Source organism: Flavobacterium branchiophilum NBRC 15030 = ATCC 35035 (genome assembly GCF_002217205.1).
Lineage (GTDB): Bacteria > Bacteroidota > Bacteroidia > Flavobacteriales > Flavobacteriaceae > Flavobacterium > Flavobacterium branchiophilum.
The window spans coordinates 1-44,219 of the sequence record NZ_MUGT01000012.1; the positions used below are offsets into that span (position 1 = coordinate 1).

At 30.7% G+C, this 44,219-nt stretch carries 39 protein-coding genes, 2 tRNA genes and 1 pseudogene; 35 read left to right on the forward strand and 7 right to left on the reverse strand.

Annotation, left to right across the window (positions count from 1 at the left end):
* Positions 1–508: 508 nt before the first annotated feature.
* The 3 genes from B0A58_RS01580 (at position 509) to B0A58_RS01590 (ending at position 4,629) form a co-directional block, all read left to right on the forward strand.
* On the forward strand, positions 509–1,765 hold the full coding sequence (locus tag B0A58_RS01580) for an OB-fold protein (RefSeq protein ID WP_089079598.1): 1,257 nt from the start codon (positions 509–511) through the stop codon (positions 1,763–1,765).
* Between the two features lie 167 nt (positions 1,766–1,932).
* Positions 1,933–3,966, forward strand: coding sequence for an ATP-binding protein (locus tag B0A58_RS01585; RefSeq protein ID WP_089079599.1), 2,034 nt, complete (start codon positions 1,933–1,935; stop codon positions 3,964–3,966).
* 24 nt (positions 3,967–3,990) lie between these two features.
* Positions 3,991–4,629: an AbiV family abortive infection protein gene (locus tag B0A58_RS01590; protein ID WP_089079600.1), complete on the forward strand. Its 639-nt coding sequence runs from the start codon at positions 3,991–3,993 to the stop codon at positions 4,627–4,629.
* Between the two features lie 103 nt (positions 4,630–4,732).
* Here the strand turns inward: B0A58_RS01590 and B0A58_RS01595 are convergent.
* From B0A58_RS01595 to B0A58_RS01605, 3 genes are all read right to left on the reverse strand, one after another.
* Positions 4,733–4,807 (reverse strand) — tRNA-Val (locus B0A58_RS01595).
* 29 nt (positions 4,808–4,836) lie between these two features.
* Positions 4,837–4,914 (reverse strand) — tRNA-Val (locus B0A58_RS01600).
* Between the two features lie 81 nt (positions 4,915–4,995).
* Positions 4,996–6,210 carry a bifunctional folylpolyglutamate synthase/dihydrofolate synthase gene (locus B0A58_RS01605; protein WP_089079601.1) on the reverse strand — a complete coding sequence of 405 codons (1,215 nt, stop codon included), beginning with the start codon at positions 6,208–6,210 and terminating at the stop codon, positions 4,996–4,998.
* 129 nt (positions 6,211–6,339) lie between these two features.
* On the opposite strand from B0A58_RS01605, the gene B0A58_RS01610 reads away from it, so the two are divergent.
* The 6 genes from B0A58_RS01610 (at position 6,340) to B0A58_RS01635 (ending at position 10,353) form a co-directional block, all read left to right on the forward strand.
* A complete protein-coding gene (locus B0A58_RS01610; RefSeq protein WP_014083583.1) occupies positions 6,340–7,056 on the forward strand; it encodes a MotA/TolQ/ExbB proton channel family protein in 717 nt (238 codons plus the stop codon).
* The gene (locus B0A58_RS01615) at positions 7,040–7,426 is read left to right on the forward strand and encodes an ExbD/TolR family protein (RefSeq protein WP_014083584.1); all 387 of its coding nucleotides are present in this window, start codon (positions 7,040–7,042) and stop codon (positions 7,424–7,426) included. The genes B0A58_RS01610 and B0A58_RS01615 overlap by 17 nt, the downstream gene beginning before the upstream one ends.
* Before the next feature lie 76 nt (positions 7,427–7,502).
* Entirely contained in the window at positions 7,503–8,345 is an 843-nt protein-coding gene (locus tag B0A58_RS01620) for a CvfB family protein (RefSeq protein ID WP_089079631.1), read from the forward strand.
* Positions 8,346–8,637: 292 nt separating this feature from the next.
* Positions 8,638–9,468, forward strand: a complete 831-nt coding sequence (gene ygiD / locus B0A58_RS01625) for a 4,5-DOPA-extradiol-dioxygenase (RefSeq protein ID WP_089079602.1) — start codon at positions 8,638–8,640, stop codon at positions 9,466–9,468.
* 116 nt (positions 9,469–9,584) lie between these two features.
* Complete coding sequence (gcvH, locus tag B0A58_RS01630; RefSeq protein ID WP_014083587.1) at positions 9,585–9,965, forward strand: glycine cleavage system protein GcvH; 381 nt, start codon at positions 9,585–9,587, stop codon at positions 9,963–9,965.
* A complete protein-coding gene (locus tag B0A58_RS01635; protein WP_165766273.1) occupies positions 9,958–10,353 on the forward strand; it encodes a VanZ family protein in 396 nt (131 codons plus the stop codon). Before gcvH ends, B0A58_RS01635 begins: the two co-directional genes overlap by 8 nt.
* A 250-nt stretch (positions 10,354–10,603) precedes the next feature.
* On the opposite strand, the gene menD is transcribed toward B0A58_RS01635, so the two are convergent.
* Complete coding sequence (gene menD / locus B0A58_RS01640) at positions 10,604–12,265, reverse strand: 2-succinyl-5-enolpyruvyl-6-hydroxy-3-cyclohexene-1-carboxylic-acid synthase (protein ID WP_089079604.1); 1,662 nt, start codon at positions 12,263–12,265, stop codon at positions 10,604–10,606.
* A 234-nt stretch (positions 12,266–12,499) separates the two neighbouring features.
* On the opposite strand from menD, the gene B0A58_RS01645 reads away from it, so the two are divergent.
* The 20 genes from B0A58_RS01645 to B0A58_RS01740 all read left to right on the forward strand — a co-directional run bounded on the left by B0A58_RS01645 (position 12,500) and on the right by B0A58_RS01740 (position 35,059).
* On the forward strand, positions 12,500–13,075 hold the full coding sequence (locus B0A58_RS01645; RefSeq protein WP_089079605.1) for an acyltransferase: 576 nt from the start codon (positions 12,500–12,502) through the stop codon (positions 13,073–13,075).
* 33 nt (positions 13,076–13,108) lie between these two features.
* Positions 13,109–14,077, forward strand: coding sequence for a Gfo/Idh/MocA family protein (locus tag B0A58_RS01650; protein WP_089079606.1), 969 nt, complete (start codon positions 13,109–13,111; stop codon positions 14,075–14,077).
* Positions 14,078–14,452: 375 nt separating this feature from the next.
* The gene (locus B0A58_RS01655) at positions 14,453–15,481 is read left to right on the forward strand and encodes a polysaccharide biosynthesis protein (RefSeq protein WP_089079607.1); all 1,029 of its coding nucleotides are present in this window, start codon (positions 14,453–14,455) and stop codon (positions 15,479–15,481) included.
* Between the two features lie 4 nt (positions 15,482–15,485).
* A complete protein-coding gene (locus B0A58_RS01660; protein WP_089079608.1) occupies positions 15,486–15,875 on the forward strand; it encodes a cupin domain-containing protein in 390 nt (129 codons plus the stop codon).
* A gap of 13 nt (positions 15,876–15,888) precedes the next feature.
* Positions 15,889–17,007 carry a polysaccharide biosynthesis C-terminal domain-containing protein gene (locus B0A58_RS01665; RefSeq protein WP_089079609.1) on the forward strand — a complete coding sequence of 373 codons (1,119 nt, stop codon included), beginning with the start codon at positions 15,889–15,891 and terminating at the stop codon, positions 17,005–17,007.
* A gap of 17 nt (positions 17,008–17,024) precedes the next feature.
* On the forward strand, positions 17,025–18,173 hold the full coding sequence (gene wecB / locus B0A58_RS01670; RefSeq protein WP_089079610.1) for a non-hydrolyzing UDP-N-acetylglucosamine 2-epimerase: 1,149 nt from the start codon (positions 17,025–17,027) through the stop codon (positions 18,171–18,173).
* Between the two features lie 29 nt (positions 18,174–18,202).
* Positions 18,203–19,120 carry a class I SAM-dependent methyltransferase gene (locus tag B0A58_RS01675; protein WP_089079611.1) on the forward strand — a complete coding sequence of 306 codons (918 nt, stop codon included), beginning with the start codon at positions 18,203–18,205 and terminating at the stop codon, positions 19,118–19,120.
* A complete protein-coding gene (locus tag B0A58_RS01680) occupies positions 19,107–20,474 on the forward strand; it encodes a lipopolysaccharide biosynthesis protein (protein WP_243389427.1) in 1,368 nt (455 codons plus the stop codon). Before B0A58_RS01675 ends, B0A58_RS01680 begins: the two co-directional genes overlap by 14 nt.
* 5 nt (positions 20,475–20,479) lie before the next feature.
* Positions 20,480–21,706 (forward strand): glycosyltransferase family 4 protein, encoded by a 1,227-nt coding sequence (locus B0A58_RS01685; protein WP_089079612.1) that lies wholly within the window; start codon positions 20,480–20,482, stop codon positions 21,704–21,706.
* Positions 21,699–22,928: a hypothetical protein gene (locus B0A58_RS01690; protein ID WP_089079613.1), complete on the forward strand. Its 1,230-nt coding sequence runs from the start codon at positions 21,699–21,701 to the stop codon at positions 22,926–22,928. The genes B0A58_RS01685 and B0A58_RS01690 overlap by 8 nt, the downstream gene beginning before the upstream one ends.
* A gap of 169 nt (positions 22,929–23,097) precedes the next feature.
* Positions 23,098–24,276, forward strand: a complete 1,179-nt coding sequence (locus tag B0A58_RS01695) for a glycosyltransferase family 4 protein (RefSeq protein WP_089079614.1) — start codon at positions 23,098–23,100, stop codon at positions 24,274–24,276.
* A 6-nt stretch (positions 24,277–24,282) separates the two neighbouring features.
* Complete coding sequence (locus B0A58_RS01700; protein WP_089079615.1) at positions 24,283–25,203, forward strand: glycosyltransferase family 4 protein; 921 nt, start codon at positions 24,283–24,285, stop codon at positions 25,201–25,203.
* Positions 25,203–27,053 carry an asparagine synthase (glutamine-hydrolyzing) gene (gene asnB / locus B0A58_RS01705; RefSeq protein WP_089079616.1) on the forward strand — a complete coding sequence of 617 codons (1,851 nt, stop codon included), beginning with the start codon at positions 25,203–25,205 and terminating at the stop codon, positions 27,051–27,053. The genes B0A58_RS01700 and asnB overlap by 1 nt, the downstream gene beginning before the upstream one ends.
* The gene (hisH, locus tag B0A58_RS01710) at positions 27,050–27,658 is read left to right on the forward strand and encodes an imidazole glycerol phosphate synthase subunit HisH (protein WP_089079617.1); all 609 of its coding nucleotides are present in this window, start codon (positions 27,050–27,052) and stop codon (positions 27,656–27,658) included. Before asnB ends, hisH begins: the two co-directional genes overlap by 4 nt.
* Positions 27,659–27,661: 3 nt before the next feature.
* Positions 27,662–28,423: an AglZ/HisF2 family acetamidino modification protein gene (locus B0A58_RS01715; RefSeq protein WP_089079618.1), complete on the forward strand. Its 762-nt coding sequence runs from the start codon at positions 27,662–27,664 to the stop codon at positions 28,421–28,423.
* Positions 28,420–29,496: a DUF354 domain-containing protein gene (locus B0A58_RS01720; protein ID WP_089079619.1), complete on the forward strand. Its 1,077-nt coding sequence runs from the start codon at positions 28,420–28,422 to the stop codon at positions 29,494–29,496. Before B0A58_RS01715 ends, B0A58_RS01720 begins: the two co-directional genes overlap by 4 nt.
* Positions 29,497–29,500: 4 nt before the next feature.
* Positions 29,501–30,652, forward strand: a complete 1,152-nt coding sequence (locus tag B0A58_RS01725; protein ID WP_089079620.1) for an N-acetyl sugar amidotransferase — start codon at positions 29,501–29,503, stop codon at positions 30,650–30,652.
* Between the two features lie 98 nt (positions 30,653–30,750).
* On the forward strand, positions 30,751–31,785 hold the full coding sequence (locus tag B0A58_RS01730) for a sugar transferase (RefSeq protein ID WP_089079621.1): 1,035 nt from the start codon (positions 30,751–30,753) through the stop codon (positions 31,783–31,785).
* Positions 31,786–31,858: 73 nt separating this feature from the next.
* On the forward strand, positions 31,859–32,659 hold the full coding sequence (locus B0A58_RS01735; RefSeq protein ID WP_089079622.1) for a polysaccharide biosynthesis/export family protein: 801 nt from the start codon (positions 31,859–31,861) through the stop codon (positions 32,657–32,659).
* Between the two features lie 9 nt (positions 32,660–32,668).
* The gene (locus tag B0A58_RS01740; RefSeq protein WP_089079623.1) at positions 32,669–35,059 is read left to right on the forward strand and encodes a GumC family protein; all 2,391 of its coding nucleotides are present in this window, start codon (positions 32,669–32,671) and stop codon (positions 35,057–35,059) included.
* Positions 35,060–35,104: 45 nt separating this feature from the next.
* Here B0A58_RS01740 and B0A58_RS01745 read toward each other — a convergent pair whose 3' ends face one another.
* Entirely contained in the window at positions 35,105–36,733 is a 1,629-nt protein-coding gene (locus tag B0A58_RS01745; protein WP_089079624.1) for an acyl-CoA carboxylase subunit beta, read from the reverse strand.
* A 698-nt stretch (positions 36,734–37,431) separates the two neighbouring features.
* Here B0A58_RS01745 and B0A58_RS01750 point away from each other — a divergent pair.
* The 6 genes and pseudogenes from B0A58_RS01750 (at position 37,432) to B0A58_RS01775 (ending at position 41,743) form a co-directional block, all read left to right on the forward strand.
* Positions 37,432–38,809, forward strand: a pseudogene (locus tag B0A58_RS01750) (RtcB family protein).
* Between the two features lie 17 nt (positions 38,810–38,826).
* Positions 38,827–39,510 carry a peptide chain release factor H gene (gene prfH, locus B0A58_RS01755; RefSeq protein ID WP_089079625.1) on the forward strand — a complete coding sequence of 228 codons (684 nt, stop codon included), beginning with the start codon at positions 38,827–38,829 and terminating at the stop codon, positions 39,508–39,510.
* Positions 39,511–39,568: 58 nt separating this feature from the next.
* Positions 39,569–40,063, forward strand: coding sequence for a tetratricopeptide repeat protein (locus B0A58_RS01760; protein ID WP_089079626.1), 495 nt, complete (start codon positions 39,569–39,571; stop codon positions 40,061–40,063).
* A gap of 72 nt (positions 40,064–40,135) precedes the next feature.
* Positions 40,136–40,606 (forward strand): Lrp/AsnC family transcriptional regulator, encoded by a 471-nt coding sequence (locus B0A58_RS01765; protein WP_014083616.1) that lies wholly within the window; start codon positions 40,136–40,138, stop codon positions 40,604–40,606.
* An 11-nt stretch (positions 40,607–40,617) separates the two neighbouring features.
* Positions 40,618–41,385: a cyclase family protein gene (locus B0A58_RS01770; RefSeq protein ID WP_089079627.1), complete on the forward strand. Its 768-nt coding sequence runs from the start codon at positions 40,618–40,620 to the stop codon at positions 41,383–41,385.
* 1 nt (position 41,386) lies between these two features.
* A complete protein-coding gene (locus tag B0A58_RS01775; protein ID WP_089079628.1) occupies positions 41,387–41,743 on the forward strand; it encodes an MmcQ/YjbR family DNA-binding protein in 357 nt (118 codons plus the stop codon).
* An 89-nt stretch (positions 41,744–41,832) separates the two neighbouring features.
* Here B0A58_RS01775 and B0A58_RS01780 read toward each other — a convergent pair whose 3' ends face one another.
* Both B0A58_RS01780 and B0A58_RS01785 read right to left on the reverse strand, forming a co-directional pair.
* Positions 41,833–42,453: a porin family protein gene (locus B0A58_RS01780; RefSeq protein WP_165766274.1), complete on the reverse strand. Its 621-nt coding sequence runs from the start codon at positions 42,451–42,453 to the stop codon at positions 41,833–41,835.
* Between the two features lie 216 nt (positions 42,454–42,669).
* Entirely contained in the window at positions 42,670–44,004 is a 1,335-nt protein-coding gene (locus tag B0A58_RS01785; RefSeq protein WP_089079630.1) for an aminotransferase class III-fold pyridoxal phosphate-dependent enzyme, read from the reverse strand.
* Between the last annotated feature and the right edge of the window lie 215 nt (positions 44,005–44,219).

Consider the following 44,219-nt stretch of genomic DNA (forward strand, 5'->3'; position numbering starts at 1 on the left):
GTAAAACTTCCAACAAAAACCAAAAATCTAACCATAGAAAAACCCTCAAAACCCATAGAAGAAGTACAAAAGATTTACGATTGCTTGAAATTTAAAATTATTAGAAAAACTAAAAAAGTTCATGTAGTGTACCATTAATAAAAAAAAGCTACTGATAATCAGGGTTTTGTGTTGGGTTTTCGGCAAGTTGGGTTAAAAACACCATTTTAAAAATAATTTTCGGTTGTATAATTCGTATTAATACCTATCTTTACAGCGAATTTTTAAAATTTTAAAAAATATTTATGAATAAATAAAGGTTGTAATTACATATAGAAATTGCGTTTTGCAATTCGTTTTTCTACTCAAATACTCGAAATATTAATAATAGATAAAAGCGAATGATTGCAAGAAGCCACCATCTGGGCGCTTCTTCAACATTGCTTTTATGGGTTATTCGAGTAACCTGAGTAGAGAATGTTGTTAGTTTAGCACCCTTTTTATTTCAGGAAACTTAAACTTTATCTATATGGCTCAATCAGATTTCAATTCAAAGCAATCTATTTTCAAAATCGTAAAATGGATTTTAGCAGTATTTTTTTTATTTGCCTTTATTGGGGCAATTGCAAAAGGCAATTTTATTGCAAGTATTTTATTCCTCCTACTCGGTTTACTTCTTTTACCTCCAATATCTGAACAGGTCAAGCAAAAATTTATTTTTTGGCAAAGTAAGAATATTCGATACATTGGATATTCAGCATTATTTTTAATCGCGGTACTTTCAGATAGAAGCGGATTAACTGAAACATCAAAAAACAAATCAGTTGAAGAGGTTGCAACAAGCGAACCATATCAAGAATATATTAGCCAAGTAGATAAAAATATTACTCAACTTTCAACAGAGAAAAAAGCATTAAGAACAAAAGCATTTACTATTTTGAAATCTAATTCAATTTATCAAAAAATAGTTGTTAATAAAGTAGTTTCTGCCGAATACCTACCTATACTTAATGCAATCAGTAATGGGGTTTCAACTATCAGTAAAGATGGTTATTCATTCAACGAAACTCTTATAAAAAGATTAGAAAATTCTGTAAATGGAAAAGAAAAAGTAGAATTTGCGATTAAAACAGTAGGATTAGCCATTCCTGAAAATGGAGGTTTGCCAAAAGAAATATTACAAGCATTCGACAGATACAAAGAAAAATTCAAAATTTACGGAGTGAAAGGCGTTTTCTTTGATGTTAATAAAAATCACGAAACAATTGAATACGACTTTGATTTAACGCCTTTTTTCGTCATGCTTGAACCAAAAAACAAAGAAGTTTTAAATCAATTTTTTGAAGCAAAAAATAAAGGTTTATCAGATTGGAATGCAAAAGCAGAAAATTATACCTATCCATACATTGCCACAAAAGAGGCTTATATCAGTTACATCAAAGAAGTAAATCCTGAAAGTCCATTTATTCCAAAAGTCGATATTGAAATAACCGCATCAGAATTATACCAAGAGTATGAAGCAAATGAAGTTTCAGCAGATGAGCAATACAAAGGCAAAAAAATTGCAGTTACTGGAATTATTGATAATATTGGGAAAGATGTTTTAGACAATCCTTATGTTTCAATGAGAATTGGAGTTTTGCAAAGTGTAACTTGCTACTTCTCGGACGATAATGTAAAAGTTATATCACAATTAAGTAAAGGGCAAAAAATTACAGTAATAGGCGAATGTAATGGGCTGTCATTAACAAATGTAGTAATTCAGGATTGCGAACTTTGGGAGTAAATAATTTTCAATAAAAAATAAATTTAGGCAAAGTGTATTTATAAAATATCTCTGCCTATTTTATTGAAACTTAATTTGTAAATTTTGCTATGAACAAATAGTATAATCAAATATTACAACAGATTTCATTACTTTTGTAGAATACAAAACCTCAAGCCAATAAAACTGTGAATTTAGACTTAATAGGCAGACTTAATAATACTATTTTGCATACAAGCAAACCGCTGTATCCTCTTTTTGAGTGCCTTGTAAATTCAATTCACGCTATCGAAGATTTAAAGAAAAGCGAAAGCAAAGGTTATATAGAGGTAATCATTGAGAGAGAACAGGCTCAACAGGAATTAATAAGCACTTTTGAAAATTTGAAACCTATAAAATCATTTTCGATTATTGATAATGGGATTGGATTTAATGAAAGAAACTATCAATCTTTTGAAACAGGAGATAGTAGATTAAAAATAGAAAAAGGCTCTAAAGGGATTGGTCGTTTCGTTTGGTTAAAGGCTTTTAGTTCGGTTAAGATTAACAGCGTATTTCAGGATGAAAACAAAGTCAAAAAAGAAAGAGATTTTGAATTTAAGCATAGCGAAAATGGTATTGAAAACCATACTATTGAAGATGCAAATGATAAATCTACAAAAACGATAGTCAATTTAACAGGTTTCAAATCAGAATACCAAAAGAAGTGTCCGAAAAAAGTATCTGAAATTGCATATAAAATAATTGACCATTGTTTAGTTTACTTTCTATACGACCATTGTCCGACTATTGTAATTAAAGACCCTGACAACAATGATTTTGAACTCGTTGTAAATGATGTATTTAATGAAAGTAAAAAAGACAGATTAAAAGAAATTGAGTTTGATTTCAAAGGAGAGATTTTTAAACTTAACATTTTAGAAATTTACGGTTCTACTGGAAAGTCTAACAAACTACATTTATGTTCAAATATGCGAGAGGTTAAAAATTATGCCCTCTCGTCAATAATTCCTGATTTGAGTAAATCACTCAAAGACGAAGACGGCAAAGACTTTTTCATTCGTGCTTATGTAACTGGAAAATTTTTGGACAGTATTGTAAACCCCGAAAGAACACTTTTAAATTTTCCTGACGAGGACGAAAATGATATATTTGAAGATCAGACAATAACCGAAAATAATCTTAAAGAGCAAATAGCAAACCAAATACAGGACGCTTTGAATGATTATTTATATGAGGTTTATGAAGAAAAAATGCAATTTGTAACTGGGTTTATTCAAAATGAAGTACCGCAATATAAAAGTTTATTAAAATACAAGTCCGATAAAATAGAAAATCTGAAACCAACAACAAACAAGAAAAGTCTTGATTTAGAATTGTATAAGATTTTACAAGAGTTAGAATATGAAGTCAAAGAGGAATACGAGGAAATTAACGATGATTTCTATGTAGATGAAGAAGATGACGAATATCAAAAACGATACAAGGAATATATTGAAAAGGTTATAGACGTAGGAAGTGCAAAGTTATCCCAGTATATCATTCATCGAAAAACTATTTTAGATTTATTCAGTAAACAATTAGAACTAAATGATAATGGAAAATATAGTTTAGAAAACAGCGTACATCAAATTATTTTTCCTTTGAAATCGACATCTGACGATATAAGTTATGATAATCAGAATTTATGGATGATTGATGAAAAACTATCCTATCATAAATATCTTGCATCTGACTTGCCGTTAAGTTCAATGAATAAAGATGTAGTTGATAGTAATAGCGAAGAAAGACCTGACATAATTATATTTAACAGTCCGATTGCACTTGTAAATAATGATGCACCGTACCAGTCAATAGTTATTTTAGAATTTAAAAGACCGATGCGAAAAGGGTATTATGAAGAAAAAAACCCAATTGAACAAATATACGGCTACATCCGAAAAATATTAGACAAGAAAAGTTTAGACAACAAGGGTAGAGTTATTCAAGGTGTAAACTCTTCAACGCCATTCTACTGTTATCTAATTTGCGATATAACTTCCAAAATTGATGAGATTGCAGAAAATTCAGATTTCACGCCAACTCCTGATAATTTGGGATATTTTGGGTACAATAAAAAACTCAATGCTTACATTGAAATTTTAAGTTATCAAAAAATGGTAAACGATGCTAAACAAAGGAATAGAATTTTATTTGAAAAATTAAACTTGCCAAATTTATAGAGAACTTCAAACCGACTGCTAACAATGGATAGAGCCGATTATAGCGAGATATATACAAATGCCAATAATCTTATAAACTCTGCAATTAAAGTGGCGGAAATCAATAATTTTGGAACGGCTATTTCTTTACTTGTGCTGGGTTTGGAAGAATTGATAAAGTATCAAGTTGTTTTGTATAATACTGCGGATGAGAAATCATTTACAGATGTAGAATTTGATAAGGTTTTCAAAGACCATAAGAGCAAACATAATTTATTAATGGAATTTGCCGATAGCCTAACTGATGAATTTAGTCTTGGGTTTCAAAGTTATGTTTTAAATTCTGCAACAAATCAAGAATTAACCGAACAGGATAAATTGATAAAGCAAAACAGATTTAAAGAATTTGGTGCTTTTCTGAACAATATGTATTCCGAAAACAATCTAACTCAACAAGAGTTAAAAGAGTTCGCAAAATGGCTTAATGATGCAAACAAGATTAAAAACGAGGGGTTTTATGTTGGTCTATCAGGCAATAAATGGTCGTTTCCGAAAAAATTTAATTTCGATGATTATTCAAAAGTATTAAAATTTGTGATGTTGGTTAAAAATCATACCGAAGTAAAGAAAAGTTTAGATTTAACCGAAGATGAATTTATAGATTTTTTGAACGGAGCAATGTAGTTTTACAAAATCTATCAATTTTTATTCCGTCCCCTGCATTGTCCCCTAAAAAAATAAAACCCTTACAAAGTCAATGACTGCAAGGGTTTTTTAATTTAATCTGTGGGCGATGAGGGATTCGAACCCCCGACCCTCTGGGTGTAAACCAGATGCTCTGAACCAACTGAGCTAATCGCCCTAAATATTTTTAGGCTTTAATAACAAATTTGGTGGGCGATGAGGGATTCGAACCCCCGACCCTCTGGGTGTAAACCAGATGCTCTGAACCAACTGAGCTAATCGCCCTAAATATTTTTAAGTTGCTTTGTTATTGCGAGTGCAAATATACAACTCTTTTTTATTTGTGCAAATGTTTTTTGCGTTTTTTTATAAAATTTCTGCAACCACAAACGTACTACCCCCCACATATATACAATCGTTTTGCTGGGCATTTTGCTGGGCTTGATTGTAAGCTTCTGATACAGAGTAGTATATGCTGCCTTCCAAGTGGTATTGTTTGGCAGTTTGTTGTAGTGTCAAAGCGTCTAATCCTCTTGGCAAATTGGGTTTACAAAAATAATAAATGGCATTTTTGGGAAACAATGGCAAAATAGCGTCTAAATTTTTATCGTTTACGACACCCAAAACAATGTGTAGTTGTTCAAAAACAAGGTTTTGTAACTGTGTCATCGTACTTTTTAGTCCATGTTTGTTGTGTGCCGTATCGCAAATAATGGTGGGGTGGCTGCCCAGTTGCTGCCATCTTCCTTGCAGTCCTGTTTGTTGTATTACATTCAAAAATCCGTTATGTATGTGTTGTTCCTGAATGTTCAAAGTGTTTTTCAAAACAGCTATGGCTTGCAAAACGGTTTTTTTGTTCTCTGTCTGATAATCGCCTTTTAAGGCACAAGGCAATTCTGGATACAAAGCATCTGAAGCCCAATACAATGTTGCATGATTTTCGGCAGCTTTTTGTTCAAAAACCGCTTTGGTTTCGGGGGTATAGGTGCCTATAACTACGGGCACTTGATGTTTGATAATCCCCGCTTTTTCTGTTGCAATAGCCGCAAGCGTGTTGCCTAAAAATGCGGTATGATCTAAATCAATGTTTGTTATAATGGATAGGATAGGGTGAATGATGTTGGTAGAATCGAGGCGGCCACCCATGCCAACTTCTATAACGGCCACATCGACTTGTTGTTTTTTGAAATATTGAAAAGCCAGTCCAACCGTCATTTCAAAAAAACTCAAATCATTAGTTTCAAAAAAATTGCGGTGGGTTGCTATAAAAGCCACTACTTCCTCTTCGGGAATTTCTAAACCGTTTATTTTGATTCTTTCCCGAAAATCTTTCAAATGAGGCGAGGTGTATAACCCCACTTTATAGCCAGCTTCTTGCAAAACCGAAGCCAGTAAATGGGATGTAGAGCCTTTGCCATTTGTTCCTGCAACATGAATACACACCAAATCATGGTGCGGATTGTTTAGATGTTCTGATAAAAGGATGGTATTGGTAAGGTCTTTTTTGTAAGCAGATTGCCCAACGTGCTGGTACATGGGCAGTTGGTTAAACATCCAATCGAGGGTTTCTTGATAATTCATTTGAAGTATTTTTTTTTAGACAAATAAAATATTTTTTAATTTTTTTAGTTTAATATTGTATGCTTAAATTATAGGGTACAAATTTGCCATATTTTTTATAAATAACACTCATAAAACACCATAAATAATATGTTTCAATGGATTAGTTTACAAGCCGACACGTTGTCTAACCAAACTGCCAATGCCGTAATTACGGACACAGTACAATCAAACAACATAACGGCTCTTGGTTTTTTGCTCAAAGGGGGTTTTTTCTTGATTCCAATAGGAATTTTATTGTTTTATACTTTTTATATCATCATCGAAAGGTGTTTGTATATACATAAAAAAACGCAAAACGACCCTAATTTAATGCCCGATATTCGCAATTATTTACAATCAGGCAATTTAGATATGGCCCGAACTTTGGCAGAACGCACCCCCTCTGCATCTGGAGCAATTTTGCGTGAAGGCATTTTAACTATCGGCAGACCTATTGCAGAAATTGAATCCAATATGGAACGTGCTGCCAATATAGAAATTGGCGAAATGGAAAAAAATGTAGGCAAGCTTGGCCTTATTGCAGGCATTGCCCCAACACTCGGATTTATTGGCACCATTTCTGGTGTCATCAAAATTTTTTATACCATTTCATTAACCGAAAATATCAGTATTGGCTCTATTTCGGGCGGACTATACGAAAAAATGATCAGCTCGGGTTCTGGTTTAATTGTGGGTATTATAGCTTATAGCGGCTATCACTTGCTCAACAATGGGATAGATGCCTTTGCTCTTCAGGTGCAAAAACAAGTGCTAGAATTTGTAAACATCATTCAAAGACCTTCAAAAAATGATCAAAAGAAATAAACGTTTTCATGCAGAAGTAGCCACGTCGTCGTTGAGCGACATTATGTTTTTTTTGTTGCTTTTTTTTCTCATTATTTCTACTTTGGCCAACCCAAATGTGATTAAAATGACATTGCCAAATGCCAAAAACAACGAAAAAACCAACAAACAATTCATCAGTTTGTCTATTACTGCCAATAAAAATTATTATATTGATAAAGTACCCGTGCCTTTTGAACGATTAGAGTCGGAATTGATTTCTAAAGTGGGTGCAAATCAAACCGTGGTTGTTAGAATTCCTTACAATCTTCAGGTGCAAGATTTAGTCGATGTTTTACAAATTGGCGTCAAAAACAATTTGAAATTTGTAATTGCAACTCAAGCGAAATAGTTTTAATGAGGAATTATAAATAAACAAAGCAAAAGGTTGAAAAATTAGAAAACAAAACCAGTAAATGGAAAAAAAAATGATTGAAATAGGAAAATACAATACGCTAACCATACTTCGAGACACAAAAGTAGGCTTATTTCTTGGCAACGGAAACGAGGCCGAAGATATTTTGTTGCCCAATAAATATGTTCCCAAGCATTTTCAAATTGGCAACGAATTAACCGTTTTTGTTTATCTCGATCACGAAGAACGTCCTGTTGCCACCACACTCGAACCTTATATATTACTTAACGAATTTGCTTTATTAAGAGTAAATTATGTAAATAAAATAGGGGCTTTTATGGATTGGGGGCTCGAAAAAGACATCCTCGTACCCTTCAAAGAACAAGCCAGACCAATGGAAAAAGGCAAGCGTTACCTCGTATATCTATACCTCGACTCCAAAACAAATAGACTTGTAGCGTCTAGCAAAACTAACCAATTTCTAAAAAACGACACCCTTTCTATACAAAAAGGAGATGAAGTAGATTTAATCGTATCCCACATCACCGATTTGGGCATCAACGTCATCATCAACAAACAACACAAAGGATTGCTATACAAAGACGAAGTTTTTGACGAAAATATCAGAACAGGCGACCGACTCGTTGGCTACATCAAAAACATCAGGCCCGATAACAAAATAGATGTATCGCTCCAAAAACAAGGCTTTGAAAACATAGAACCCAACGCCGAAAAAATCCTTTTTGAACTCCAAGCCAATAGGGGTTTCCTACGTCTTACAGACCATTCACACCCCGAAGACATCAAAACAGTACTCAAAATGAGTAAAAAAACATTCAAAAAAGCCATCGGAACTTTATACAAAAACCGAGAAATCGACATCAAACCCGATGGGATATACCTTATAACCAAATAATTTTTTTGGGCACCTTATCCGTCCTCCACTCCCGCTTTTTTTTCTTGCCGCAAAACCCATAAAACCGTCGAGCGGCAAGAAAAAAAGAGCTCCGTTCAGGCCGGGGTGCGGGCATACTCCTAGGTGCCATCTGCCATATCGCCACGTATGGCATGATCCAAAGTTCGTTTATACAAAAATTGGGTTATACCAAATATTTTATATGTATATTTGGTATTAAAAACGTTTTATTCTTAAAAATGGTTAAATCTAGGTATTTTTGATATTTTTACGTTTCTAAAACCAATATACCATGAATTTACATCAATTTGAAAATTGGACCAACACATTACACCAAATCGATACCCCAATGCCCGCTTTATTCATCGGACACGGTTCGCCCATGAATGCCATCGAAACCAATGAGTTTACACAATCATGGCAACTATTAGGACAAAAAATCCCAACACCACAAGCCATTTTGGTTATTTCTGCCCATTGGCTCACCAAAAAAACACATATAACAGCCATGGAAAACCCCAAAACGATTCACGATTTTGGAGGTTTTCCTCAAGCCCTATTCGATGTGCAATATTCCGCAAAAGGAAATACAACTTTAGCACAAGAAATCCAACAAATTAGCCAACCAAACCACATTTTTCTCAACGAAACTTGGGGCTTAGACCATGGTACTTGGAGTATTTTAGCTCAAATGTATCCACAAGCCACAATTCCTGTTTTGCAATTGAGTATCGATTATGATAAACCAGCAGCTTATCATTTTGAATTGGCCCAAAAATTAAAAAACCTGCGTCAAAAAGGAGTATTAATTATAGGAAGCGGCAACATGATACATAATTTAAAGCTATTGGCATGGGACAAAATGCAAGTTCCAAATTACGGCTATGATTGGGCCCAAGAAATGAATCATATTTTGAAAGAAAAAATACTGACAAACGACTTCAAAGCGTTATTGAATTACTCGAATCTTGGCCATGCTAGTACCCTTGCCATCCCAACCCCCGATCATTATTTGCCTCTTATATATAGTGTTGCACTCCAAAAACCAACAGATGAGGTTCATTTTTTTAATGATCAATTAGTTGCAGGTTCCCTCAGCATGACTTCTGTAATTTGGAAGTAAAACAGTAAATATTTTAATGAAAAAGAATTATAAAAAAATAACGTAAATATCACAAAATTTAATAATTTTGCAATTCAAAACATTAGATAGTAACCATTAATAAATTGATAAATATAATGACAATTCCATCAAATTTAAAATATACCAAAGACCACGAATGGGTTAGCCTAGAAGGTGAAATAGCAACAGTAGGTATCACCGATTTTGCACAAAAAGAACTTGGCGACATCGTATATGTAGAAGTAGAAACACTGGACCAAACACTAGACAAAGACGAAGTTTTTGGTACAGTAGAAGCCGTAAAAACCGTTTCGGATTTATTTTTACCGCTTTCTGGCGAAATTATCGAATTTAATGACTCATTAGAAAGCAAACCTGAAACTGTCAATTCAGACCCTTATGGAGCAGGTTGGATGATCAAAGTAAAAATAAACAATCCCGCTGAAATGGATCAGCTTTTAACTAGTGAGCAGTATCAAGAGCTTATCGGTGCTTAACAAAATTTATCTTTTTGCAGCACTTTTATGGACCTATATCATTTTATATTTGTGTTTAGCAAGTACAAAGGATTTACCTCAAGTAAGTGTTGGAATCAAAAATTTAGATAAAGCAGTTCATTTTTGTTTTCATTTTGGGTTTGTAATTTTGTGGTATCTTTTTATGGCTTCACAAAAAAACGCTTTAGAAATCAGATTCAAAATGAAAAAAACATTCTTGGTTTCTGTCGTTTTTGGTACCTTGATAGAAATTGCCCAATTGTGTTTTACCAATTCCAGAAGTGCCGATATTATAGATGTTTTTGCAAACAGTGTAGGAGCTTATAGTGCGGTAATTTTTTTGAAAAAAACCAAATTTTTATTCAAAAAATTCAATTTAATATCATAAAAAAAACCTTCTTTAGAAGGTTTTTTTATTTTATTCTCCAACCATTTTCAAGTGGTTTGGTATGTTGTTTAAAAGGTTTTTTATATCAAATAGCAATGTCGTTTAGTTCATCAAAATATAGTCATAATGGCACTTCAACGTTGATAAAAAGGATTGATTCGAATGAATGCTAAACTAAACGACATTGTATTCAATATATTTATAAAATAAGGAAAGATGCAAAGTTGGTTTTTTTAAAAAAATAATGCTGTTATTTCAAATTTTTAAAATAAGACAATAATACAACGTCATTTATATTTGTAGGGGTGAATATTTCCAAAATGCTGGCTCTTTTTTCAATAATAAAAGTATTCCAAACCTTGTCGAGCTCCATTTCGTTCGAGGCTTCAAAATATTCCAATTGATGCATCTTTGCAAGGTGTTGTGCCGATAAATCATGTTGGGTTTCAAAAAACTGATTGAAAACAGGATTTTCATCGTGTCCTGGCAATATTCTAAATATTCCACCACCTTTATTATTGAGTAAAATTATTTTAAAATGCTCAGGAATATAAGTGTTCCAAAGGGCATTATTGTCATAAAAAAAGCTAATATCTCCCGATATCAATATTGTTGGTACTCTAGCAGCAACGGCCGCCCCAACAGCCGTAGAGGTACAGCCATCGATCCCACTGGTTCCTCTATTACAAAAAACTTTTATAGATGGGTGAATATCAAATAATTGAGCATACCTAATAGAAGAACTGTTGCCAATTTGTAACATCGATTGATGAGGTAACCTTTTTAAAATATATTCAAAAACTTTGAAATCAGAAAAAGGAAGGTTTTGCAAGTATTGGTTGTGTTTTAACTTCCTGTATTCTTGTATAATTTTGTTTTTTTTAAAGTAATTGCTTTCTATTTTGTTATTAAGAACATATATATTTTCAAAAAATAAATTAATATTACAAGTTATATGAGCTGTTAATGCAGCATAAGTATCATAAGCCCGAAGCGAATCTACATGCCAATGGTGTAGGGGTTTGTATTTTCGGAGTAGGGTTTTGATGCGTTTTGAAACTATCATTCCACCAAAAGTAAGCAATAATTGTGGCTGAAAATCAGCCATTGCAGTATCGTCAAATGGTGTTATGTGAGTGTCTATATTTGAAATAAAATCAGGATGATGCCAATTGGAGTTACATTCTGTAAGCACAACTATCGACGGGTCTGCCGCCACAATAGGTGTCCAATGTTGATCGACAACGTGTGGATTTTCTGATCCAACTAATAGTAATTTTTTGCTAGAATCATTCCAAATTTTCCTAAAATTTTCCCAATTAATATTGTTATCTTCAAATGTTTGGGGTTCATTTTCTAATAAGTTAATCTTTAAAGTGCTTGACGGAACTGTTTCGTACAGCGGTTCTTCAAAGGGAGCATTCAAATGGACGGGGCCTTTATATTGAAGGGCTTTTTGAATGGAAAGAGCTATTGTTTTATGGTTTTGTTCAGAATCAATTTCAGACAATGTATGACTTTCTAAAATATGATTGCTAAAAACATGGTGCTGACGGATGGTTTGCCCGTCGCCAATGTCTATTTTGTCAACTGGTCGGTCTGCAGAAATAACAATTAAAGGGATTTGACTATAATAGGCCTCAGCAATGGCAGGATAATAGTTGAGTAATGCAGAGCCCGAAGTACAAACTAAAACAACAGGTTCTTGTAATTGCTGTGCCATGCCTAAGGCAAAAAAAGCTGCCGAACGTTCATCAACAATACTGTAACATGAAAAAAATGGGTGGTTTACAAAACCAATTGTAAGTGGAGCATTTCTCGAACCTGGCGAAATGACGATATGTTTGACCTCTTTTAGCAAACATATTTGTATAATGCTTTGAGCTAAAGGAATTTTTGGATAGAAACTCATTTTTAAAATATTTTTGAACAAAAATAATCAAAAATTGTAAATATAAATTAATTAAATATGTCAAATCATTTGAAATTATTAATGTTTTAATTTACAACGATAAAATTTGTTTTTTACCGAATTCAGAATTTTTTTCATATAATTTTAGTTCTTTTTTGTATATTTATCTTATATTTGCAATCTAAAAATTAATATATTATTTTTGTATAAATTTTACCGATAAAAATTAAAATTATGAATGAATTTTTTGCACATGAAACAGCCGTAATTGATGATAATAGTCTAATAGGTATCGGAACTAAAATTTGGCATTTTTCACATATAATGTCTCATTGTGTTATTGGTACTTCTTGTAATATTGGTCAGAATGTGGTTATTTCTCCACAAGTTATTTTAGGGAATAACGTTAAAATACAAAATAATGTATCTGTCTATACAGGAGTTGAATGTGAAGACGACGTTTTTTTAGGTCCTTCAATGGTTTTTACTAATGTATTAAACCCTAGAAGTGCCATTAATAGAAAAGAGCAATATAGTAAAACAATTGTTCAAAAAGGGGCTTCAATTGGAGCAAATGCTACCGTAGTTTGTGGTAATACTATTGGGAAATATGCTTTAGTTGGTGCGGGCGCCGTAATTACAAAATCATTACCTGATTATTCGCTTTGGGTTGGAAATCCTGCCAAACAGATAGGTTGGGTTAGTGAATATGGACATCGATTGCATTTTGATGACAATAATATTGCAATTTGTCCAGAATCAGGACAACAATATGAGTTGAGAGAAAATAAAGTTACAGAAATTTTGTAATGTTTATTAATTAAGAATATTATTATAAAAAGTATGAAAAATTTTGCCCTTATTGGAGTTGCGGGATTTATAGCTCCAAGACATTTAAAAGCCATTAAAGAAACTAAAAACAATTTAGTAGCAGCATTAGATAAATTTGACAGTGTTGGTATTATGGATAGTTATTTTCCAGCTACAAGTTTTTTTACAGAATTTGAGCGTTTTGACAGACATATAACCAACAATATCAACGAAAAAAATATTCCATTGGATTATGTTTCTATTTGTACTCCAAATTATTTGCATGATTCAAACATTCGTTTTGCACTACGTCAAGGAGCCGATGCCATTTGCGAAAAACCTTTGGTACTAAATCCTTGGAATATTGATGCTTTAGCAAAAAACGAAATCGAAACAGGCAAAAAAGTATATACGATTTTACAACTTCGATTGCATCCCAGTATTATTGCACTGAAAAACAAAGTGGCAAACGGCCCAAAGGATAAAATATACGACATTGATTTAACCTATTTAACCTCAAGAGGCAACTGGTATTACACTACTTGGAAAGCCGATGTTAGCAAATCAGGTGGGGTTGCATCCAATATTGGAGTTCATTTTTATGATATGCTCAGTTGGATTTTTGGTGATGTAGTAAAAAATGATGTACATTTGCATTCTTTTGATAGAGCTGCTGGATATTTAGAATTTAAACAAGCCCGAGTTAGATGGTTTTTGTCTATAAACAGCAATACGTTACCAAAAGAAGTGGTTGCAAGAAATCAAACTACCTATCGATCGATCAAAATGGATGGCGAAGAAATAGAGTTTAGCGATGGATTCAAAGATTTGCATACTGCAAGTTATGAAGATATTTTGAGTGGAGGAGGATTTGGATTGACAGAAGCACGTACATCAATTGAAATCATTCAAACGATAAGAAATGCCGCATTGCAACCTTTGACAAACGACTACCATCCGTTTTGTAAATTAGAACAAAGTAAACATCCATTTGAGAAATAATTATTTTGATTACAAAAAATGATGGATAACAATAATAATAATTTTGTAATTGATCATAAACACATCATTATTTATATAACATGGAAGTAATAAATATACAAAAAACGGATTAAAATATTTTTTTTGCATCTAATTAAAATATATAATGTTGTTTTTTGTAAAATTTTAGAAAAGTATTTGATAGGAATTGAGTTCATTATTAAGTATTTGATAAATAATAAAATAATATATTTTTGTACTTATTTTAAATATGTTGTTTTTAAAATAATATAAACCGATTTACAGGAACACAAAATCCTTATAATCAGCAGTATAAGAAAAATTTGATTATTGAAATGAGTAAAGCTGCGGTTGTTTGGAAATAAAAAATAAAAAATGAATGAAACATTATTAATAACAGGGGGTACTGGTTCTTTTGGAAACGCCGTCTTACAAAGATTTTTGCTAGGAAATAGATTTTCTGAAATTAGAATCTTATCAAGAGATGAGAAAAAGCAAGACGACATGAGAAGACGATTGAACAATCCAAAAATTAAATTCTATTTAGGAGATGTTCGAGATTACAATAGTATCATTAATGCTTTTAGAGGTGTTGATTACGTTTTTCATGCAGCAGCATTGAAACAAGTTCCTTCTTGTGAGTTTTTCCCAATGGAAGCCTTTAAAACAAATGTAGTTGGCACCCAAAATGTGATTCAAGCTGCAGCCTTTCATAACGTAAAAAAAGTAATTTGTTTAAGTACAGACAAGGCAGCATATCCAATAAATGCTATGGGTATTTCGAAGGCCATGATGGAAAAAGTAGCAATAGCAGAATCTAGAAATCTTCCAAATACCGTAGTTTGTTTAACACGATATGGCAACGTAATGGCCTCGAGGGGTTCGGTTATTCCATTATTTATAGAACAAATTAAAAATGGATCTGATATTACCATTACCGATCCTTCCATGACACGTTTTTTAATGAGCCTTGATGATGCAGTGGATTTAGTTTTATTTGCTTTTGATCATGGTAATTCGGGCGATTTATTTGTAAACAAAGCCCCATCATCTACGGTTAATGACTTGGCAATTGCACTTCAAAATATTGCTAATACACAGTGTAATATAAAAATTATTGGCACTAGACATGGAGAAAAAGTTTATGAAACCCTGTGCACAAGAGAAGAAATGTTAAAATCTGAAGATATGGGTGATTTTTATAGAATTCCAGCAGATAATAGAGATTTAAATTATGCCTTGTTTTTTTCCGAAGGAGATTCTAAAATTAGTGAAATTAATGATTACAATTCACACAACACAACGTTGTTAACCATCAGCGAAATTGAAATTTTATTAAAGAAATTGCCATATATAAAGAAAGTACTTTTAGATGAAACAATTTCAGATTATTTAGTAGAGTAATAAGATGCAAGTTATTAAAGGAGCTACATTTGAAGATTTTAGAGGAATTGTAAAGTTTGTAAATGATTTTGACATGACTAAAGTGGTTAGAATGTACAGTATTTATCCAAATAAAAATGTAATTAGAGCTTGGCAAGGACATAAAATGGAGTATAAATGGTTTTTTGTTGCAAAAGGTGCCATATTAGTAAAAGTTAGAAACATGCTTACCAATGAAGTACATGATTTTCATCTTTCAGAAAATGAAGCTCAAATATTAGAAATTTCTGGAGGTAATTACAATGGATTTAAAGCCTTAACAGAAGATTCTATATTGATAGTATATTCCAATTTTAGTGTAAAGGAATCATTACTAGATGATTACAGACAGTCGATAGAAGCATATCCATGGTAAAAAATAATATCAAATGAAAAAAATAGGTATAACAGGTCAGAATGGGTTTATTGGTTACCATTTATTACAAACATTAAATTTGAATAAACAAAAATTTCAAATTATTGATTTTAATAGAAGCTTTTTTGATGACTCTAAAGCATTAGAACATTTTGTTAGTCAATGCGATGTTATCATTCATTTGGCTGCATTAAACAGGCATCATGATGCCAATACAATCTTTGATACCAATACGGATTTAGTAAAAAAGTTAATAAACGCATTAGAAAATCAAAATAGTAAAGCACATCTTATTATTTCGTCTTCGACACAAGAAGAAAGAGATAATTTATATGGAAAATCCAAAAAAGAAGGGCGTTTGATGCTTGCTGAATGGGCAAACAAATCTGGCGGTAGATTTACAGGAATGATAATTCCTAATGTATATGGGCCTTTTGGAACCCCTTATTATAATTCGGTTATCGCCACTTTTTGCCATCAAATAGCAAGAAACGAAGAGCCCAAAATAGATGTAGATGGTGATTTGAAGTTGGTATATGTTGGCGAGGTTGTTGATGCAATAATCAATGCAATAAATAATAATGACAATAGTCATGAATATGATGTAGCTCCAACAGCACAGTCAAAAGTTTCTGAATTATTGTCAATTCTTATCAATTTTAAAAAAACCTACCAAGACAAAGGTGAATTTCCAAAATTGCACAACGATTTTGAACTTAAATTATTTAATACATATCGTTGTTATATGGATATTGAAAATTATTTCCCAAAAAAATTCCTCCAACATGCAGACGAAAGGGGAGCATTTGTAGAAATTGCTCGACATGGTATTGCAGGGCAAACCTCGTTTTCTACGACAGTGCCTGGTATTACAAGAGGCAACCATTTTCATACCAGAAAAATAGAACGTTTTGCAGTAATAAAAGGTAAAGCGTTAATACAATTAAGAAAAATAGGAACAAATAAAGTTTATAATTTTGAGCTGAATGGAAACGAGCCTGCCTATGTAGATATGCCAATTTGGTTTACTCATAATATTAAAAATATAGGAGACGAAATACTATATACCAATTTTTGGATTAATGAACCCTTTGATGCAAATGATCCTGACACTTGGTTTGAAGTTGTTTAATTGAATAAAATGAATAGATGAAAAAATTAAAAGTAATGACTGTTGTAGGTACCAGACCAGAGATTATTAGACTTTCTCGAGTAATGGCTGCCTTGGATGAAAGTCCTGCTATTGAACATATTACAGTACATACAGGTCAAAATTATGATTATGAACTTAATGAAGTTTTTTATGAAGACCTTGGAATCAGAAAACCTAATTATTTTTTGAATGCCGCTGGTATATCGGCTACCGCAACAATCGGTCAAATACTTGTAAACATAGATCCATTATTAGAAGAAATAAAACCGGATGCCTTTTTAGTTTTAGGTGATACAAATTCTTGCTTATGTGCTATACCAGCCAAAAAAAGGCATATCCCTATTTTTCACATGGAAGCGGGCAACAGATGTTTTGATCAACGTGTTCCTGAAGAAACCAATAGAAAGATTGTAGATCATATTTCGGATATTAATTTAACCTATTCTGATATAGCTAGAGAATATCTATTAAGAGAAGGGTTGCCTGCGGATAAAATAATCAAAACGGGATCCCCTATGTTTGAGGTTTTAAACTATTATTTACCTAAAATTAAAGAAAGTAATGTTTTAGAAAAGTTAGCGCTAGAACCCCAAAAATATTTTGTAGTTTCTGCACATCGAGAAGAAAATATTAGTAGTGATGTTAATTTTTTTGGTTTAATTCATACTCTTAATACAATTGCTGCCAAATATAATTTTCCTATTATTGTTTCGACACATCCTAGAACCAAAAAAAGATTGGAAGAATTGAAAGAAGATGTAGTGCTTCATCAATTGATTCAATGGCAAAAACCCATGGGATTTTCAGACTATAACGCATTACAAATCAATGCGTTTGCAGTTTTGTCAGACAGTGGAACTATAAGCGAAGAATCGTCAATTCTCAATTTCCGAGCTTTAAATATACGAGAGGCACACGAAAGACCCGAAGCCATGGAAGAAGCAAGCGTAATGATGGTTGGACTAAATCCAACTAGAATTATGCAAGCATTGGAACATGTACAACAACAAAAAATGGGTTCAAATAGAAATTTTGAACCTGTTGCAGATTATTCTAAACCTAATGTGAGTGAAAAAATGGTACGAATTATATTGAGTTATACAGATTATGTGAAGAAAAACGTATGGAAAGAGGTTGTGATTTAGTAACATATCAAATAAAAAATAATTAAAAAATGGAAAACATAATATCTCCTCTTACAAAAATTTCTGAAGCTGTTTTTGAAAGAAGAATTAAAACAAAACAGTTAATTTCAGATTATAATAAAAGTTTTAACATAGATGTTTCGGATTACTTTACAAATTTAGATTATATTAGCATTTATAAATGTATAAATACAGGGTATCGTTTTTACTATCCATTCAATCTTTCTGGGGATAGTAAATTTTATGAACATTTTCAAAAATTTGATTGGTATTATATGCCATGGAAATGGGAACACGAGATAAGTAAAAATTATATTAATGATGGAGATAAATTATTGGAAGTAGGCTGTGGACAAGGTGCATTTTTAAAAAAAATTAATGAACTGTATTCATTGGATAAATCAATAGGATTAGAGTTAAACGAATCAAGTAAAAACGATTATGGAAAATTTCAAGTATTAAACGAAAGAATAGAAGATTATTCTGTAAATAATAAAGATTCTTTTGATGTGGTATGCTCGTATCAAGTATTGGAACATATTGCAGATGTAAATAGTTTTATTGCCTCAAAAATAGCTTGTTTGAAACCAAAAGGTAAAATGATCATTAGCGTTCCAAACAATGATTCGTATCTTAAAAACGATGATTTTAATTTGAATATGCCACCACACCACATGGGGCTTTGGACCGAAAATTCGTTAAAAAATTTATGTAATATTTTTCATTTAAAATTAATAAAAGTACATTTAGAAGAATTGCAAGAATATCATATACAAACCTATTTGGGTTCAGAATACAATTTAAGATATAAGAATAAATTAATTCAAAACATAGTAAGAAAGTTTCATGTGTTAGTTGGAGTTTATTCAAAAAAAGCAGAAAAAATAAAAAGTAATAGACTAAACATTATCGGACATACCATATTGTTAGTGTATGAAAAACAATAAAAATAATATGTTATTGAATTCCAAAAACAATATAAACAAGTTTGATTTTAATCTTTATAAAAATATTTTTTATTCCTTTGGAATAAAAGGTTTAAATATTTTTATTGGATTATTATTGGTTCCGCTTACACTGAATTATTTAGATAATTATAACTATGGGGTGTGGATCACGTTAAGCTCGTTAGTTGGTTGGTTCGGTTTTTTTGATATTGGTTTGGGACATGGTTTGAGAAACAAATTAACCGAAGCTTTAGCTAAAGAGGATATACAATTAGCTCAAAAATATGTAAGTACAACTTATGGAATTATAGGAATTATTATTGCTATATTAATCCTATTTTTTTTGTTATTTACATTTTTTGTAGATTGGAATATTTTATTGAATATAGATAAATCAAAAATTGCCAATATAGATTTAAAATATATTATTTTAATTACGTATTCTATTTTTTGTTTATCTTTCATGTTACGATTAATAACCGTAGTTTTAACAGCACATCATAAAACAGCAAAGGCGGCTAGTATTGATTTAATTGGAAAGCTATTTGTATTAATTATTATTTATATTCTTACAAAAACTTCGTTTTCTTCGTTGTTTTTATTTTCTTTTTTGTTTAGTGTTGTACCAGCCGTAATATTAGTTATGGCCAATTTTTATTTTTTTAATAAAAACTACCAACATTTAAAACCATCATTTAAAAAAATAGATTTTACATTATACAAAGATTTAATGTCTTTAGGACTCAAGTTTTTTTTCCTACAAATTTCAGCAATTTTAATTTTTGAAACCAATATTATTGTTATTGGTCAATTGTTTGGACAAGAGCAAGTTACGGTTTATAATTTAGGGTTCAAATACTTTAGTATTATATCTATGATTTCTGCAATTGTTTTGACACCTTATTGGAGTGCATTTACTGAAGCATGGGTAAAAAATGATAAGTTGTGGATTAAAAAATCAATAATTAAACTAAACATTGTATGGATATTATTGGTAATCCTTGCCTTATTAATGCTCTATTTTGATAGATTTGTATTTAAAATTTGGTTTGGTGAAAAGGTTTTCATATCCAAAAAAATATCAATTTTGATATGTATTTGGCTCATCATTATGGCTTGGAATGCTACGTATGTTAGTTTTTTTAATGGCATTGGCAAAGTTAGAGTTCAAATGTTGATAGGCATCTTTGCAGCTATAACAAATATTCCTTTGTCGGTATTTTTTGCAAAAATATATGGAATAGAAGGTATTTTATACTTCAATATATTGTTAAGTACACTAACTATATTTATTTATCCAATACAATATTATTATTTGATAAATGACAAAGCAAAAGGATTATTTAATAAATAAAAGTCATGACAAAAGTATTATGGTTTTCAAATACTCCTGCAAATGCTGATGAGTATTTTAACAACGAAATCAAACAAACAGGAGGCTGGTTAAAATCTTTAGATTTATTGATGCAAGACCATATAGATTTGCATATTGCATTTAAAACCCATTTATCTATAAACCCATTTGAATACAAGAAAACGACTTATTATCCAATTACTATTAAAAAATCACTATCAAAAAAGATATTAAACTTTTTTAATTTGCAGAAATATAATTATTTGGATCAATATCAAAAACTGATAATGGAAATAAATCCTGATGTAATACACATTCATGGAACAGAATCTGATTTTGGACTGATTTACAAATATACAGATAAGCCAATTGTGGTTTCAATACAAGGTAATTTGACGGTATATACGCATAAATTTTTTTCAGGATTGAGTAAAAATAAAATAAATACATATTTTATTAGAAAAAACTTTCCTTTTATTGATAATTTCATGTTTACATTCCGTAATATGAAGAACGAATCGAAAATTGAAAGTGAAATTTTGAAAAATTCAAAATATATTATCGGAAGAACTGATTGGGACAAAAATATAACTAAAGTTTTGAGCCCACAAAATACATATTTTCATAATGATGAAGTGTTGCGAGATGGATTTTATAAAAATGTTTGGGATTTAGATTGGGATAAAAACCAAAAAATTATCATACATACCACCACAGGCGATAGCCCATACAAAGGTTTTGAAACGATTTTGCAAGCAGCAAACTTACTATTAAAATTAAACATAGATTTTGAATGGAGATTAGCTGGATTAAATGAAAAATCATTAATTACCAAAGTAGTAAAATGTAACGTAGGAAATTATATTAAGTTATTAGGCAATTTAAATGAGAATGAACTCATACAAAATCTAAAATCGTCTCATATTTATGTAATGCCCTCACATATAGAAAATAGCCCAAATAGTTTATGCGAAGCAATGATTTTAGGAGTGCCTTGCATTAGTACGCACGTTGGAGGTACAGGCTCTATATTAAAAAATAAAAAAGAAGGTGTTTTAATACAAGATGGAGATCCGTGGATGTTGGCAGGGACTATTTTGGAATTTGTGCAACATTTTGAGCAAGCAAAAGAATATGGTAAACAAGCTCGAAAAACCGCTTTAATAAGGCATAATAAAGAAAAAATTTCAAATGATTTGAAATTAATTTATAATAAAATTGTTAATGAATAAAATTATTACTTTTTTCAAAGAAGATTTTTTAATAATATTACTTATAATATTAGCCTCTTCAAGTGCCATTTTTTTAAATGAAAAACTATTTCTTATAAGCGTTGTAATTTATATTTTAAGTTTGTTTTTTTTCCTAAAAAAAACTATAAACTTAAAGATTTATATTTTTTTGACATCTTGGATTGTGATAAACATTTTATCTTTTTTAGTATATAATCATGTAGAATCATTTAAAGCAATAACTTTTTTATCTGTAACCGCTCGTATATTACTACCATATTTTATAATTAGAATTATGGGTATTAATAGTTTTTTAAATAAATTTGAACGAATAATATATGTTTTAACATTAATATCGTTACCATTATTTACAATACAATTAATTAATCCTAATTTGTTTTTCGCATTATCGCCTTTGCTTTCTGCATTTTCATTAGAAGAGCAGCAGTTGGCAGGTGGTTGGTATGTAGGTTTTTTCATGTTTAGTGGTTGGGCTGCCGATAGAAATTGCGGTTTTATGTGGGAACCAGGAGCCTTTGCTTTTATGATTATTTTGGCAATGTTTATTCGTTTTTTCAAAAACAATTTCACTATTGATAAAAAAATAATAGTTTACGTTATCGCTATCATTACTACTTTATCAACTATGGGCTTTTTTGTACTTTTTTTGATGACATTAGCTTTTTTGTTGAAATTTAAAAGTGCACGAATAAACATGTTAATTATTGTAATTTTACCAATATTTATTATATTTTCTGTTTATTTTTATCTTAATTCTGATTTTTTAGCTGGAAAAATAAATGTTTATGTAGAAGTAGGTAGCGAAACATGGTATGAAGGTGTTGATAACCAGCAATTTAGATTATCAAGATTAGGAATTATAATATTTGCCTTTGAAGAGAGTTTGAAATGGCCTTTTGGTTGGGGCATTTTAGAAAATGTTCCTGGCATTTTAAAATACGGAAAGCCTGTAAGTGGACCAAATACTTATGCTGAATTATTATTAAAATGGGGTTGGGCAGGATTGATCATGTTTATATATATATTAAAAAAAACAATGTTTATTTTGTTTTATAATCAAAGAGTTATTGTTAAATATTTGATGACTTTTTCTATTTTAATGTCTGTTTTAACATATAATTTAGCTAATAATACTTTTTTACTAACCTTTATTTATATAGGCATATTATTTAATGAAAAATTAATATTAAAAAAGGAATAATGTTTATTATATACACAAGCTATGGCAATTTTGGAAAAGTTGTTTTAAACGAAATATGTAGTAACATTTATGAAATTGAATTCAAAACGGCATACAACAATAAGGCTTCCGATTGTACAATAGATAATGTTTTAAATATTAAATTTGGTTAATACAAATTAAGAAATTTATGAACGATAATAAAATAAATATACCAAATATTGTAATATATACAACATCTGATTTTCCAAACGGCGGTGCACCAGAAAATTTTGTTCGGCAAATGGTTGATGGTATATACGAAAACCAAATAGCTGTTTCGGTTGTTCGATTAAGAGGTCAATTATTTGGAGATACTGAGCATAAGGTAAAAGTAAGTAATTTTATAAATAAAAAATTTCCAGAAAATGAATTTTTAAAATTTGTAAATTTAATTTCACAAATTATTTATACTCCATTTTCAATATTAATTCAAAAAATAAAATATAAAAAAAACACAATCATTTTATATGGAGTTGAATATTTATATTTTACAATACCCTATTTGTTATTTTGTAAATTATTTAATATCCGTTTATATAGAATTGTTACAGATTATTACGAACCGCAATCGCTGACTCCAGTTTGGTGGAAAAAAATAAAATTAGTTTTTTATTATGGGCAATTCAAATTTATAGATCAATATTTTAATGGTGTTATTGTATTAAGTCATTATTTGAAAAAAATAATTCAAAAAAATAATGTAAAAAATGTTCTATTAATCAATCATTTTATAGATTTTTCTAGTTTTTATAGTTCTAGTTTTAAAAAAGTTCAAAATACTTTTGTCATTGGGTTTTGTGGAACTACAAATATACAAAATGGAACTTTTGATTTGATTGACGCTTTCGTGTTGTTACAAGAATTTCATCCAAACACCCAACTATTAATTATTGGCAACTTTTCTTCTGAATTAAAAAACAAGTTAAATCAATTACCAGATAGCATTAAAAACAAAATAACAGTTACAGGTTTCTTGGAAAAATCAGATGTACAACAAAATTTGCAAAAATGCGATATTTTAGTCAATCCAAGAATAGCAGGTGAATTTGCTGAGGCAGGATTTCCAACTAAATTAGGCGAATATTTTGCTATGAAAAAACCAATAGTTACCACTGTAACCGATGATTTTAAAATATATTTTGAAAACAAAAAACAAGTTGTATTTGCAAGTTCCAATAACCCAACTTCTATCAAAGATGGATTGGTGTTTTTTATAGAAAACCCTTTAGAGTCTAACAAAATTGCTAATGCGGGATACCAATGGGGGTATGAAAATTTAGATTATATTAAAAATAGTAAAAAACTGATTAATTTTATAAAAATGTAATAGTAAATGAGAGTATTAATTGTTTGTAGTGGCAATGCACAAGTTATTGCACCATTTATAGTTGAGCAAGTCAACGCATTAAAAAAATTAGACGTTGAAATAGAATATTTTTTGATAAAAGGCAAAGGGATATTAGGTTATATTAAAAATTATAAGGCATTATTGCAAAAAATAGCATCGTTTCAACCCAATATCATACACGCTCATTATGGATTTAGTGGATTATTAGCCATTTTTCAACGAAGAATTCCAGTTGTAGTTACATTTCATGGATGTGATATTCAAAAAAGAGGGGTTAATAATATAATATCAAATTTTGTTTTTTATTTAGCAAATAGTAGTATCTTTGTAAATAGTAAAATGCTAAATTTTGTTATATTTAAAAAAAAACACACTATTATTTCATGCGGGATTGATTTAGATGAATATCAATATATTTCTAAAGAAGAGGCTAGGATAAACTTGCGTTTTTCTGACAAAGAAAAATTAGTTTTATTCAGTTCAAGTTTTGATGAGCCGGTAAAAAATTACGACTTAGCCAAAAAAGCTGTAGAAAAATTGGAAAACATAAAATTATTAGAATTAAAAGGATATAAAAGAGAAGAAGTAATACAGTTGATGCATGCAGTAGATTGCTTATTAATAACCTCTATTCGAGAAACAGGTCCACAAGTTGTAAAGGAAGCTTTGATGTGTGGTTGTCCCATAATTTCAGTAGATGTTGGCGATGTAAAAAGTTTGATAGAGCAGGTAGCTGGATGTTTTATAGTACCGTATGATGAAAATATAATAGCCGAAAAAATAAGTTTGGTTTTTCAAAACAATAACCGAATAAAAGGTAGAGAAGTTATCATTGAAAAAGAATTATATAATAGTGTAATTGCCAAAAAAATAAAAGACATTTACACTCAAATACTAAATAAATAATGTGTGGAATTTCGGGAATAATCAATTTCAATAACCAAAAGGTTCAAGAGTTGGAACTGCTGTCTATGGTTCAAGCCATGAAACACAGAGGGCCAGACGATCAAGGTATATTTATTGATAATACGGTTGGTTTTGGATTTGTAAGATTAAGTATCATCGATTTGTCTAGTGCAGGACATCAGCCATTTCAAAGTGAAGACCAAAGATACACCATGGTATTTAATGGGGAAATATATAATTATGTAGAATTAAGAGAAGAACTTATACGAAATGGAACGGTTTTTAATACCAAAACCGATACAGAAGTTTTGTTAAAATCATATATCAAATGGGGAAAAGATTGCTTGCATAAGTTTAATGGTATGTGGGCTTTTGCTATATATGATAATCAAGAAAAAACAGTGTTTTTTGCAAGGGATAGATTTGGAGTAAAGCCTTTTTATTATTATTCAGATGAGAATAATTTTTATTTTGCCTCAGAAATTCCATCTATATTAGCAGTATTAAAAGCAAAACCAAAAGCAAACGAACAGGCAATATTTGATTATTTAGTTTTTAATAAAACAGAACATAACAGTCAAACCTTTTTTGAGGGTATAGAAAAAATATCGCACGGTCATTGTTTGTTTGTTGATTTGAAAAAACAAAAAAATACGATTGCACCTGAAAAATGGTATGATTTAAGGGAAAATGTTAAAAAAAGCACAGGTTTTTCTTCACCTAATGAATTTAAAGATGTATTTGTAGAGGCTGTAAAACTAAGATTACGAAGTGATGTGCCGGTTGGAGTATGTTTAAGTGGTGGCTTGGACTCTTCTTCAATTGTGTCGGTTATAATTGATCATTTAAACGTAGCAAACTTAAATACTTTTTCGGCGGTTTTTGATGATAATTTTTCTGGCGATGAATCAAAATTTATATTAGAATATGCAGATAAACCAGGCCAAAGGCATTATATAACCCCTACTGCCGAAACTTTGTATGACGATCTTGATGATTTTATAACTTGCCATACAGAGCCAATTCCGTCAACATCACCTTATGCACAATACAAAGTGATGCAAAAGGCACAAAATAATGTAGTTGTTACTATTGATGGTCAGGGTGCAGACGAACATTTGGCGGGTTACCATTACATTTTTGGGTTTTATTTTAAAGATTTATTAATCAATTTAAAATGGTACACTTTGTTGAAAGAAATGTACTATTACTTGAAAATACATAAATCCACTTTTGGGCTTAAAACGTTTTTGTTTTTTTTACTTCCTAAAAATATTCGAACCAAAACAAAAGTGAATGATTTAGGTTATTTTAATGTTAAATTTGTTAATGATTATTTAAAAAAATCAAGTATTTCTGATAATTTGTATGGTTCCAAAAGTTTAAAAGATTCATTATTAAATCATTTTGAATACAAACTCGAACATTTATTAAAATGGGGTGATAGAAATTCAATGCATTTTTCAATAGAATCAAGAGTTCCATTTTTGGATTATAAGCTGGTTGAAAAATCGTTGGCTACAAAATCGAATGAAATAATAAAAAACGGAATGACTAAAAGCATTTTACGTAAATCGATGAAAGGTATTTTACCCGAAGTTATAAGAAACAGAGTAGATAAAATCGGTTTTGAAACCCCTCAAGATGAATGGTTTAGAGAAATAAAATGGCAAAACAAAATAAATAATATAATAACAAGTGAATCTTTTGGTAACAGAGGAATTTTTGATCAAAAAAATGTGGTTAAAAAATATAAAAAGCACATTAGTAGAGAAATAAATATTTCAAATGAAATTTGGAAATGGGTACATTTAGAATTATGGTTTAGAAAATATATAGATGAGTTATGATAGGAATTATAGACTATAATATGGGCAATTCAGGTTCGGTAAAAAGAAAATTTGATAGATTACAATCAAATAGTTTTGTTTCAAATAATATTGCCGAGTTGAGTAAAGCAGATAAATTGGTAATGCCTGGTGTAGGACATTTTGGTAATGCAATTGAACAAATCAAAAAGCTAAATCTTTGGGATTTTATAAACGAATCTGTTTTAATTAAAAAAAAACCAATTTTAGGTATTTGTTTAGGGATGCAAATAATGGCCAAAACTAGTGAAGAAGGGAACGAAGAAGGCTTTGGATGGTTTGATGCTAATGTCATAAAATTTAAAGTTTCTGATACTTTTCAGTTTAAAATTCCTCACATAGGTTGGAATGAAACATTTATTCAAAAAAAATCAAAATTATTTGATAATATTTCAAATAATGATTTTTATTTTGTACATAGTTATCATATAGAATGTAATGACAAACAAGATATATTAACGACTACAAATTATGATTATGAGTTTGTCTCTGCCATTGAAAAGGATAATATTTTTGGATGTCAATTTCATCCAGAAAAAAGTCATTCACAAGGAGATCAATTGTTTAAAAATTTTATACAATTATAGTACATGTACAAACCAAGAGTTATTCCAGTTTTATTATTAAAAGATTACGGACTGGTAAAATCTATTAATTTTAAAAAACATCGCTATATAGGAGACCCTATAAATGCTGTGAAAATATTTAATGATTTAAAAGCAGACGAGTTAGTCTTTTTAGATATTAATGCTACAAAAGATAATAAAATAATTGATTTAGATTTTGTAAAAAAAGTAGGAGAAGAGGCCAATATGCCATTTTCTGTTGGTGGCGGAATCAAAACTTTAGATAACATAGAAAGTATATTAAAGATTGGTGTTGAAAAATGTATAATTGGGACTTTTGCTATCGAAAACCCTAATTTTATAAAAGATGCGTCTGATAGATTCGGATCATCTACAATTGGAGTTTGCATAGACGTGAAAAAAGACTTTTTTGGAAGAGAATACGTCTATTATAGAAATGGTTCAAAAAAAGCAAATTTAGCTATCGAAGATTTTGCAAAACTAATGCAAGAAAAAGGAGCCGGAGAGTTAATCATTCAATCTATAGATAATGACGGTACAAAACGAGGATATAATTTGGAACTGATAGACAAAATATCAAAATTAGTATCTATTCCTATAGTTGCACTTGGGGGGGCTAAAAATATTGATAGTATGCAAGAGTTACATAAAAAAACAGTTGTAAATGGTTTTGCAGCTGGAAGTATGTTTGTATATCATGGAAATAGAGATGGAATATTGATAAACTATCCTGATAAGGAAGAGTTGAAAAAATTATTTTTATGAAAATTTTAGTTGCTTTAAATCACCCGGCACATTATTATGTGTTTAAGTTTACGGTGAAAGAATTAATCGCATTAGGGTATGATGTTAAATATGTTATTAAAGAGAAAGATATATTAGAGCATTTACTTAAAAGTGAGGGCGTAGAGTATATAAAAATTAATGAAAAGAAAAATAGAAAGAGAAATGCTTTTTCTATTATTTACAATGGAATATTTGAATTAGGTAAACAAAATATTAACTTAGGTAAAGTAGTATATCAATGGAAACCCAATTTAATGATAGGGACTGATATATCGATTACCTATATTGGCAAACTATTCTCCATACCCTCATTTGTTTTTAATGAAGATGATTTTGAAATTAATAAAATGTTTTGCAAGGCAGCATATCCATTTGCTACACGTATAATCGCACCTAATATTTGTTCTGTTGGAAAATTTGATTATAAAAAAATAGGGTATAATGGTATTCAAAAAATGGCCTATTTGCATCCAAATAATTTTACGCCTGATTATGACGTAATTAAAGAGTATGTAGATGCAGATAAGCCTTATTTTTTAATTCGTTTAGTTAGTTTAACGGCTGGACATGACATTGAAGGTTTGCATACTGGGCTTAATGAACATTTAATAGATGAAATTATCAAACTTTTAGAGCCTTATGGAAATATAATTATTAGCGGTGAAGATAAAATAAATGATAAATACAAAAAATATAATTTAAATTTACCACCAAATAAAATGCATCATCTTATTGCTTTTGCAGATTTATTTATAGGCGATAGTCAAACGATGTGTGCAGAGGCAGGATTATTAGGAACACCTTTTTTGAGATTCAATGATTTTGTTGGCAAAATAGCCTATTTGAATGAAATTGAAAATGAATACAAACTAGGATTTGGTATCAAAACAAACAAACCAAATGAATTAATTGATCAAATCAAAGAATTAATTAAAGAAAGTGACAAAAAGAAAAAATATAAAGAAAAAAAAGAAAAATTATTTTTAGATAAAATAAATGTTTCAAGTTTTTATACAAATCTAATAGATGATTTTTTAAAGTTAAAAGAATAAGAAAATGCAAAATTTTAAATACCAAGCCGATAAAATTTGTTCAAGGTGTATAATGGATGACACTGTAGAAGGAATAACATTTAACGAAAAAGGTGAATGCACATTTTGTGAAATTCATGATGAATTAGAAATGCAGTTTGCATTAAACGATCTTTCAAAAAAAGAGTTAGAAAAAATAGTGGCTAAAATCAAACAAGATGGCAAAGGGAAGCCTTATGATTGTATAGTTGGAGTAAGCGGAGGTAGAGATAGTACTTATACCTTATATGAAACTGTAAAATTAGGATTACGTCCTTTGGCGGTACATTTTGACAATGGTTGGAATACAGAGCATGCCGTAAATAATATAAAGAATGTTTGCAAAAAATTAAATGTTGATTTATACACTCATGTGGCTGTTTGGGAAGAGTTTAAAGATTTGCAAAGAGCTTTTCTTGAAGCATCAGTACCCGACGCAGAAGTTCCTACAGATTGGGTAATATTTTCTGTTTTATTTAAAGAAGCCGCTAAAGAAAATTTAAAGTATATTATTCATGGACACTCCTTTAGAACCGAAGGAACTACACCAATTTCATGGACCTATATGGATGGAAGATATGTAAATGATATCCATAAAAAATTTGGAAAACTAAAAATTAAAAGTTTTCCAATTATGAACATGTCAGATTATTTGTATTATTCATTTATAAGAAAAATAAAACAAGTACGTTTGCTGTATTATTTACCTTATGATGAACAAGAAGTTTTAAAATCTTTGACAAGTGAAGTAGATTGGCACAATTATGGTGGCAAACATCATGAATCGAAATATACTGGTTTTTTTCAATCTTATATTTTAACAAGAAAATTCAATATAGATAAAAGAAAACTCCATTATTCTGCTCTTTTAAGAAATGGACAAATAACTCGAAATGAAGCTTTATTAATTGTTAAAAAAGACCCTTTTACTGAAGGAATTGAAACAATAAATTATTGTCAGAAAAAACTAGGTTACTCTGCTGAGGAGTTCGATAGCATCATGAAATCTCCAGTAAAATCTTATAAAGATTATAATTCATATTTTAATATTATAAAAAAATTGAAAAAACCTATTTTTTGGGCAACCAAATTAGGTATAGTTCCAGATACAGTTTATAGAAAATTTTTTAAATTTTAAAAATATTTCATTAAATTTAAGTATATTAAATGCTATAATATTAGTTTTTATTATTATTTAACCATTAAAATTAAGTCATAAGTTAAAATATCTTGTCAATGCCAAAAGAATATCTACTTAATAAAAATATAGGTAAGGAAGGGTTAGATTTTGTCAATCAATTTTGTTCTCTAGAAAAGGCAATTGTTTTGGCTACTCAAAATATTTTTAATATTGAAAGCATTGAAAGCAAACAAGTTGCAATTATTAATATAGAACGTATTAATGATATAAAAAAACTAAATAGTTTTTTAAAAAAGGTAAATAAAAAACTTAAGAATGACGGCGTTTATGTGGGTTGTGCAGAAACCTATATGGTAAGAAAAAATAGGTTGATGAAAAAATTCCCTAAACCTTTAAACCATATTTATTATTTTTTCGATTTCTTAATAACAAGAGTGCTTCCAAAAATATGGTTTACAAGTAGAGTCTATTTTTATTTATCAGGCGGCAAAGGTAGAGTGCTTTCAAAAACTGAGGTTTTGGGTAGGTTAGTGTATTGTGGTTTTGGAATAGCAGAAGTTAAGCAAATTAATAATTTGTTGTATTTTGCAGTAAAAAAAGTAAATGAACCTCAACATGATGCACATAAACCTAAGTACGGCTTTTTTATTAAATTGCCACGAATAGGAAAAGATAGTAAAATTATAAAAGTATATAAATTAAGAACTATGCATGCTTATTCTGAGTATATTCAGAAATATGTTTTTGAACAAAACAATTTGGCCGAAGGAGGAAAGCTTAAAAACGATTTTAGAATTCCAACTTATGGAGAAAAATTAAGAAAATACTGGATAGATGAGTTGCCTATGCTCATTAACTTATTGAAGGGCGAAATGAAAATCATTGGTGTTAGGCCATTAAGTGCACATTATTTGAGTTTGTATAATCCAGAATTAGTAGCATTAAGAACTCAAACAAAACCTGGACTGTTGCCCCCATTTTATGCCGATTCGCCTAAAACTTTAGATGAAATTATGGATTCTGAAAAAAAATACTTGCTTCAATACCTGAAAAGCCCTTTTAAAACAGATGTTAAATATTTTTTTAAAATTCTACATACCATTTTCATTAAAGGTAAGCGAAGTTCCTAACAAAAAAAATAGCTTACATTTTTATTATCTATAAAAATCACTTACTTTTGCAAAAAAAAATTAAATATATAAAATGATTATTACAAAACAACACTTTACCAATAAAATTGGTTTGAAATTCTTGTGTTTTTTGTTTTTAGGAATGATGGCATCTTCATGTACTTCTTCTAAAGACATTATCTTATTGCAAGATGTGCATCAAAATACTAGCAATACTATTCAAAAAAGCTATATAAACACGATTCAACCTGATGATAATTTAGCTATTTTCGTGTCTTCGTCAGATAATGTTGGCGTACAATCTTTTAATATGCCTGTAAGTGCTATTAATGTTGCTTCGGGTACCGTTTCGGGGATTCCAAAGCAAATCACATATTTAGTAAAACAAGATGGTTCTATTGAGTTTCCTGTTTTGGGTAAAATTCAGGTTTCTGGATTAACCATGCTTGAATTAACAGAAATGTTAAAAAATAAATTAAAAACTTATCTAAATAATCCTATTGTAAATATTGAATTGCAAAATTTTAAAGTAACGGTACTAGGTGAGGTAAACAAACCAGGTGTGTATCCTGTAAACCAAGAAAGAATAACCATTTTTGAAGCTTTAGGTTTGGCTGGAGATTTGAATATTACGGCTATTAGAAAAAATGTGTTGGTGATAAGAGAAATCAACAAAGAACAAAAATATTTTAATGTTGATTTGACATCCAAAAATATTTTTGAGTCAGATGTTTATTATTTGAAAAAAAATGATGTTGTGATTGTTGCTCCCAATAATGCAAAAATTAAATCAGCATCTTATAACGCCAATACACCCGTTTTAATATCATTGGCTTCTGTAGTACTTTCGTTAATTATAATTTTAACAAAATAATTCCTCAAAATGTCAGATTACAAAGATTTATTTATTGATAATGATCAGCATCATAATAATAATGACAATATCGATTTTAAAGAAAACTTAGAAAAATATTTAGCACATTATAAATGGTTTTTATTAAGTATTTTTTTATGTTTAATTTCGGGAATTGTTTTTATCAAATATGCCAAACCCGTTTATCAATCTACAGCTACCATTTTACTAAAAAAAGACAAGTCGGGTGGTCCTTTGAATGAAATTTCGATGTTACAAGATTTAGGAGTGGGGGCAGGTAATAATTTTGTTGAAGACGAAATTCAAATTATTAAATCTATTCCTATAATAAGTAATGTTGTTGGTAAATTAAACTTAAATATTAAATGTTATAAAAAAACGAGTATTACACACAAAGTTATTGAGGTATATAGCAAAAGTTTACCATTTTATATTGTTCATAAAAAACTGGATAGTAGTAGGGTAATAAATTCTGAAATTAAAATCAAATTTACAGATAAAAATCAATTTACTGTAAGTTCTGATAGTGTAAGTAATCAAAAATACCGTTTAGGGCAAACCATTAAAATTGGAGCCGATGAACTGATTTTTGTACCCAAAGCAGATTATAACAAATTGGTTACAAAGGATGTAGTGGAAGCAATGGAGTATAACATCATGGTAATTCCGTTTGATATTGCTGTGGATAATTATCGAAATGACATTCAAGTAAACCAAATCAGCAAAACATCTAATGCAGTTGAGTTAAGTTTAAAATCGGAAATACAAGCTCAAGGGCGTGATATTTTGAATGTTTTAGTCCAAGAATATATTGCCAATGGAATTGTAGATAAAAATCAGGTTGCTCTAAAAACAGCCGAATTTATCAATAAAAGAATTGTGGTTTTAGATGATGAATTGAATGTATTAGAAAAAAATGTTGAAAATTTTAAAAAACAAAATAACCTTACAGATATAGTGTCTGAAGCCAAGATTTTTGTAGAAGGCCATGCCGAAATAGAAACTAAAATTCAAAATAATAATATTCAATTGGGGTTAATCAAATACATGCAAAATTATTTGAGTAAAACAAAAGAAGATTTAATTCCTACAAATATCGGACTTTCGGACTTGACGTTAGCAAAAAATATTGAAATGTATAATGAGTTATTACTCAAAAAAAGGATGTTTGCTAAAAGTGTTACAGCTCAAAATCCAGAATGGATTAATTTAGCAAATTCTGTTGTAAGTTTACGCAAAAATATTATAGATGCTCTAGAAAATCAAAGAAAATCTTTTGAAATAACAAGCAGTAATTTGCAATCGCAGAATACAAAAATCAATTCAAAAATTAGTGATATTCCTGTTCAAGAAAGAAAATTTAGAGAAATTTACAGACCTCAACAAACAAAAGAAGCATTATTCTTGTTTTTATTGCAAAAAAGAGAAGAAGCTACTATAACATCTGTATCAACTTTGCCTTCGGCCAAAATTATTAATAAAGCCAACGGTTTATTTGAACCTATTTTTCCAAAAAAATCCTTAATTCTGGGAGTGTTTTTATTCATTGGAATTTTAATCCCTTTTCTGATAATTTTTATAGGACAATTGTTGGATACCAAAATACATAATATTGGACAGCTAGAAAAATTGACTTCTGTTCCAATCATTGGAAATGTTGCAAAAGGAACAAATAAAACCCGAAGTATTGTTGAGAAAAATGACCGAACCAATATAGGTGAATCTTTACGTCATTTGATCGCTAATTTGAATTTTGTAACCAGTAATGCTAAAAATTCAACCATATTAGTAACTTCTACTATGAGTGGTGAAGGTAAATCGTTTGTGGCAGCAAATTTAGCTACTTATTTGGCTCACTCTGGTTATAAAGTAGTTTTGTTAGGTTTAGATTTACGTGCTCCTAAACTTTATGAGTATTTCAATATAGATAAAGCTAAAGGTATAACGCATTTTATTACAGATAAAAATTTAACAGTTAAAGATATTATCAACCCTATTCGTGAAGTTCCTAATTTGGATTTGATTGACTCTGGTTTTATTATTCCTAATTTTAATGAAATTATTCAAACTACTCGACTGACCGATCTTGTTGAAGAACTCAAAAAAACCTATGATTATGTCATTTTTGATACAGCACCTGTTGGTTTGGTATCAGATACTTTGCATTTGAATAATTTGGCTGATTTATGTCTTTTTGTAGTAAGGGCTAATTATTTAGATAAACGGATGTTGTTTGTAGTAGAAAAAATAAAAACGGACAAACGATTTAAGAAAATTAATTTAATTTTGAATGATGTAGATTTTACTTCAAACAAATATGGTTATGGCTACGGTTATGGCTTAGAAGAAAATGATACCTCTTGGTTTTCAAAAATTTTCAAAATATTTAAAAGAAAATAAAAAAAAAAGGCTGTCCTACATAAGTTTTGGACAGCCTTTTTTTAATCATACTTGGATTATTCCTAAATTAAATTTTTTCTCAATCGGTGCATGATTGGCAGCTTCTATTCCCATCGATATCCATGTTCGAGTGTCTGTAGGATTGATAATGGCATCTGTCCACAATCGTGCGGCTGCATAATAAGGCGATATTTGAGCATCATATTTGGCTTTTATGGCTTCAAATAGTTCTTTTTCTTTGATTTCATCAACCATTTCCCCCTTTGCTTTCAAGGCCGAAGCTTCAATTTGCATCAATACTTTGGCGGCTTGGGTACCTCCCATTACAGCGAGTTCGGCACTTGGCCAAGCAACAATTAGCCTTGGGTCGTATGCTTTGCCGCACATAGCATAATTTCCGGCTCCATAGGAATTACCAATGATAACCGTAAATTTTGGAACAACCGAATTAGCAACTGCATTTACCATTTTGGCGCCATCTTTTATTATTCCTCCATGTTCTGATTTTGATCCAACCATAAATCCTGTTACATCTTGCAAAAATACCAATGGTATTTTCTTTTGATTACAATTTGCTATAAAGCGTGTTGCTTTGTCGGCACTATCAGAATAAATAACTCCTCCAAGCTGCATTTCTCCTTTTTTCGATTTTACAACTTTTCGTTGATTGGCAACAATCCCGACAGCCCAACCCTCTATTCTAGCATATCCCGTTACTATAGTTTGTCCATATCCTGCTTTATATTCGTCAAACTCCGAATTATCAATTAGTCTATTTATGATTTCCATCATATCATAAGGCTCATTTCTGGACTTGGGCAATACTCCAAATAGTGCTTCTTCCAATAATTTTGGTTTTTGTGCTTTGATTCTGTTAAAACCTGCCACTTCAAATTGTCCCATTTTTCCCATCATGCGTTTGATTCTATCCAAAGCATCTTTATCATTAAGTGCCTTATAATCTGTTACGCCCGATATTTCGCAGTGGGTTGTTGCTCCACCAAGTGTTTCATTATCAATATTTTCGCCAATAGCGGCTTTTACTAAATAGCTTCCTGCTAAAAAAATACTCCCCGTTTGATCTACTATCATGGCTTCGTCAGACATTATTGGCAAGTAGGCACCGCCAGCCACACAACTGCCCATTACGGCTGCAATTTGAGTAATACCCATGCTACTCATTATAGCATTGTTTCTAAAAATTCTTCCAAAATGCTCCTTGTCTGGAAAAATTTCATCTTGCAAAGGCAAATATACCCCTGCAGAATCTACTAAATAAATGATGGGCAATTTGTTTTCAATGGCTATTTCTTGGGCCCTTAAATTTTTTTTTCCGGTAATAGGAAACCATGCACCAGCTTTTACAGTTGCATCATTGGCCACTACAACACATTGAACACCAGAAACATAACCAATTTTTACTACAACACCACCCGAAGGACAACCACCATGTTCGGCATACATACCGTCGCCTGCAAAAGCACCTATTTCGATATTGTTGGCTTTTTCATCTAACAAATAATCGAGTCGTTCTCGTGCCGTCATTTTACCTTCGGCATGTAATTTTGCTATCCGTTTTTCGCCACCACCTAACTGAACTTTTGCAAATCGTTTTCTAAGTTCTGATACTAAAAGTTTGTTATGGTCTTCATTTATATTAAAATGTTCATTCATAATTGCTAATTTGATATTTTCTAATGGCTAAAGTACATTTTTTTTTCTAATAATTGAAATTATATTCGTTTAAATTTTGAAAAAAACAATATAATAATCAAAACACCAATCCTTACTTCTTTATTTTTTAACAAAAAATTATAATATAATATTTTTTTATAATTATAAAATATACTAAAAATTATACATTTTACATTTATTTTAATTTTTTTATAAAAAATATGTTTTTTTATTTGGAAATGTAAATTTTAATTACATAAATTTGCACCGTTAAAAAAAAATAATACTAACCTTTAATAAAGCGAAGAGATGTTTAATTATACTACTCCTACATTCAGTACCTTATCAACAGTTGTTGGTTTGTGTCATCTTCGTGGTTTTTCTTTTAGATAGCGTTTTAATTATATATAGAAAAAATCCCGAAGTAAAGTTTAAATTCGGGCTTTTTTGTTTATTCTAGACACTTCAAAATATTATCCCGAAACCTTGTACTAGCTCCATTTTTTTGGATTGTAGCTTATAATTGTTTAAAAATTACAATTATTACCTTATATCTTTTTTTATTTAAAATCATATCTTTTTTTAAATAATGAAAGTGTTATTCAGCTTTTTATGAAAAAAAATAAAAAGTTATATTTCAATTTTATTATACATAAAATCGAATTAATATCTTGACAATCAAGATAGTATATATAATCATGGGAAATAAAATATCTGGAAAAGACTTAATAAAATTAGGTTTTCCAAAAAATAATGCAATAAATATTGCCTTGGGGCAAATTAATAGATATAGAAAAAGAGAAAAAAAAGAACCTATTTTGAATGAGGCAAAAGAGGTTTTGTTGTCGCCAGAAAAGTTTAAAAATCATGGTACTTGGGGTAAAGTTGCCGAAGGATTGGTTAATCCTGTATCAATAAGAATGCACCAGTTGCATAATACACGAGCACCTTTTACCATTTTTGGAGAAAATGACATCGATGCTCAAGCAAAGTTTCAATTGTATGACGCATTAAAATTGCCCATATCGGTTGCAGGAGCGCTTATGCCCGATGCACATTCGGGTTATGGATTGCCAATAGGTGGTGTTTTAGCAACTAATAATGCCGTAATTCCTTATGGCGTTGGGGTTGATATTGGATGTCGGATGAGTTTGTCTGTTTATGATTTGCCAGCTTCTTTTCTGAAAGGCAAAGACCATCAACTGCAAGCCATTTTGAAGAATCATACCAAATTTGGCATGACCGAAGTGCATCAAAATAAAGCTGATCATGCCATTTTTAGCCATCACGGATTTCAAGATGTGCCGTTGCTGAAAAGTTTATTGACTAAAGCATACAAACAACTTGGTACTTCTGGTTGTGGAATTTGGCATTGTAGATTTACAAAATCCGCTTTCAGAATGGCATTTAGCCCCTGGCAGTTATTTGGCGGTTTTATCGCACAGTGGTTCGAGAGGACTTGGAGCCAATATTGCCAAACATTATACCTATTTAGCTACAAAACAATGTCCGTTACCCAAGCATGTTCAACATTTAGCATGGTTGGATTTGAACACACACGATGGACAAGAATACTGGTTGGCAATGAATTTGGCTGGCGATTATGCAAAAGCCTGCCATGACGATATTCATAGACGCATAGCTAAAGCATTGGGCAGAAGAATTGCATTGACCATAGAAAACCACCACAATTTTGCTTGGAAAGAAACTGTTAATAATCAAGAGTGTATTGTGCACAGAAAAGGGGCAACACCGGCGAGTTTGGGCGAGCTTGGCATTATTCCTGGTTCCATGACAGCACCAGGGTTTATTGTAAGAGGTAAAGGCAATTTGGAAAGTTTACAGTCGGCTTCACATGGTGCCGGAAGGCTTTATTCGAGGTCCAAATGCAAGTCTATTTTTACTCAAAGTGCAATTAAAAAAGAGTTGCAAAAATTTGATGTACAGCTCATTGGAGGAAATATAGACGAAGCTCCAATGGCATACAAAAACATACAGCAAGTGATGAAAAACCAAGAGGAATTAGTTGAAATCATAGGAACGTTTACGCCAAAAATTGTAAGAATGGATGAATAGTTTAAAAAAAAAAGATAATGGAAAAAATAATACAAATTACCTCGGGAAGAGGGCCAGCCGAATGTGAGTGGGTGGTTGCACAAGTACTCAAAAAAATGCTAGAAGAAGCAGCAATTTATGGTATAAAACACAATATGCTATACAGAGAACCTGGAGCAGAAAATGGTACTGTGGCCACGGCATTGATCAAATTAGAAGGACCAGAAGCAACTCGTTTTGTTGCTTCTTGGCTCGGCACAATTCTATGGATAGGAAAAAGTGCTTATAGAAAATTTCATAAAAGAAATAATTGGTATGTCGGAATTTTTGAAGTTCAAAGCAATCCAGAAGACCATTTTCAGGAATCGGATATTCGATACCAAGCCATTCGCAGTTCGGGTGCTGGAGGGCAGCACGTAAATAAAGTAAGTTCGGCCATTAGAGCTACGCATATTCCAACAGGCTTATCTGTTTTGGCTATGGATTCTCGATCGCAACATCAAAATAAAAAGTGGGCTACGAGTAGATTGCTTGAAAAATTAGCCGAAAAAGCTGATCAAAAAATCAAACAACAAATGCAACATACTTGGCTCAATCAAACACAAATTGAAAGAGGCAACCCTATTCGTACATTTGAAGGAAGTGATTTTAAACACAATAAAAAGGTTAAAAGTTTCAAGCCCGAAAGGCAAAAAGCTAAGCTAGAATTAAAAAAATATTGATATGAAATGTAACTGTTAGTTTACAATTATATAATCTATCATTATAAAAAATATAAAAATGAAAAATGTAGATAAATATTTATTTCAAGCCATGGACAACTACCCATATTGGCTTGAAGGCACCATAGAATCGTTAGATTATGCCTTGTCTTATGACGAAAATAGCACTATGGCCTTGTGTTTAGCAGGAAGGATTCAAGCTGAACAATTATTGAACTATGAACAAGCAAAATGTTATTTTCAAAAAGCATTGTCAATAAATATTCATGCTTTAGAAGTCTATCCACATTTTATCCAAACATTACTTTGGAATGATGATTTGGACGAGGCAAAAAAATTAATTGCATTTGCTTTGACAGTAAAAGGAGTTTCTAAAATAGACATTTTGCTAAAAAAAATACAATTATTAGAACTACAATTCAAGATCAAAAAAGCACTAAAAATCATTTTAGAAATAAAAAGGCTCACAACTAATAATGATTATCAATCGACTATTGAAGAGACAGAAAAAAGATTGAAAGATAAATTAAAGTCTATTAAAAAGAGCAATTAATTTTTTTATTTTTGTTTGTTTTTTTAAATTTTAAAAACAAATTAGCTAATTTTGCTTTCAAATTGAAATCTAATGAAAACAAATGCCTTGCAAATTGAAATTGACGGAATAGACAAAGAAATTTTGCGTGAACTGATGGAAGATGCTCGAAAACCAATTTTGCAAATTGCAAATAAAATAGGCATTTCTGGAGCTGCTATTCATCAAAGATTACGAAAATTAGAACAATCTAATGTTATTGCGGGTTCAAAACTTTTAATAAATCCCAAAGTTTTAGGTTACAATACAATGGCTTTTATTGGTGTATATTTGGATAAAGCATCTCGTAATGCCGATACTATAAAAGAGTTGAAAAATATTCCAGAAGTGTTAGAATGTCATTATACTACTGGAAACTGGTCTGTTTTAGTGAAAATTATTTGTAATGATAATGAACATTTAATGCGGTTATTAAACACAAAAATTCAAGCAATTGATGGTGTATCTCGAACAGAAACTTTTATTTCGCTAGACCAACAAATTAACCGTCAAATTCAATTATAATTTTATAAAATATGAAAGCTATTATCAACAATATTCATCAAATAGATCTAAATAAACCTATTGATATTTCGATACCTTTATCAAATACTGATGATAATCCTATTGCGTGGTACCTTTCAAAACCAACTATACAACCCGTTCAAATGGACAATTGGACGGGTAGTGTAGCTGCTGGTAGCAGTACTAACTTTAACAATATTTCTTTTAATCCTCATGCACACGGTACACATACTGAATGTATTGGTCATCTTACAAATGAATTTTATAGTGTCAATAAAACGCTTGATTGTTTTTTTTTCTTGGCAAAATTAATTACAGTAATGCCAGAAAAAATAAATGATGATTATCAAATAGGACTTAGTCAAATAGAACCGTTATTACATGATAATGCTGTTTGTAAAGCGTTAATTATAAGGACATTACCGAACAAACCCGCTAAAAAAAGCAGGAAATATTCCAATACGAATCCACCATATATTACAAAAGAAGCTGCATTATTTATAAAAAAACAAGGTGTTAAGCATTTGTTAGTTGATTTACCAAGCCTTGACAAGGAAAAAGACGATGGACAACTAGAAGCACACAAAGCTTTTTGGAACATCAAAACTGTAAATCCTATCAATCAAGATGCACGTTTTGAGGCCACTATAACGGAAATGATTTTTGCAAAGAATGATATTGAAGATGGCTTTTATTATTTGAATTTACAAATTGCTCCTTTTGAAAACGATGCAACTCCATCAAAACCTATATTATATAAAATAGAAAATTTTTTATAAGATGAATATTCAAGATTTATATGACTTTTGCGAGGCTAAAAAAGGAGTAACACAGCATTTTCCATTTGATCAAGACACACTTGTTTTTAAAGTTGGGGGCAAAATATTTTGTTTAACGTCATTAGATTCATGGGAAAAAGCAACACCATCTATCAATCTAAAATGCGATCCAGAAAAAGCCATGGAGCTTCGAGCCAATCATCAAGGTATCAAACCAGGTTACCACATGAATAAAAAACATTGGAATACCGTAATGGTAAATCAAGAGGTTTCAAACCAACTTTTGATTACACTAATCGATCATTCCTATCAGTTGGTTTTTGATAGTTTGCCACAAAAAATAAAAAAGGAGCTATAAGTTGTTGCCTAAATATATTTGGTATAAAATGAATAGTAAAAAAAAGCCTCAAACATTTTTGAGGCTTTATATTTGAAATGTGATAAAAATTAAAATTTGTAAGCAGCATTTATTGAAAATACTCTGTGTTTGTTAGAATCTGAACCAGTTTGTTTGTTTTTTTCAATTTCTGATAATCCCAAGCCATAACGTACTCCAATAGCAATATTTTCTGTTACATCATAGCCAGCACCAATATTTAATGTAAAATCAACTCCTTTTGTAGAACTTTTAACATCTGTAGTTGTGTTATTTACAGTTTGTTTTGATGTAAGTAAAATACCTAATTGTGGTCCTGCCTCTAGGCTAAATTTGTCTGCTACAAAATATCTTGCCATAACTGGAATAGTAAGATAATCTGTTTTTAATTTTGAATTGTAGGATACAGTCGAAAAACCAGGTATTGAATAACTATAAGTATAGGAAACCCCTTGCATGGAAAACAATAATTCTGGTTGTACATAAAATTTATCTGCAACATTTAAGGTTAAAAAACCACCAAAATTAGCACCTGCTATGGCTTTCCCATCGAAATCACCTGTTATTGATGCTATATTTAAACCTGCTTTTACACCATAAGCCAGACTTTCGTTTGAACTTGATTTTTTACTTTGTGCATTGGCAATATTCATTACTGCTAATCCTACTAACGATAAAATTATTTTTTTCATTTGTTTGTAATTGTTTAAATTATTGGGAACAAATTTATAAAAAATATAATACATTACATTTTTTATATGATAGATAATTACATTCTATTTATTATTATACTAAATAGATCTTAATAATATTTGTAAATCAAGTAGTTACATTTATTATATTAAAAAATGTTTTAAATTTATTTTTAAATAAACGGTACTTTTACAGTTGTTTTTGGTTAAAAACCCTTAAATCATATTTTCATCTGCAATTTTCAAGGCTTCGGAGATGATTGCTAAACCTTCATCAATTTCGGCCTCGGTGATAATTAATGGTGGCGCAATAAAAATGTATCCCCAACGCACAAAGGTATAAAGGCCAAGTTCTCTCAATTTGGCACCCACTTTGTTCATCACTTCCATTTCAGTTGCGTTGGCATTAAACGGTGCCATTAGTTCATAAGGTGCGTGACTTTTTACCACTTCCAAACAACCCAAAAGTCCCTTGTTTCTGAATTTGCCAATAGAAGGGTGTTGTGCTCTCATTTCGTCAATGCGGCGTTCCATATAGGCACCCATTGTAACGGCATTTTCAATTAAATGATCGGTTTCATAAATGTTTACGTTTGCCAAAGCAGCTGCCAAAGCCACCGGATGCGAGTTGTAAGTCAATCCCAACCAAAGCGGATTGGTTTCGTATTGGGCTGCAATTTTATCTGAAACCATCAAACAACCCAAAGGTAAATAAGAGGAAGTCAGCCCTTTTGCCATACAAATCATGTCGGGAATGATGTCGTGGTGCTGAAAACCAAACCATTTTCCGGTGCGTCCAAATCCGCTCATTACTTCATCGGCAATGAATAAAATTCCGTGTTTTTCACACATTTCTTTGATGCCTTTCAAATAGCCTTTTGGATAATGCAAACAGCCTGATGAACCGCTTTCGCCTTCAAAAACAAAGGCTGCAATGGTATGTGGGCCTTCATAACGAATGATTCTTTCCACGGCATCCAAGCTCCATTTGAGTTTGGTAGCCTCGTCTTGATCGCTCAAACCATAGAAATCATAAGGGTCGTCAAGGTGAAAAATATTGGTGGCTTGTTGGGCATCGGCAAATATTTTTCGAGGGTCGCCCCCCAAAGTCATACTCGCCGAAGAATTTCCGTGAAACCCTCTGTAACGGCCAAATATTTTGTGTCGCCCTGTATAAAGTCGGGCTAATTTGATGGCATTTTCAATAGAAGAAGCCCCGCAAAGTGTAAAAAAAGCTTTGTTCAAATCGCCAGGGCAAATTTCAGCTAGTTTTTTGGCTAGTTTGGCTCTGATTTCGGTTGTGCAGGAAGGGGTAACATAACTCACTTTTTGCATTTGTTCTACCACCGCATCGGTAATTCGTTGGTCGCCATGACCAATGTTTACCGACATCAATCCACTCGAAAAGTCGATGATTTTTTTGCCGCCTACTTCATATAAATACACTCCTTCGGCTCTCTCTACAGCTATCGGATTTACAGGTTTTTGGGCCACCCAAGTAAATAAACTATATTGTTTACTGTCGTCAATAATTTGTTGTTTGTCTAACATTTTTTTGTAAAATGGTGTTGTGTAGTTAAAAAAAATAAATTCAATAAATAGGTTAAATAAATCAAATATAATTATTAAAACTGAAGTTTAAATAAATTTTTCACATCAATTAATAAAAAACATTGAATATTTATAAACCACAAAATTACTATTTTTTTAATTTAAAACGCAACACATTTTATTTTTTTTAAATTATACCAAATATATTTATAATA

Excerpts from the sequence above, each read along its gene's own strand:
- B0A58_RS01580 (WP_089079598.1), top strand. The coding sequence starts at position 509 with ATGGCTCAATCAGATTTCAATTCAAAGCAATCTATTTTCAAAATCGTA.
- B0A58_RS01590 (WP_089079600.1), top strand. The coding sequence starts at position 3,991 with ATGGATAGAGCCGATTATAGCGAGATATATACAAATGCCAATAATCTT.
- B0A58_RS01605 (WP_089079601.1), bottom strand. The coding sequence starts at position 6,210 with ATGAATTATCAAGAAACCCTCGATTGGATGTTTAACCAACTGCCCATG.
- B0A58_RS01610 (WP_014083583.1), top strand. The coding sequence starts at position 6,340 with ATGTTTCAATGGATTAGTTTACAAGCCGACACGTTGTCTAACCAAACT.
- B0A58_RS01615 (WP_014083584.1), top strand. The coding sequence starts at position 7,040 with ATGATCAAAAGAAATAAACGTTTTCATGCAGAAGTAGCCACGTCGTCG.
- B0A58_RS01620 (WP_089079631.1), top strand. The coding sequence starts at position 7,503 with ATGATTGAAATAGGAAAATACAATACGCTAACCATACTTCGAGACACA.
- ygiD (WP_089079602.1), top strand. The coding sequence starts at position 8,638 with ATGAATTTACATCAATTTGAAAATTGGACCAACACATTACACCAAATC.
- gcvH (WP_014083587.1), top strand. The coding sequence starts at position 9,585 with ATGACAATTCCATCAAATTTAAAATATACCAAAGACCACGAATGGGTT.
- menD (WP_089079604.1), bottom strand. The coding sequence starts at position 12,265 with ATGAGTTTCTATCCAAAAATTCCTTTAGCTCAAAGCATTATACAAATA.
- B0A58_RS01645 (WP_089079605.1), top strand. The coding sequence starts at position 12,500 with ATGAATGAATTTTTTGCACATGAAACAGCCGTAATTGATGATAATAGT.
- B0A58_RS01650 (WP_089079606.1), top strand. The coding sequence starts at position 13,109 with ATGAAAAATTTTGCCCTTATTGGAGTTGCGGGATTTATAGCTCCAAGA.
- B0A58_RS01655 (WP_089079607.1), top strand. The coding sequence starts at position 14,453 with ATGAATGAAACATTATTAATAACAGGGGGTACTGGTTCTTTTGGAAAC.
- B0A58_RS01660 (WP_089079608.1), top strand. The coding sequence starts at position 15,486 with ATGCAAGTTATTAAAGGAGCTACATTTGAAGATTTTAGAGGAATTGTA.
- B0A58_RS01665 (WP_089079609.1), top strand. The coding sequence starts at position 15,889 with ATGAAAAAAATAGGTATAACAGGTCAGAATGGGTTTATTGGTTACCAT.
- wecB (WP_089079610.1), top strand. The coding sequence starts at position 17,025 with ATGAAAAAATTAAAAGTAATGACTGTTGTAGGTACCAGACCAGAGATT.
- B0A58_RS01675 (WP_089079611.1), top strand. The coding sequence starts at position 18,203 with ATGGAAAACATAATATCTCCTCTTACAAAAATTTCTGAAGCTGTTTTT.
- B0A58_RS01680 (WP_243389427.1), top strand. The coding sequence starts at position 19,107 with ATGAAAAACAATAAAAATAATATGTTATTGAATTCCAAAAACAATATA.
- B0A58_RS01685 (WP_089079612.1), top strand. The coding sequence starts at position 20,480 with ATGACAAAAGTATTATGGTTTTCAAATACTCCTGCAAATGCTGATGAG.
- B0A58_RS01690 (WP_089079613.1), top strand. The coding sequence starts at position 21,699 with ATGAATAAAATTATTACTTTTTTCAAAGAAGATTTTTTAATAATATTA.
- B0A58_RS01695 (WP_089079614.1), top strand. The coding sequence starts at position 23,098 with ATGAACGATAATAAAATAAATATACCAAATATTGTAATATATACAACA.
- B0A58_RS01700 (WP_089079615.1), top strand. The coding sequence starts at position 24,283 with ATGAGAGTATTAATTGTTTGTAGTGGCAATGCACAAGTTATTGCACCA.
- asnB (WP_089079616.1), top strand. The coding sequence starts at position 25,203 with ATGTGTGGAATTTCGGGAATAATCAATTTCAATAACCAAAAGGTTCAA.
- hisH (WP_089079617.1), top strand. The coding sequence starts at position 27,050 with ATGATAGGAATTATAGACTATAATATGGGCAATTCAGGTTCGGTAAAA.
- B0A58_RS01715 (WP_089079618.1), top strand. The coding sequence starts at position 27,662 with ATGTACAAACCAAGAGTTATTCCAGTTTTATTATTAAAAGATTACGGA.
- B0A58_RS01720 (WP_089079619.1), top strand. The coding sequence starts at position 28,420 with ATGAAAATTTTAGTTGCTTTAAATCACCCGGCACATTATTATGTGTTT.
- B0A58_RS01725 (WP_089079620.1), top strand. The coding sequence starts at position 29,501 with ATGCAAAATTTTAAATACCAAGCCGATAAAATTTGTTCAAGGTGTATA.
- B0A58_RS01730 (WP_089079621.1), top strand. The coding sequence starts at position 30,751 with ATGCCAAAAGAATATCTACTTAATAAAAATATAGGTAAGGAAGGGTTA.
- B0A58_RS01735 (WP_089079622.1), top strand. The coding sequence starts at position 31,859 with ATGATTATTACAAAACAACACTTTACCAATAAAATTGGTTTGAAATTC.
- B0A58_RS01740 (WP_089079623.1), top strand. The coding sequence starts at position 32,669 with ATGTCAGATTACAAAGATTTATTTATTGATAATGATCAGCATCATAAT.
- B0A58_RS01745 (WP_089079624.1), bottom strand. The coding sequence starts at position 36,733 with ATGAATGAACATTTTAATATAAATGAAGACCATAACAAACTTTTAGTA.
- prfH (WP_089079625.1), top strand. The coding sequence starts at position 38,827 with ATGGAAAAAATAATACAAATTACCTCGGGAAGAGGGCCAGCCGAATGT.
- B0A58_RS01760 (WP_089079626.1), top strand. The coding sequence starts at position 39,569 with ATGAAAAATGTAGATAAATATTTATTTCAAGCCATGGACAACTACCCA.
- B0A58_RS01765 (WP_014083616.1), top strand. The coding sequence starts at position 40,136 with ATGAAAACAAATGCCTTGCAAATTGAAATTGACGGAATAGACAAAGAA.
- B0A58_RS01770 (WP_089079627.1), top strand. The coding sequence starts at position 40,618 with ATGAAAGCTATTATCAACAATATTCATCAAATAGATCTAAATAAACCT.
- B0A58_RS01775 (WP_089079628.1), top strand. The coding sequence starts at position 41,387 with ATGAATATTCAAGATTTATATGACTTTTGCGAGGCTAAAAAAGGAGTA.
- B0A58_RS01780 (WP_165766274.1), bottom strand. The coding sequence starts at position 42,453 with ATGAAAAAAATAATTTTATCGTTAGTAGGATTAGCAGTAATGAATATT.
- B0A58_RS01785 (WP_089079630.1), bottom strand. The coding sequence starts at position 44,004 with ATGTTAGACAAACAACAAATTATTGACGACAGTAAACAATATAGTTTA.